At 71.0% G+C, this 57,671-nt stretch carries 49 protein-coding genes and 5 pseudogenes; 43 read left to right on the top strand and 11 right to left on the bottom strand.

Features of this window, described 5'->3' with window-relative positions; translation table 11 throughout:
* Window positions 1-104: 104 nt before the first annotated feature.
* On the bottom strand, window positions 105-389 hold the full coding sequence (locus FF36_RS17800; RefSeq protein ID WP_044886255.1) for a hypothetical protein: 285 nt from the start codon (window positions 387-389) through the stop codon (window positions 105-107).
* 201 nt (window positions 390-590) lie between these two features.
* On the opposite strand from FF36_RS17800, the gene FF36_RS17795 reads away from it, so the two are divergent.
* Entirely contained in the window at window positions 591-2,171 is a 1,581-nt protein-coding gene (locus FF36_RS17795; RefSeq protein ID WP_044886220.1) for a sensor histidine kinase, read from the top strand.
* A 398-nt stretch (window positions 2,172-2,569) separates the two neighbouring features.
* Here the strand turns inward: FF36_RS17795 and FF36_RS17790 are convergent, their stop codons facing one another.
* Window positions 2,570-4,723, bottom strand: coding sequence for a serine/threonine-protein kinase (locus tag FF36_RS17790; RefSeq protein WP_044886219.1), 2,154 nt, complete (start codon window positions 4,721-4,723; stop codon window positions 2,570-2,572).
* A 466-nt stretch (window positions 4,724-5,189) separates the two neighbouring features.
* Entirely contained in the window at window positions 5,190-5,897 is a 708-nt protein-coding gene (locus FF36_RS17785) for an IclR family transcriptional regulator (protein WP_044886218.1), read from the bottom strand.
* A gap of 161 nt (window positions 5,898-6,058) precedes the next feature.
* Between FF36_RS17785 and leuC the strand changes: the two genes are divergently transcribed.
* The 3 genes from leuC to FF36_RS17770 all read left to right on the top strand — a co-directional run bounded on the left by leuC (window position 6,059) and on the right by FF36_RS17770 (window position 8,953).
* Window positions 6,059-7,456, top strand: a complete 1,398-nt coding sequence (gene leuC / locus FF36_RS17780; protein WP_044886217.1) for a 3-isopropylmalate dehydratase large subunit — start codon at window positions 6,059-6,061, stop codon at window positions 7,454-7,456.
* A gap of 102 nt (window positions 7,457-7,558) precedes the next feature.
* Entirely contained in the window at window positions 7,559-8,146 is a 588-nt protein-coding gene (gene leuD, locus FF36_RS17775) for a 3-isopropylmalate dehydratase small subunit (protein WP_044886254.1), read from the top strand.
* A 522-nt stretch (window positions 8,147-8,668) separates the two neighbouring features.
* Entirely contained in the window at window positions 8,669-8,953 is a 285-nt protein-coding gene (locus tag FF36_RS17770) for an HU family DNA-binding protein (protein WP_009742300.1), read from the top strand.
* 20 nt (window positions 8,954-8,973) lie between these two features.
* Here the strand turns inward: FF36_RS17770 and FF36_RS38270 are convergent.
* A pseudogene (locus tag FF36_RS38270) lies at window positions 8,974-9,466 on the bottom strand (RNA degradosome polyphosphate kinase); the annotation flags it as partial.
* A gap of 1 nt (window position 9,467) precedes the next feature.
* Window positions 9,468-11,172 (bottom strand): polyphosphate kinase 1 (gene ppk1, locus FF36_RS17765; RefSeq protein WP_242422585.1); only part of this gene is annotated, 1,705 nt, incomplete at its 3' end.
* Between the two features lie 350 nt (window positions 11,173-11,522).
* Between ppk1 and FF36_RS17760 the strand changes: the two are divergent.
* Window positions 11,523-12,480 (top strand): annotated as a pseudogene (locus FF36_RS17760) (transglutaminase family protein); the annotation flags it as partial.
* Window positions 12,481-12,830: 350 nt separating this feature from the next.
* A complete protein-coding gene (locus tag FF36_RS17755; RefSeq protein WP_044886215.1) occupies window positions 12,831-15,356 on the top strand; it encodes a putative bifunctional diguanylate cyclase/phosphodiesterase in 2,526 nt (841 codons plus the stop codon).
* A gap of 46 nt (window positions 15,357-15,402) precedes the next feature.
* Here FF36_RS17755 and cofC read toward each other — a convergent pair whose 3' ends face one another.
* Complete coding sequence (cofC, locus tag FF36_RS17750; RefSeq protein WP_044886214.1) at window positions 15,403-16,155, bottom strand: 2-phospho-L-lactate guanylyltransferase; 753 nt, start codon at window positions 16,153-16,155, stop codon at window positions 15,403-15,405.
* A gap of 541 nt (window positions 16,156-16,696) precedes the next feature.
* Here cofC and FF36_RS17745 point away from each other — a divergent pair.
* Window positions 16,697-17,707 (top strand): NAD(P)H-dependent glycerol-3-phosphate dehydrogenase, encoded by a 1,011-nt coding sequence (locus FF36_RS17745; protein WP_173667343.1) that lies wholly within the window; start codon window positions 16,697-16,699, stop codon window positions 17,705-17,707.
* A gap of 215 nt (window positions 17,708-17,922) precedes the next feature.
* Here FF36_RS17745 and murA read toward each other — a convergent pair whose 3' ends face one another.
* Entirely contained in the window at window positions 17,923-19,329 is a 1,407-nt protein-coding gene (murA, locus tag FF36_RS17740) for a UDP-N-acetylglucosamine 1-carboxyvinyltransferase (RefSeq protein WP_044886213.1), read from the bottom strand.
* 101 nt (window positions 19,330-19,430) lie between these two features.
* Window positions 19,431-20,255, bottom strand: a complete 825-nt coding sequence (thiD, locus tag FF36_RS17735) for a bifunctional hydroxymethylpyrimidine kinase/phosphomethylpyrimidine kinase (RefSeq protein WP_199865428.1) — start codon at window positions 20,253-20,255, stop codon at window positions 19,431-19,433.
* A 267-nt stretch (window positions 20,256-20,522) separates the two neighbouring features.
* On the opposite strand from thiD, the gene FF36_RS17730 reads away from it, so the two are divergent.
* Together FF36_RS17730 and FF36_RS17725 are read left to right on the top strand one after the other, a co-directional pair.
* Complete coding sequence (locus FF36_RS17730; protein ID WP_009742309.1) at window positions 20,523-20,756, top strand: Lrp/AsnC family transcriptional regulator; 234 nt, start codon at window positions 20,523-20,525, stop codon at window positions 20,754-20,756.
* Window positions 20,757-21,141: 385 nt separating this feature from the next.
* Window positions 21,142-21,615, top strand: a complete 474-nt coding sequence (locus FF36_RS17725; RefSeq protein ID WP_044886212.1) for a DUF3515 domain-containing protein — start codon at window positions 21,142-21,144, stop codon at window positions 21,613-21,615.
* Between the two features lie 48 nt (window positions 21,616-21,663).
* On the opposite strand, the gene FF36_RS17720 is transcribed toward FF36_RS17725, so the two are convergent.
* Window positions 21,664-22,767, bottom strand: coding sequence for a D-alanine--D-alanine ligase family protein (locus FF36_RS17720; protein WP_044886211.1), 1,104 nt, complete (start codon window positions 22,765-22,767; stop codon window positions 21,664-21,666).
* Between the two features lie 320 nt (window positions 22,768-23,087).
* On the opposite strand from FF36_RS17720, the gene FF36_RS17715 reads away from it, so the two are divergent.
* Window positions 23,088-24,257, top strand: a complete 1,170-nt coding sequence (locus FF36_RS17715) for an HNH endonuclease signature motif containing protein (protein ID WP_157871722.1) — start codon at window positions 23,088-23,090, stop codon at window positions 24,255-24,257.
* A gap of 6 nt (window positions 24,258-24,263) precedes the next feature.
* Here the strand turns inward: FF36_RS17715 and rpmB are convergent, their stop codons facing one another.
* Window positions 24,264-24,452 (bottom strand): 50S ribosomal protein L28, encoded by a 189-nt coding sequence (gene rpmB / locus FF36_RS32960; RefSeq protein WP_055409184.1) that lies wholly within the window; start codon window positions 24,450-24,452, stop codon window positions 24,264-24,266.
* 217 nt (window positions 24,453-24,669) lie between these two features.
* On the opposite strand from rpmB, the pseudogene FF36_RS38265 reads away from it, so the two are divergent.
* The 29 genes and pseudogenes from FF36_RS38265 to FF36_RS17590 all read left to right on the top strand — a co-directional run.
* Window positions 24,670-25,469: pseudogene (locus FF36_RS38265) on the top strand (OB-fold nucleic acid binding domain-containing protein); the annotation flags it as partial.
* Window position 25,470: 1 nt separating this feature from the next.
* The coding region (locus tag FF36_RS38260) for an ATP-dependent DNA helicase RecG (protein ID WP_242422584.1) at window positions 25,471-26,847 on the top strand (1,377 nt) is incomplete at its 5' end.
* 11 nt (window positions 26,848-26,858) lie between these two features.
* On the top strand, window positions 26,859-27,416 hold the full coding sequence (rsmD, locus tag FF36_RS32955) for a 16S rRNA (guanine(966)-N(2))-methyltransferase RsmD (RefSeq protein WP_082122009.1): 558 nt from the start codon (window positions 26,859-26,861) through the stop codon (window positions 27,414-27,416).
* On the top strand, window positions 27,413-27,901 hold the full coding sequence (gene coaD, locus FF36_RS17705; protein ID WP_011606879.1) for a pantetheine-phosphate adenylyltransferase: 489 nt from the start codon (window positions 27,413-27,415) through the stop codon (window positions 27,899-27,901). Before rsmD ends, coaD begins: the two co-directional genes overlap by 4 nt.
* A gap of 326 nt (window positions 27,902-28,227) precedes the next feature.
* Window positions 28,228-28,842 (top strand): YceD family protein, encoded by a 615-nt coding sequence (locus FF36_RS17700; RefSeq protein WP_044886209.1) that lies wholly within the window; start codon window positions 28,228-28,230, stop codon window positions 28,840-28,842.
* On the top strand, window positions 28,842-29,012 hold the full coding sequence (gene rpmF / locus FF36_RS17695) for a 50S ribosomal protein L32 (RefSeq protein WP_009742317.1): 171 nt from the start codon (window positions 28,842-28,844) through the stop codon (window positions 29,010-29,012). The genes FF36_RS17700 and rpmF overlap by 1 nt, the downstream gene beginning before the upstream one ends.
* Before the next feature lie 5 nt (window positions 29,013-29,017).
* Window positions 29,018-30,106 (top strand): phosphate acetyl/acyltransferase, encoded by a 1,089-nt coding sequence (locus FF36_RS17690; protein ID WP_044886208.1) that lies wholly within the window; start codon window positions 29,018-29,020, stop codon window positions 30,104-30,106.
* Entirely contained in the window at window positions 30,103-30,921 is an 819-nt protein-coding gene (rnc, locus tag FF36_RS17685) for a ribonuclease III (RefSeq protein WP_044886207.1), read from the top strand. Before FF36_RS17690 ends, rnc begins: the two co-directional genes overlap by 4 nt.
* A gap of 97 nt (window positions 30,922-31,018) precedes the next feature.
* Window positions 31,019-31,990 (top strand): bifunctional DNA-formamidopyrimidine glycosylase/DNA-(apurinic or apyrimidinic site) lyase, encoded by a 972-nt coding sequence (gene mutM / locus FF36_RS17680; RefSeq protein WP_044886206.1) that lies wholly within the window; start codon window positions 31,019-31,021, stop codon window positions 31,988-31,990.
* 206 nt (window positions 31,991-32,196) lie between these two features.
* Window positions 32,197-32,961 (top strand): DUF2786 domain-containing protein, encoded by a 765-nt coding sequence (locus FF36_RS17675; protein ID WP_044886205.1) that lies wholly within the window; start codon window positions 32,197-32,199, stop codon window positions 32,959-32,961.
* Window positions 32,962-33,368: 407 nt separating this feature from the next.
* Window positions 33,369-33,665, top strand: coding sequence for an acylphosphatase (locus tag FF36_RS17670; RefSeq protein ID WP_370657105.1), 297 nt, complete (start codon window positions 33,369-33,371; stop codon window positions 33,663-33,665).
* Between the two features lie 213 nt (window positions 33,666-33,878).
* On the top strand, window positions 33,879-34,076 hold the full coding sequence (locus tag FF36_RS17665; protein ID WP_044886204.1) for a hypothetical protein: 198 nt from the start codon (window positions 33,879-33,881) through the stop codon (window positions 34,074-34,076).
* 428 nt (window positions 34,077-34,504) lie between these two features.
* Window positions 34,505-35,692 (top strand): annotated as a pseudogene (locus FF36_RS38255) (chromosome segregation SMC family protein); the annotation flags it as partial.
* 1 nt (window position 35,693) lies between these two features.
* Window positions 35,694-38,341: AAA family ATPase (locus FF36_RS17660; protein ID WP_242422583.1), on the top strand; the 2,648-nt coding region annotated here is incomplete at its 5' end.
* A 70-nt stretch (window positions 38,342-38,411) separates the two neighbouring features.
* Window positions 38,412-39,683, top strand: coding sequence for a signal recognition particle-docking protein FtsY (gene ftsY / locus FF36_RS17655; RefSeq protein ID WP_044886202.1), 1,272 nt, complete (start codon window positions 38,412-38,414; stop codon window positions 39,681-39,683).
* Window positions 39,684-40,198: 515 nt separating this feature from the next.
* Window positions 40,199-41,752, top strand: a complete 1,554-nt coding sequence (gene ffh, locus FF36_RS17650; RefSeq protein ID WP_044886248.1) for a signal recognition particle protein — start codon at window positions 40,199-40,201, stop codon at window positions 41,750-41,752.
* Window positions 41,753-41,994: 242 nt separating this feature from the next.
* Window positions 41,995-42,441 carry a 30S ribosomal protein S16 gene (gene rpsP / locus FF36_RS17645; protein WP_011606864.1) on the top strand — a complete coding sequence of 149 codons (447 nt, stop codon included), beginning with the start codon at window positions 41,995-41,997 and terminating at the stop codon, window positions 42,439-42,441.
* Entirely contained in the window at window positions 42,442-42,675 is a 234-nt protein-coding gene (locus FF36_RS17640) for an RNA-binding protein (protein WP_009742328.1), read from the top strand.
* A gap of 47 nt (window positions 42,676-42,722) precedes the next feature.
* On the top strand, window positions 42,723-43,265 hold the full coding sequence (gene rimM, locus FF36_RS17635) for a ribosome maturation factor RimM (RefSeq protein ID WP_044886247.1): 543 nt from the start codon (window positions 42,723-42,725) through the stop codon (window positions 43,263-43,265).
* An 84-nt stretch (window positions 43,266-43,349) separates the two neighbouring features.
* Window positions 43,350-44,174 (top strand): tRNA (guanosine(37)-N1)-methyltransferase TrmD, encoded by an 825-nt coding sequence (gene trmD, locus FF36_RS17630; RefSeq protein WP_044886246.1) that lies wholly within the window; start codon window positions 43,350-43,352, stop codon window positions 44,172-44,174.
* Between the two features lie 371 nt (window positions 44,175-44,545).
* Complete coding sequence (gene rplS / locus FF36_RS17625; protein WP_044886201.1) at window positions 44,546-44,902, top strand: 50S ribosomal protein L19; 357 nt, start codon at window positions 44,546-44,548, stop codon at window positions 44,900-44,902.
* Between the two features lie 511 nt (window positions 44,903-45,413).
* Window positions 45,414-46,244, top strand: a complete 831-nt coding sequence (gene lepB, locus FF36_RS17620) for a signal peptidase I (protein WP_370657106.1) — start codon at window positions 45,414-45,416, stop codon at window positions 46,242-46,244.
* The gene (locus tag FF36_RS17615) at window positions 46,241-46,966 is read left to right on the top strand and encodes a ribonuclease HII (protein WP_044886199.1); all 726 of its coding nucleotides are present in this window, start codon (window positions 46,241-46,243) and stop codon (window positions 46,964-46,966) included. Before lepB ends, FF36_RS17615 begins: the two co-directional genes overlap by 4 nt.
* Window positions 46,963-47,259: a DUF2469 domain-containing protein gene (locus FF36_RS17610; RefSeq protein ID WP_009742334.1), complete on the top strand. Its 297-nt coding sequence runs from the start codon at window positions 46,963-46,965 to the stop codon at window positions 47,257-47,259. The genes FF36_RS17615 and FF36_RS17610 overlap by 4 nt, the downstream gene beginning before the upstream one ends.
* Before the next feature lie 293 nt (window positions 47,260-47,552).
* The gene (locus tag FF36_RS17605) at window positions 47,553-47,909 is read left to right on the top strand and encodes a YraN family protein (RefSeq protein WP_044886245.1); all 357 of its coding nucleotides are present in this window, start codon (window positions 47,553-47,555) and stop codon (window positions 47,907-47,909) included.
* Window positions 47,909-49,447, top strand: a complete 1,539-nt coding sequence (locus tag FF36_RS17600) for a YifB family Mg chelatase-like AAA ATPase (RefSeq protein ID WP_044886198.1) — start codon at window positions 47,909-47,911, stop codon at window positions 49,445-49,447. The genes FF36_RS17605 and FF36_RS17600 overlap by 1 nt, the downstream gene beginning before the upstream one ends.
* Window positions 49,435-50,518, top strand: a pseudogene (dprA, locus tag FF36_RS17595) (DNA-processing protein DprA); the annotation flags it as partial. The gene FF36_RS17600 and the pseudogene dprA, both read left to right, overlap by 13 nt.
* A gap of 1 nt (window position 50,519) precedes the next feature.
* The coding region (locus FF36_RS38250; RefSeq protein WP_479686788.1) for a DprA-like winged helix domain-containing protein at window positions 50,520-50,763 on the top strand (244 nt) is incomplete at its 5' end.
* 185 nt (window positions 50,764-50,948) lie between these two features.
* Window positions 50,949-52,046, top strand: coding sequence for a tyrosine recombinase XerC (locus FF36_RS17590; RefSeq protein ID WP_052681199.1), 1,098 nt, complete (start codon window positions 50,949-50,951; stop codon window positions 52,044-52,046).
* A gap of 28 nt (window positions 52,047-52,074) precedes the next feature.
* Here the strand turns inward: FF36_RS17590 and FF36_RS34280 are convergent, their stop codons facing one another.
* Entirely contained in the window at window positions 52,075-53,115 is a 1,041-nt protein-coding gene (locus FF36_RS34280) for a murein hydrolase activator EnvC family protein (RefSeq protein WP_044886196.1), read from the bottom strand.
* 559 nt (window positions 53,116-53,674) lie between these two features.
* Here FF36_RS34280 and rpsB point away from each other — a divergent pair.
* From rpsB to FF36_RS17565, 4 genes are all read left to right on the top strand, one after another.
* Complete coding sequence (rpsB, locus tag FF36_RS17580; protein ID WP_044886195.1) at window positions 53,675-54,562, top strand: 30S ribosomal protein S2; 888 nt, start codon at window positions 53,675-53,677, stop codon at window positions 54,560-54,562.
* Window positions 54,563-54,853: 291 nt separating this feature from the next.
* Complete coding sequence (locus tag FF36_RS17575; RefSeq protein ID WP_044886194.1) at window positions 54,854-55,468, top strand: translation elongation factor Ts; 615 nt, start codon at window positions 54,854-54,856, stop codon at window positions 55,466-55,468.
* Between the two features lie 343 nt (window positions 55,469-55,811).
* A complete protein-coding gene (gene frr, locus FF36_RS17570) occupies window positions 55,812-56,369 on the top strand; it encodes a ribosome recycling factor (protein ID WP_044886193.1) in 558 nt (185 codons plus the stop codon).
* Between the two features lie 234 nt (window positions 56,370-56,603).
* Window positions 56,604-57,428, top strand: a complete 825-nt coding sequence (locus tag FF36_RS17565) for a phosphatidate cytidylyltransferase (protein WP_370657107.1) — start codon at window positions 56,604-56,606, stop codon at window positions 57,426-57,428.
* The last annotated feature ends 243 nt before the right edge of the window (window positions 57,429-57,671 follow it).

Raw genomic sequence — 57,671 nt, 5'->3', positions numbered from 1 at the left:
TTCCTTCTTCGTAGAGGATCAGAGATATGCCCACCCTGCAGAACTCACGATGGCCCCCGGATTTCCATCCGGGGGCCATCGTCATGTCAGGGGCCGGGTGCCGCCTACCGCACGACGGTGAGGCGCGGCATGGCGGCCGGGTGGCGGGCCATCGCGCACTCCCGGCAGCCGCAGGAGGCGGGACCCCCCCAGCCGTGAATCTCGGCCTCGGGAGCGCCCACGCCCCCCTGTGTCGACGCGACGAGCCGGAGCTGTGGACGGGCCGAGTGGGTCAGGACGGCGGGCCCGGCGGGCTCGTCGGTGGCGCCGGCCGTCGACGGGCCGCAGCGTCCCGCGGTCGGCGGAACGATCGCGGACGCGGTCGAGGCTGTCAGGGCCACTGGGGGCACGGTGTCCTCCTCCATGGGCGGCCGTCCTGGGGCCACCTCGCGGACCACAGCCTGGCGGCGCAACCAAGGTTCGCGCCATGCTCCGTTGAGCCCGGTGCCGAGTGGTGCGGATGGCCTAGTCAAACCTGGGCACTGTCGCCATGCGACACCACCCTTGACAACCATGGTGCTCCCGGGTTGGAACGGTAGAAACTTGCGCGGATGTCCACCGTCAGTCCATCGACGCCCGAACGGGCCCGGCGCCGGCACGGCAGCGCCCACGCGGGACGCGCTGCGCGCCGCGCCGGACGGCTGCGCTCGGCCGGGGCATCGGCGCCGGAGGGGGAGGGCGGGGGATCGCAGCCGGGGATGGCCCGGCGACTCACCGCGCTGCTCCCGCAGGGCCGCGGGCTGCCGATCGAGGACTGGACGGCCCGGCACACCCTCATGTGCCTGGTGCTGGCGATGCACCTGCCAGTCATCGTCGGCTACGCGATCTGGCAGAACCTGAGCCTCGCGCACGGGTTCCTGGCGGCCAGCCCGCCTGCCCTGCTGTTCGCTGCCGCGGTCGTGCCCGGCCGGCGCCGGGTCCGTGCCCTTGCCGCGAGCCTCGGCCTCCTGTGCTGTTCGGTCGTGCTCGTGCACATCTCCGACGGCCTCACCCCGATGTACTTCCACTTCTTCGTGGTCGTGGCGCTGATCGCGCTGTATGAGGAGTGGACGGTCTACCTGCTGGCCATCGCGTTCGTGTTCGTCGCGAACCTGGCGATGGGAAACATCGTCAGCGCCGGCGCGGCGGTGCTGGACAATGCCTGGCTGCTGGCCGGTCTGCACGCGGGTTTCATCTTCGCCCTCGCCTGCGCGCAGATGGTCTTCTGGCACTACAACGAGCAGTCCCGGCGGCGGGTGGAGCATTACCGTCAGCAGCTCTACGAGGGCCAGCAGAGCCTGATGGCCCGGCTGGAGGAGACCGACCGCATCCGCAGCGACCTCGTCGCGACCGTCTCGCACGAGTTCCGCACGCCGCTGACCGGAATCCGAGGGAACTTGCTCACCATCAAGCGGCGCCGCAGCCGGCTCTCCGACGCCCAGCTCGACGATCTGCTCGATGCTGCGGTGAACTACTCCGACCGGCTCTCCCGGCTGCTGGAGAACATGCTGACGGCCGCCACGGCCACCGGCACGGACGAGACGACCATCGCCGATCTACCCGAGGTCGTCCGGCATGTGATCGCCAACCTGTCGTACACCAGCTCGCCCAGCAGCATCACGGTGGATCTTCCGCCCGAACTGCCCGTGCGGATGGCGCGGCAGGCCCTCATCCAGGTGGTGGCGAACCTGGTCGACAACGCCCTGGTGCACTCCTGGCCGGGCGCGCCCGTTCGGCTGATCGCGGGCCGGGTCGGCGACGAGGTTGTTCTCCGCGTCCGCAACCCCGGGCCCGACCTCGACCCCGGCACGATCCGCCAGCTCTTCGAACCGTTCACGCAGCGAGACGGCACCGCCACCCGGCCCACCGATGGCGCCGGCATGGGCCTCTACGTCGTCCGGCGGCTCGTCGAGGTACACGGCGGCCGGCTGCGGATGTCGTCGGAGAACGGCGAGATCATCGTCGAGGTCGATCTGTGGGCGGCCACCGCCCACGCGGCCCTCGCGCCGGAGCCGGAGGCGGCGCTGCCGGTGCCCATGCCGCTGCCCCGCAGCATCCGGACGGACGACGAGGAGCCTCGTGTGCCGCGGCTGGGCGGCGGTCCGCTGGCCCGGGACGACATCCGGTCGCTGCCTCTGGACAAGCTCGGCTGAGCGGCGGCCGGGCGCCCGCTTGGTGGCGGCTGGACGGCGCGGTCGCCGCATCGCGCCGGACATCATGCATCATCGCGTCCGAGTGATCGCCCCCGCCGACCGGCTGACGGCCGGTCTCGTCGGCGTCGGTCTCCCACCGGCTTCGCCCTGGCGGGCGGCATGACTGTCCCGGCCGGCAGGAGAACGGGCGGCGGCCGCGTGTCTGCCGGGATCTGGTGGGGATGAGAGGCGAGAGCCGGAATCCGTCCGGCGTATCTGACTACGCCGCGCGGGGCGGCACCGCGGCAGCGACTCCCCGCCGCACGCGGGGCGGGAGTCGCTGCCGCGACGGGAATCGGGCGGGGCCCGGCCGAGACGGGGCGGGGCCCCGCCCGACCGCGTCAGGCCTTCGTGCCGCGTCAGGCCTTCGTGGCCGTCGTGGGAGCTGTCGACGGGGTAGGTGCGGGCGCGGGCGTCGTCGGGGCCGGTGCCGGCTTGGTGCAGGTCACCGTCAGCGTCACAGTGGTGGAGTGCCGCGGGCGCTGCCCCGTGGGCGAGTACCCGGAGATCTTGCTCGTCTCACCGTTGGCGCACGCCCCGTTGACCGCAGTGGAGGTGAAGCCGGCCCAGTAGAGCTGCCACTTGCCGTCCGACTCCGACATCCCGTTGACGTTCGGGACCTGGGCGCAGTCCTCGACCTGCAGGCTGATGGCCGTGGTCCGGGCGACCTTGCCGGTCTTCGGGGACTGGTGGGCGACGTTGTCGGCCTTGCCGGTGTTGTAGCAGCCGAAGGTCTTGTTGACGTTCGTGAAACCGGCGGACTTCAGCGTGTTCACCGCCGTGTCGGCCGCGCTGCCCTCGGTGTTGGGGACCGTCACCGTGCCGTCGTCGGTCGGCGAGGGCGAGGGGCTGCTGCCCGCGGTCGGGCTGCTGGCCGGGGTCGTGGCCGCGGCGGAGGCGCCGGCTGACGGGTGCGCGCCGGGCGCGGGGGAGCCCTTCGCCCCGGGCCGGCCGGCGACCGCCCCGGGGGCACTTCCATCGACGCCGATCGCGATGCCGGGTGCCCCGGCACCGGGAGAGCCGGCGGCCGGGTTGCCCGCGCTCGGATCGGCCGAGGACTCGGCGGCGCGGTCGGCGGACAGCGCCGTGTTGGTGCTGCCGCCGGAGGCGAGCGCCCAGCCCCCGGCCCCGGCGACGAGGGCGACGACGAGACCGGCACCGGCCGCGATCCGGGTGCGCCGGCGGCGGTCGGCCGCCGCCCGCGACCCGCCCCCGGCGTTGCCACCGGCCGCGCCGGGCTGCTTGCTGGCCGGGATTGCCGACATGACCGTGTTCGTGTCGGCGGCCGGGCCACCGGAGCGGGCGGGGACACGCACCGCGGGGCTCATCCCGGTCGGCGCGTCGCTGTCCCAACCGCCGCGACCGCCGCTCTGGGCGCTGGTCACCGGGGCGATACGAGTGTGCTCGGGATCGCCGCCGTCCCAGCCGTTGACCTTCGTCGCGGCGGCGGTCAGGCTGCCCGCGATCTGGGTATGTTCGAGGTCGTTCCAGCCACCGGTGCCCGCCGCGGCCCCGACGGCCGCCGCGGCGGCTGCGGGCCGGACCACCCGCTGGGTGCCGGCCGGCGCTGCCGGCCGTTCGCCGACCCGCCGGTGATAGGCGCCGGTCGGGGCCGCTTCGTCGGGGAGCTCGCCGGGTCCCGAGCTCTTCGCGCCGCCGCGCCGGTCGCGCTCCTCGGCGGCGCCGGCGGCGCCGCGCAGGCCTACCTCGAGCGCGTCGCTGAGGTCGTCGGCCGCGTCGGCAGCGCTCGCCGGCCGTCGCCGCGGGGACTTGGCGAGCATGCCGACGAGCACGTCCCACACCGGCGCCGGCACGCCGGCGATGGGCTGCGGGTCGTCCTCCCGGTGCGCCCTCAGCAGTTCCGCGGGATTCGTCGAGTCGAATGGCGGCGATCCGGCGAGGAGCTCGTAGAGCACCACCCCCGCCGAGTAGACGTCGGCGGCGGGGGTCGGGGGGGCGCCGGTGCCGAGCTCGGGCGCCATGTAGAGGGGGGTGCCGATCGGCCCGGTCGCGCTGACGCGGGACGGCGTGCTGATCATGCGGGCAATGCCGAAGTCGGTGAGGCGGACGATCGGGCGGTCGGGCTGGGACGTGTCGATGAGAATGTTCTCGGGCTTGACGTCCCGGTGGACGATCCCGGCGGCGTGCACGCTGTCGAGCGCCCAGAGGGTACCGATCGCCAGCCGGACCGCCTCCTGGGCGGGCCGTGGGCCGAACTCACGCAGGTGCGCCCGCAGGTCATGGCCTTCGACGAGATCCATCACGATGGCCAGCGCGTCCGGCTCGTTGACGAGGTCGCGGACGGCGACCAGATCGGGGCTGTCGAGATCCACGAGGAGATCCCACTCCCGCAGGAACCGCTCGACGATCTCCGGATCGCTCGCGAGCTCGGGACGCAGCACCTTGATCGCCACCGCGGCGTCGTCCTGGACCCGGACACCTCGCCAGACCTGGCCGGTCGTACCCTGCCCGAGCAGCTCGTGCAGCACGTACCGCGAACCCAGTTTGCGCACCGCGCCCTGTCCCTCCTTGGCGCCGCACGAGGCGGCCGAACCTACGGCGGCGCCGCCGCGGGCGACGACCGCCCGGCCATGCGGAACCCGAAGAGTCCTCCGGACGGGCGCCCCCAGTGCGCGGGCGACCTATATCGCTTGCTCGCTGGATGGCAATGACCCCACTGGGTCATCCGGCCTACGTCTCCGATCATCCGAGACGGACGACTCGAACAGGCTACGACGGCGGAAGGACACTCCCTGCGGCGGGGGAGACCCGCGCCACCGGGACGCCGGAACGGACCCGGCGGGCGTAGTCCGTGCTCCGTTCAGTTGTGGGGCCCGATCGGGGCATCCGCAATCTCGAGAAAGCCGGGACAAGCGGGGAAAACGTGTCTGCGTGGTCACGCCGGCCGCACGCAGGGCCCGACCGGACCGGCAAGCCGGCCGATCTCCGGTGGCCTGGGGTTGACGGCAAGTGGATCCTTCAGTCGACGGCCGATGTCGACAGCCGCGCCGCCGCGGCGAGTACGGCCAACCCGTGCCGGCGCCCGGGTGATCGGGTCAGGCGCTCCAGCGGGCCGGACAGCGACACCGCCGCGATCACCGTTCCGGATTCCCCGCGCACGGGGGCGGACACCGAGGCCAGACCGGTCTCCCGCTCGCCGATGCTCTCGGCCCAGCCGCGCTCGCGCACCAGGGCGAGCGTGCCGCTGTCGAACGGTGCGGCGGCGAGTAGCTCGGGGTCGGGATGATCCGCGAACGCGAGGAGGACCTGGGCCCCGGACCCCGCCGTCATCGGCAGCGCGGCGCCGACCGGAACCGTGTCGCGCAGGCCGCTCGCCCGCTCGGAGGCGGCCACACACAGCCGCAGGGCGCCGCGTCGGACGTAGAGCTGGGTGCTCTCCCCGGTGACATCGCGCAGTTCGGTCAGGATCCTGTCGGCCCGGTCGAGCACATCCCAGGGCAGCGGGGTGGCCACCCCGGCCGCCAGCCGCGGGCCGGGGACGAACCGGCCGGCGCCGTCCCGCCCGACGAGGCGGTGAATCTCGAGCGCACTGGCCAGACGGTGCGCGGTCGCCCGGGTGAGCCCGGTCCGAGCCACCAGGTCGGCGAGGGAGGCTGGCCCCTGCTCCACGGCGGCCAGGACGAGGGCAGCTTTGTCCAGGACCCCGACTCCGCTAAGCTGTTTCATAAGCTGATACTGCCATCCCACATAATGGGATCATAGTGAGATGGTGGCGGGATGGCAAGATCGGGCAAATGGCGCGGCACCGAGTCGTGGCACGACCCCGAACTCAGGACTGTCGGATGACCGCGCGGGCTGCTCGCCCGGCGCAGGAGGGGAGTGGGGCCATGGGGCGCACACTCGCGGAGAAGGTCTGGGACGCCCACGTGGTGCGGCGCGCCGACGGTGAACCGGATCTGCTCTATATCGATCTGCACCTCGTGCACGAGGTCACCTCGCCGCAGGCGTTCGAGGCGCTGCGGCTGGCCGGCCGGCCGGTGCGTCGCCCCGACCTGACCCTCGCCACCGAGGACCACAACGTGCCGACCACGAACACGCTGGCGCCGATTGCGGATCCGATCTCCGCAGCCCAGGTCGAGGCGCTGCGCAAGAACTGCGCGGAGTTCGGGGTGCGGCTGTACCCGATGAACGACCCCGGTCAGGGCATCGTCCACGTCGTCGGCCCGCAGCTCGGGCTGTCCCAGCCGGGCATGACGATCGTGTGCGGCGACAGCCACACCTCCACCCACGGCGCGTTCGGGGCGCTGGCCTTCGGCATCGGCACCAGCCAGGTCGAGCATGTGCTCGCGACCCAGACGCTGCCGCAGCGCCGGCCGAAGACGATGGCGGTCACGGTCGACGGCGACCTGCCGGCCGGCGTCACCGCGAAGGACCTCATCCTGGCGATCATCGCCCGGATCGGCACCGGCGGCGGCGCCGGGCACGTCATCGAGTACCGCGGTGCGGCGGTCCGGGGCCTGTCGATGGAGGGCCGGATGACCGTCTGCAACATGTCCATCGAGGCCGGGGCGCGGGCGGGGATGATCGCTCCCGACGACACGACGTTCGAGTACCTCGCCGGTCGGGCGCACGCCGCCACCGGACCGGACTGGGACGAGGCCGTGGCCTACTGGCGCACGCTGGCCTCGGACGACGACGCCGTGTTCGACCGAGAGGTCGTCATCGACGCCGCGAGCCTCACCCCGTACGTGACCTGGGGGACCAACCCGGGCCAGGCAGCGCCGCTGGATTCGCTGATCCCCACGCCCGGCGACTACGCGGACCCGGCCGCGCGGGCCTCCGCCGAGCGCGCGCTGACCTACATGGGACTCACGGCGGGCACACCGTTGTCCGAGGTGACCGTCGACACGGTGTTCATCGGCTCCTGCACCAACGGTCGACTCAGTGACCTGCGGGCCGCGGCCGACGTGCTGCGGGGCCGGCGGGTGGCCGACGGCGTCCGGGCCCTGGTCGTCCCGGGGTCGATGCAGGTCAAGGCGGAGGCCGAGGCGGAGGGGCTGGACGAGGTCTTCCGGGCCGCCGGAGCGGAGTGGCGCAGCGCCGGCTGCTCGATGTGCCTCGGGATGAACCCGGACACGCTGCGCCCGGGGGAGCGCAGCGCCTCCACGTCGAACCGGAACTTCGAGGGACGCCAGGGCCCCGGCGGGCGGACCCACCTCGTCTCTCCGGCAGTCGCCGCCGCCACCGCGGTCACCGGTCAGCTCACCGCCCCGGCGCAGTTGTAGGCCGGGCCCATGCGGTCGCCGCTCGGCGTCGAACCGGCGGGTGCCCGCGACCGCGACCGCCATCCTGATCACGACATCGTCCAGAGGGGAGCGTTTCCGGCGATGGAGGCGTTCACGATTCACACCGGTCGGGCCGTGCCGCTGCGGCGCAGCGACGTCGACACCGACCAGATCATTCCGAGCGAGTGGCTCAAGCGCATCGAGCGCACCGGGTTCGGCGCCGGCCTGTTCTCCGAGTGGCGGGCCGACGAGGGCTTCGTGCTCAACAACCCGGCCTACGCCGAGGCGTCGATCCTGGTCGCGGGCCCCGACTTCGGCACCGGCTCGTCGCGTGAGCATGCCGTCTGGGCGCTGCAGGACTATGGCTTCCGGGCGGTGATCTCGCCCCGGTTCGCCGACATCTTCCGGGGCAACGCGCTCGGTAACGGGCTGTTGCCGGTGCAGCTGCCGGCGGGGACGGTCGAGGCCCTGCAGACGGCCGTGGAGCAGGACCCGACCGTCGAGATCACCGTCGATCTGGCCGCTCGCGAGGTTCGGGGAGCCGGCCTGGTGGCCCCGTTCGAGCTCGACGACTTCACCCGCTGGCGGCTGATGGAGGGGCTCGACGACGTGGGCCTGACCCTGCGGCACGAGGAGCTGATCACCGGCTTCGAGGCGACCCGGCCGGGCTGGCTGCCCTCAGCGGTGTAGCGCCCGCGCGCGGGCGTCCCAACGTCGGCGGTGGCTCCGGCCGCGGATCCCGCTCCGACCGGGTGGAGGCCTGCGGCACAGACGATTCGGCCTCTCCACTCGACCGTCGGCCCCGATGTGACGAAATTAACATCGGGGCCGATGTGTGGGCAGGTCTGCTCTAGTGGTCGGTCGACTACCGACCGGCGCCGACCCGTTCGCCATCGCCTGCGGCGTTTGGTTGATTACGTAGCAGAGCTGATCCCGCGCTCGCGGAGGCGGCCGGCCACCAAAGCGTGACATTGCGCCCAAAAAAACAGACGCCTCTCGCTACTCAACGTGATGAATCTACCGGATGCTGCGCGCTGGCCGTACAGCACGCATCCCGTCGCCCACCGGCTCGAACCCGTTGACGTGCGGGTTTGTGTGACGCGACACGGTCGCGGGAATTGCCCTCGACAGTGGAGATGCCTACGGTGCAGCGCAGTGTGATGCCCGATCTGCTCCCCACCCCGCGCCTGCGGGGGGCGTCCGGAGGTTGTTGTGAACAAGTCCCAGTTGGTTGACCGCATCGCCCAGCAGATCGAAGGCGGACGGTCGAATGCCACCAAAGCCGTCGACGCCGTGTTCGACGCCATTCAGGAGGCCGTCGCCAGCGGCGAGAAGGTGACCATCACCGGATTCGGCGTGTTCGAGCGGGTCGAGCGGGCCGCGCGCACCGGGCGCAACCCGGCGACGGGCGAGCCCGTGCACGTCGCGGCCTCGGTGGTGCCGAAGTTCCGGCCCGGCTCCGAGTTCAAGTCGAGCGTCTCGGCGAGCGGCGACTGATCCACGGTGCGGGCGCCGGGTTACCGGTGCCCGCGCCGCATGGCCTCGGCCATGAGGTCGTGTTGGTAGTCCGACAGCCGGACGTCGTCCGGTCCGGCCGTCCGCCGTTCCCACCGGCCGTCGGACTGCAACACCCACCCGGACACCTCGTCGGAGAAGGCGTGATCGAGGATGCGGCGCACGGTGTCGCGGCGCTCCGGATGCGGCACCCGGACGAGTGCCTCGATCCGCCGGTCCAGGTTGCGATGCATCATGTCGGCACTTCCGATCCAGAACTCGTCCGAGGACGCGAACTCCAGGACCCGGCTGTGCTCGAGGAAGCGGCCGAGGATCGACCGGACGTGCACCGTCTCCGACAGACCCGGTACGCCGGGCCGTAGGGCGCAGATTCCCCGCACCAGGCAGTGCACGGGAACTCCCACCATGGACGCGCGGTAGAGCGCGTCGATCACCTGCTCGTCGACCAGGCTGTTGACCTTGAGACGGATGCCGCACGGACGGCCCTCCTGGGCCNCCCGCGCCTCCGCGGAGATGCGCTGCAGGATCCCGTCACGCATGTGCTGCGGAGCGACCAGCAGCGAGCGGTACTCGGTCTGCCGGCTGTACCCGGTGAGCACGTTGAACAGATCGGTGAGGTCGGCGCCCACCTCCGGATCGGCGGTGAGCAGCCCGAGGTCCTCGTAGAGCCGCGCGGTCTTGGGGTTGTAGTTGCCGGTGCCCACATGGCAGTACCGGCGCAGCCCGCCGCGCTCCTGCCGGACGACGAGGCAGGTCTTGCAGTGGGTCTTCAATCCGATCAGGCCGTAGACGACGTGGCAACCGGCCCGCTCCAGCTCGCGCGCCCAGCGGATGTTGGCGCTCTCGTCGAACCGCGCCTTGATCTCGACCAGCACGACGACCTGCTTGCCCGCCTCGGCCGCCGAGACGAGAGCGTCCACGATCGGGGAGTCGCCGGACGTGCGATAGAGCGTCTGCTTGATGGCGAGGACGTGCGGATCGGCGGCAGCCTGTTCGATGAACCGTTGCACCGAGGTCGTGAACGAGTCGTACGGATGGTGGACGAGGACGTCACCCTCGCGCAGCACGCTGAAGAAGTCGGGCGTCTCCCCCTCTTCGGTGATCAGTCGAGGATGGGTGATCGGAACCCGCGGCGCGTCCTTCAGTTCCGGCCGGTCGAGGTCGTACAGGGCCCACAGGGCCGACAGGTCCAGCATCCCCGCGACCCGGTGCACCTCCCGCTCGGTGACCTCGAGCTCGCGCATGAGGAGCGCCAACAGGTCGGAATCGATGTCGTCGTCGACCTCCAGCCGGACGGCGGGACCGAAGCGTCGGCGGGCCAGCTCCCGTTCCAGGGCCTGCAGCAGATCCTCCGCCTCGTCCTCCTCGACCTCGAGGTCGGCGTTGCGGGTGACCCGGAACAGGTGGGAGTTGATCACCTCCATGCCCGGGAAAAGCTGGTCGAGGTGCGCGGCGATCACCTCTTCGAGTGGCACGAAGCAGGCGCTCTCCGCCTGCGTCGGGCCGTCCGCGGGGAAGTCCCCGGCCGGATCCACTGCGACGGGGACCAGCCGCGGCACGTTCTGCGGCACCTTCACCCGGGCGAAGTGGTCGATCTCCCCGCCCGGCTCGCGGACCTGCACGGCGAGGTTGAGCGAAAGGCCGCTGATGTAGGGGAACGGATGCGCCGGGTCGACCGCGAGCGGGGTGAGCACCGGGAAGATCTGCTCGTGGAAGTAGTCATGCAGGTGTTCCCGCTGGGCCTCGCTGAGCTGGGACCAGAACCGGATACTGATCCCTGCGTGCGCCAGCGACGGCACGACCTCGTCGGTGAAGCAGCGCGAGTGCCGCTCCGTCAGCTGCGCGGTGGCCCGGCTGACGAGGTCGAGCTGCTCCCGTGCACTCAGGCCGTCGGCCGAGCGGACCGCGAGTCCGGTGGCCTCACGCCGCATCAGACCGGCGACCCGGACCATGTAGAACTCGTCGAGGTTGCTGGCGAAGATCGCCAGGAACTTGGCACGCTCCAACAACGGCGTGGAGACGTCCTCCGCGAGCGCCAGCACCCGGGCGTTGAAATCGAGCCAGGAGGTCTCGCGGTTGATGAACCGATCGGCCGGCAGATCTGACGGCGCGGGCGGACGGGGCGCCTCCAGAGGTTCGAGCAGGCCGCTGCGGGCCTTGCGCTGAGGCTGTTCGGGACGGGTCGCCACCAGCTCGCTCATGCCTGTAGATGGTGCCAGCCGCCGGTGAACTCGGCAGCGCGGGACGATGTCCGGATACGGCGGTGCCGATGACGCATCGGCGGCATCATGGCGGGCCACCGGTTCGATCCGTGCCCGTTGTAGTGGGTTGGTCGCCCCCAGATGATCGCTTGCCGGGTCCGGGACCCGCAGTTAACGGCATGGAAACAGGCAAAGGCGACGATCGGCAGTGTGATGGAAACATCCGTCGTCGACCGGTCGTTCTTCCTAGGATCGGTCCTTATGGCTGTTCCCCGGTCAAGTGGGCACTGTGTGTCTGATATCACACTATTTGGCGGGCCGGTGCTGGGGCGGGGAGACCTCCGGTGAGGATGTCGGATCCGCTCGAACCCGGCGGGGCAGCGACGCTGCCGCAACCCTCGACGGTGTCCGGGGGTGATCTGCCCGGGGGGGACCAGTCGGGGGTGGCTGCCGTCAACCTGACCGACCTGCCGGCCGGCACACGGGTGACGTATCGGGTTGCGCAGCGCTTCCGGTACACCTACGACGGCGACGCCACCGACCTGGTGCACCGACTCGTCGTGGTCCCGCCCAATCGGCATGGCGACCAGACCGTCCGTGACGCCCGGCTGGTGGTCTCCTCCGACGCGGCCCGCACCACCTGGCGACGTGGCGCCGACGGGACGCGAAGTGCGGTGGTGCGCCTCGACCGGGTGCCGCCCCGGCTTGACTTCGATGTGACCGTGACGATCGACCGGATCGTCGGGGGTGCCCGGCCATGGCTGCGAGCCACGGCGTTGGCCGGCCGTCGGCTCCTCGACGCCACCCCGCTGACTGTGCCGGACGCGGCGCTCACCGCGGCTGCCCGCGCCCTGGCCACCGACGATCCAGTGGCGACGGCACGCCGGTTCTGCGGCTGGGTGCACAGCCGAATTCGGTATGTCCCCGGCAGCACGGATGTGACGACCACCGCGGCCCAGGCCCTCGCCGGCGGTTCGGGGGTCTGCCAGGACCAGGCGCACGTGATGCTCGCCCTGTGTCGCGCGGCGGGGCTGCCCGCCCGCTACGTGTCCGGGCATCTCGTCGGGGACGGCCCGTCACACGCCTGGGTGGAGGTCGTCATGAGCGGTGGGGTGGCCGATGGCGTTCCCCGGACCGGCACGGGAGCAGGGGTAGGGGCGGCGGCCGGCGCGGCCGGCTGGGAACCCGGCGCCCTCGCCGTCGCCTACGATCCCTGCCACGACCGGCTCGCGGATCTCCGCTACGTGACGGTCGCGGTCGGCCGCGACTACTCCGACGTCGCGCCGACGTCCGGCTGGTACACCGGAGNGGGGNGGGGGNCCCTGACCGCCAGTCAGCGGGTCACCGTCGTCGACGTTCAGTCCACGCCGTGATCTCCCCGTCGGGGTGCGACCCTTCCATGGGGTGAGCGTCCTCGCGGGTTGCCGCCCCCGAGTGGGGTCGGGCCGTGACGGTCGACATGGTGGACGCCCGAGAAGACCGCGCGGCACGCGAGGCATCTATCTACTCTTTGTGATAGGGCGATCACGCGCTACGTTGACGATGGGCGCCCACGCGCTTGTCAATGACATGCGGTGATTTGATCGGCCGTTTCCGTCGCTCCATCAGGATCCTTTGTCCCAGGCGGCCGGCGCACGGGGAGGAGGGCGGGACGGGGGATGCTCGTCGACGCCGCCGCAATCGCTTCCGGCCTGACCGCGACGCTGAGCTGCGCGTGGGCCGGACGCCGGCTCGGCCGGCCCCGTGGCCGCTGGCTGGTCTGGCTGTCGTTCGCGCTGACCGCCTGGACCGTGGGGCAGACGGCCTGGACGCTGCACCGCTGGGATCGGTTCGCCACCGACCGCCCGACGGTCGCGGACGTCGGGTACCTCGCCGACGCCGGGCAGCTCGCCATGCCCGTCCTGGCCCTCGCCGCTCTCGCCGCGGTACCGGCGAGCCGGGTGCGGCGTTCCCGGGCCCGATGCACGCTGCTCGGCTCCTCGAACTCGATCTCGATCTCGATCTCGGCCTCGGCCTCGGCCTCGACCTCGGCCGGAGGACTGGGCGAGGTGGGCTGGCCCGCCGGCGGAGGCTCGCGGCTGGGCCGCCTCGACGACGGCCTGCGGACTGCGGGCGTGCCCAGCGGTGCGGGTGGCGGTGCTGGCGGGGGGTCCCGGTTGACCGGCGGGCTCGTCGGCGTGCCGGCCACGGCTCTGGACGAGATCATCCTTGGCGGTTCGCTGTTCCTGCTCACCTGGTCGGGCATCCTGGCCGGCCTCGGCGAGGCCGATGTCGCCGATGTTGGCGGGGGTGAAAGCGGCGTCGGGGTGGTGCGACACCTGATAACGGTCGCGCACCCGATCGTCGTCCTCGTCCTGGCGCTCGCGGTCCTGCACGTCGCGGGCTTCCGCCAGCCGGTCGACCTGCCGGCCGTCGCCGCGGCCGGGACCGGCCTGGTGTGCCTGGCAGTGGTCGGAGACTGGTGCACGCAGGTCGGCGGCGATGCCGGCCGGCTGGGTAGATCGTGGGCGGGTCTTGGTGCGGTGGTCGGCGCCTTGCTCGTCGTCCTGGCGGCGTGGCGAGCGGGTTGGGTGGCCGACGGGAATCGGGCGGCCCGGGATGGGCCACGCGGCGACCTCGTCGGCTGGCTGCGGCTCGCGGTGCCCTATGTTCCCGCCGCCGGCGTCGCCGCGCTGATGCTCGACCGATCGCGGGCAGGCGTCGTGCTCGATCCGGTCGAGATCGTGGTCGGCTCGACTCTGATCGCCGCGGTCCTCGTCCGGCAGATGGTCACCCTGCGAGCGAGCCAGCGGCTGGTGGCGCTGGTCGGGAACGCCGAGCGCGAGGTGCGGTACTGGACGTCACACGATCCGCTCACCGAGCTCGCCAACCGCACGCTGTTCCACCAGCGGCTGACCGATGCCCTCGCCGCCAGCCGCCGCGACGGTCGGGACGTCGCCGTCCTGTACTGCGACCTCGACGACTTCCGCATCATCAACGACAGCCTCGGCCATGCCGCCGGGGACCATCTGCTGCGTACCGTCGGCCAGCGTCTGCGACACTGCGTGCGCGCCACGGACACCGTCGCGCGGCTGGGTTCCGACGAGTTCGCCGTGCTGCTCGACGGGGGGCGGGAGCTGCCCGAGACGGTCGCCGAACGGGTGCTCGCGGCCCTGCGCCAACCCGTGTCGGTGGGCGGCCATCACTGGCCCGTGCGGGGCAGCGTGGGGCTGGTTGTGGCCGGCCGTACCCAGGAGACGACGGAGGCCCTGCTGCGCCGGGCCGACACGGCCGTGCACGCGGCGAAGCGGACGGGCAAGAACCGCCTGGTCGTCTATCGGCCCGGGTCGTGCGCCACTCCCGGCACCCATCTCGTCGCCGGCACCCATCTCGCCGACGCACTGGCCACCGCGCTGCGTCGGGGCGGCCGATCGGCCGGATTCGACGTCCACTACCAGCCCATCGTGCGCCTGCGCGACCGCAGACCCGTCGCCTTGGAGGCGCTCGCCCGGTGGACGGCACCGGGCCGCGGGCCGGTGCCGCCCGGCACCTTCGTCGCCGCCGCGGAGAACGGCGGCATCGTCGGCGCGCTGGACGACATGATCCTCACCCAGGCCTGCGCGGAGATAGCGGTGGCCTACCCGGACTCCACGTTGCGCCTGCACGTGAACGTCTCGGCCAGCAGGGTCGCCGACACGACCCTGCTCGACAGCGTCGCCCGCGCGCTCGCCGCCAGTCGCTTCGATCCCCGGCGCCTGGTCGTCGAGATCACCGAGACGAGCCGGATCGACGACCTGCATGGTGCGCGCGAGGTGCTCGACGAGGTGCGTGCGCTGGGCGTCGCCGTCGCTCTGGACGACGTCGGCGCGGGCAACAGCACGCTCGCCGCGATGCACCTGCTTCCTGTGGACGTCGTGAAGCTGGATCGGACTCTGCTGGAACCGCCGCAGGACGGGGGCCGGGCTGCGGCGATGCGCCGTTCCATGATTGTTCTTGCGCATGCGCTCGGCGCCGTCGTCGTCGCCGAGGGCATCGAGCATGAGGGGCAGATCGCCGAGCTGGAGGAACTTGGGTGCGAGCTGGGTCAGGGATACCTCTTCGCGCGGCCGGGTCCGCTGCCGCTTCCGCAGATCCGGCCGTGGCCCCCCTCCGGCGGCCGGCTGCCGGCCGCCGAGCCGGCTCGAGGGGCGGACCCCGCCGCCTGACGACGCCGCCTGGGCGGCGGTCCCTGCCGGCGTGCGGCGGCCCTGGTCAGGGCACCGGCGCCCGGCCAGCCAGGAGCGCCGCCGCTGTTGCGTCACCCACCCCCAGATGACGTGCCTGCGCGAGATCGTCGACGGTGTCGACGTCGCGCCGTAGCCCGGGTACCGAGGACCCGAGGGTGTCGGTCAGGTCGACGGCGCCCGAGCGACGATGCGCATCGTGGCTGAGCGGTCCGAACGACGGACCCAGCGGCGACCCGGTCGCGGCGGTGAGCAACACGGTGCCCGTGCCCGCGGCGTCGGCGAGGACCGCGCGGCGATGGTCGCCGGCGGCCGCCAGGGCCTGGTGCAGCTCCGCGGTCCGCAGCGCCGGCAGATCCCCGGACAGGGCCGCCAGCGGACGCCCGGGCCAGCGGCCCGCGGCAAGCTCTGCGCCGTGCGCCAGGGCCGGGTTGAGGCCCTGGCCGGGGGTGTCCGGAACAATGACGAGGCGGGCCCGCTCCTGCGTCGACAGTGCGAGGGCCGGCGCCCGACCCGCTTCGTGCCCGGCGCTGATGTCACCCTGGTCCCGCAACCGCGACAGCGCCCGACGGACCGTCTGATCATTGGTCACGATCACCACGGCGCCGACGAGGTCGGTTGCCGAGGCGAGCACGGCCGTCACCGTGTCAAGGGCCATTGCGAGCGCCAGCAGGCTACGGTCCGGCCGGTCCAGCCGGCTCTTCGCCCGCGCCAGGTTCTTGAGCGGCAGAAGGACCGTCCAGGACGCCCCGCCTCGTGGGAGCCACACGAAGGTGACCATAGGCCATGACGCCGTGTGGCGTCGCGAGCCGGATGCCCCGATCCGGTCGATGGCCAGCGGTGGCAGGGGCGCATTGCGCGAGAGTCGGCCAACGCCGCACCTTGGTCGTGGGGTGAGCGTCGTCCGCGCGCGTATCCCCAGTGTCTGCCTCCGGTCGCTGCCCGCGTTGATCGTGCGGGTGGCGGGCGCGACTGTTCGCGCAGCGTGCCCTCTCGGCGATGGAGTCGTGGGAATCTCCCTGGTGGGTGGCAACGTCGCTGGTGAGCGCCGCATCCTGCGTGATGCCCGCCAGAGCGGCGTCTACGGTCGAGTGTGAGGACGCGGTGGGCACGCCATCGCGCAGCGTCGGGGTGCTCGCCGCACCGGACGTCGACGCCGGTCCCGTGACCCATCCGGAGGGAACCATTACCGCCGATTCCAACAGCCGGTCCGAGGATGCCGCGAGCGGTGTCGCAGCCCCGCCCCTGACCCCGGCCCGACCCGGCGGGGCCCGCGTCGGCGCGACCGAGGGCGGTCGTCGCGCTGCTCCCGGGAGGACGAGGTGAGGCGGGTGGCGGTGCTGACCGCCGGATCGTGGGGGACCGTCTTCGCGAAGGTCCTCGCGGACGCGGGCGCCCGGGTCGACCTCGTCGCCCGGGACCCGGAAGTCATCCGCTCGATCAACAACCGGCATGTCAACCCCCGTTACCTGCCCTCGGTCCAGCTCCCCGACCGGATCCGGGCGACGTCCGATCCGGGCGGCGCGTTGGCGGGCGCTGAGCTCGTGGTGCTGGCCGTTCCCTCCCAGGCGCTGCGTTCGGTGCTCGCCCGCTGGGTGCCGCGGATCGCACCCGACGCTATCTACGTCAGTCTGATGAAAGGGGTCGAGGCGGGTAGCCGGCTGCGCATGAGCCAGGTCATCGCCGAGGTCGCCGGAGTGACGCCCGACCGGATAGCGGTCGTCAGCGGCCCGAACCTGGCCCATGAGATCGCCGCCGAACATCCGGCGGCGACCGTGGTCGCCAGCACCTCGACCCGGACGGCGCAAGTCGTCCAGGCTGCCTGCTGGACCCCCTACTTCCGGCCCTACACCAACCATGATGTGACGGGATGCGAGCTTGGCGGCGCGGTGAAGAACGTCATCGCCCTTGCCGCGGGAATGCTCGAGGGCATGGGCTTCGGTACCAACAGCCTCGCCTCCCTGATCACCCGGGGTCTGGCCGAGACTGCGCGGCTCGGTATCGCGCTGGGCGCGGAACCGATGACCTTCGCCGGACTGGCGGGGCTCGGCGATCTCGTGGCGACCTGTGGCTCGCCGCTGTCGCGCAACCGGACCTTCGGCGAGAAGCTGGGGCGCGGACTCAGCCTGGAGCAGGTGGAGGCGGAGCAGCGGCAGGTCGCGGAGGGGGTGCGGTCCTGCCGACCGTTGCTGGCCATGGCCGATCAGCTCGGCGTCTCGATGCCCATCACGCAACAGGTCGAGCGGGTCCTCTACGAGGGTCTGCCGCCGCTGGAGGCGGTCAAGGATCTGATGAGCCGGGAGCCGGGGCCGGAGTACCGACCACTTCGGTGACGTCGGCGCCAGACCGGAGGGGCCGGCCGCGGATGACACTCCTGCCGGCTCTGGCGTGGCTCCTGGCTCGTGGGTCTGGCGTGGCTCGTGGGTCTGGCGTGGCTCGTGGGTCTGGCGTGGCTCGTGGGTCTGGCGTGGCTCGTGGGTCTGGCGTGGCTCGTGGGTCTGGCGTGGCTCGTGGGTCTGGCGTGGCTCGTGGGTCGGCGTGGACTTGGTCAGGCGGGGGGCTCGGGTGACGGGCCGGCAGCGCGGGGGGCGGGTACCGGATCGGCGTCGACGCGGGCCCCGATCGAGCGGAGCTTGCCGACCGGGTCCTCGTACCCGCGCTCGAGGAATCTGGTCCCGCGGATGATGCTCGTTCCGTCCGCGACCAACGCGGCGAGCACGTAGGCGAAGCCCGCCCGCAGGTCGGGAATCGTAAGATCACCGCCGGTGAGGGGGGTCGGGCCGCTCACGACCGCCGAGTGCTCGAAGTCGCGGGCGGCGAACCTGCACGACTTGCCGCCGAGACACAGCGTCGACAGCGCGATGTCGGCACCCATCTCCGCGAGCTGACGAGTGTAACCGAACCGGTCCTCGTAGATCGTCTCATGGATCACCGAGGCTCCCCTGGCCTGGGTCAACAGCACCACCAGCGGCTGCTGCCAGTCAGTCATGAACCCGGGGTGCACGTCGGTCTGCACATGCGCGGCGGTGAGCGGTCGGGCTCGGAAGAACGTCATGCCACGCGGGGTCACCTCGAACTCGCCGCCGAGCCGGCGCAGGTGGTTCAGGAACGTCATCAGATGCTCCTGCCGGGCGCCGATCACCTCCACCCGTCCCCCGGTGGCCACCGCGGCGGCGGCGAACGACGCCACCTCGATCCGGTCGTGGATGGGCGCGTGCGTGGCGCCGCGCAGCGTCGCGACGCCCTGGACGACGATCGTCCGGTCGGCCTCCACGTCGACCAGGGCGCCCATCTGCTGCAGGAACAGGATGAGGTCGACGACCTCCGGTTCCACCGCGGCATTGGAAATCACCGTGGTGCCCTGCGCGCGCACCGCCGCGAGCAGCAGGTTCTCGGTCGCGCCGACGCTCGGGAACGGCAGGGCGACGTGGGTGCCGTGTAGGCCGAGGGTCTTGACCTGCACGGAACGCACCTGCTCGACGATCTCCGCACCCATCGCCCGCAGCCCGGCGAGATGGAAGTCGACAGGTCGCTTCCCGATGCGGCACCCGCCGGGGAGCGGGATCACCGCCTCGCCGACGCGGTGCAGCAGCGGACCCATCATGAGGATCGGGATGCGGTTCACCCCGGAATAGGCCTCCGACAGCGAGGCGTCGACGATCCGTTCGGTGGTGAGCCGCACCGTGTGCTCGTCGAGCCATTCCACCTGGGTGCCGAGCTCCGTGAGCATGCCCAGAACGACCTCGACCTCGGCGATCCGCGGGACCCGGGTCAGCGTGCACGGTTGAGGGGTGAGCAGGGTGGCCACGAGCAGTTTGGTGACCGAGTTCTTGGCGCCGGACGCCTCGACCGAGCCCTGCAGTGGAGCGCCGCCGCTGATGCGGTACCACCGGTGGTCCACGCCTGCCTGGGTGGCGCCTGCCTGCGTGGCCACTGCAGCACTGTTCGCCCCCACGGGCTACCTCCCACGGCGATGATGCGGATGCGTCAGGTCACATGCGGCGGGGCGATTGAACCAGACATCGCACGGGCCGGCTCGGCCCGGACCACCGCCGGCTACCTGCGGTGACGATAACCGTGATCTACCGGGCCGATCCCCGCCCCGAGGGGGAAACCGGCCGCGAGCGCGCCACTGACGTACTCCTTCGCGGCCCGAACTGCCTGCGTCGGTGAGTCTCCTCCCGCCAGCCTCGAGGCGATCGCGGAGGCCAGTGTGCAGCCGGTGCCGTGGGTGTGTCGCCGGTCCATCCGACGGCTGCGCAAGAGGATCTCCGTAGAGCCGTCGGTCAGCAGATCGACCGCGTCACCGGATAGATGACCACCCTTGATCAGCACCCAACGCGGCCCCAGCGCGAGCATCGCCGCGGCGGCCCGGGGCAGGTCGGCCTCGTCCCGCACGGCCACACCGGTCAACAGGCGGACCTCGTCCAGGTTCGGAGTCGCGATCGTCGCGCGCGGCATGAGCTCCCGGCGGACGACGTCGACCGCGTCCGGTGCGAGCAGCGGGTCGCCGTGCTTCGACACGCCCACCGGATCGACCACGACCGGTGCGGCGACGCGCTTCAGCTCCGTGGCGACCAGGGCGACGAGGGCGGCCGAGGACAGCATGCCGGTCTTGACCGCGTCGACCCCGATGTCGTCCACCACCGCCCTGATCTGGGCGCGGACCGCCTCGGGCGGTAGATCCCAGACACCATGGACGCCCAGCGAGTTCTGCGCCGTCACGGCGACGATGGCGCTCATCCCATGGACGCCGAACGCGAGCATCGTCTTGAGATCGGCCTGAATCCCCGCTCCGCCGCCCGAATCGGAGCCCGCGATGGTCAGCACCCGTGGTGGCGCCGTGGCCGGGGACGCGGCGCCGGGAGCGGGTCTGATCACGGGACGCTCCGAACCCTCATGTGTCTCCTCGGGCTTCACTATCAGTAGCGAGAATCGTGGTTGCCATCACAATCGGGTACGAGATCGGGCCGTCGCACCCCAGGATTGGGGCCGGATGAGCGTGCGGAGGGCGTCGACCGGCGCCCGTCGGTCGAGTCGAAGAAATTCCTCGGCCTCAGAGGCTCTCATCCGGCCCGTTTGCCTGTTACCTTCTGTCGGCCCGTAGTTCTGCTCGACGGGCTGTTGACGTCCGACGAGGGAGCGTCTGTGGTCCACGCGTACATCCTTATCCAGACCGAGGTCGGCAAGTCCGCGTCGGTTGCCAAGGAGATCGAGCAGATCCCTGGGGTCACCCAGGCAGAGGACGTGACCGGTCCTTACGACGTCATCGTGCGCGCTGAAGCGCCCACGGTGGACGATCTGGGCAAGATGGTCATGTCGAGGGTGCAGTCGGTCGATGGCATCACCCGCACGCTGACCTGCCCGGTCGTCCACTTCTGAAGGCCGCCCGCCCGCGCCTCGGTTGGGGCGGCGGGCATGCTGGCGCTTCGTCCGCCGATCGTCCGTCCGGGGATCCGGGCAGGAACACGGGCAGGCCCTGCACGGGCAGACCCTGACCGTCAGTCGGCAACGGCCGCTGTCGGTGGGGTCGACGGACGCCCGGCGGGCGGTCCCTGCGATGGCCACAATCGGGACATGACAGCAGTGGGTCGTGACAGCAGTGGGTCGTGACAAGCAGGGTCGACGTCTGCCAGCCGCCCGGCGGGCGGGTCGGTCGGCGGCAGCCTGGCGGGTGGACTCCGGGCGAGTCGATCTGAGCCGGGTCGACTCGCGGAGCGCCAGTTGGCGGCCATGGACCCGGCCTTCGGCCCTGGCGCCGCGCCGGATGGCCGCCGGACTCACCGCCTGCGGCACCGTGGGATGCCTGCTGGTGGCGGGTTGCAGCGGGCCGGGACCGGTCCGACTGACCAATGTCCCGGTGCCGGCGCCGGCCGACCGTGCGTCCTGCGCGGCCCTCATCGGGGTGTTGCCGTCCTCACTCGGTCACGGCCTCGACCGGCGTCGACTTGATCCGCCGCGGGACACCGCGGCGGCCTACGGCGGGGGACCGATCGTCCTCACCTGCGGGGTCTCGGGGGTGCCGGCGAGCTACCGGCCGGACTCGATGTTGTCGGAGGTCGATGGTGTCGGGTGGTTCGCGGAGAAGCTCGGTGAGACCGTGCGGTACTCGACTCCGACCCGATCGCCCCACGTCGTTCTCACCCTGCCGGGTTCCGGGTCGACCGAGGTGCAACCTTTCGACATCCTCGTCTCCGTCGGCCCGGCCGTGCGGGCGCACAGCGTTTCGACGACGCCGTGAGGCCGGACGACTGCTCGGACGGGGTCCACCCAGAGGTCGGCCGGATGGTCACCGCAACCCGGCGCCGTCACGTAGGGCGAGCCGCACGAGCCGGTCGACCAGATCCGGATAGGTAATCCCGCTCGCCGCCCACATCCTGGGGAACATCGACGTCGGAGTGAAGCCCGGCATCGTGTTGACCTCGTTGACGACCACCTGATCGTCCGGGGTGACGAACACGTCGACCCGCGCGAGTCCGGCGCAGTCGAGCGCCTCGAACGCCGCCACCGCCACCTGCCGCACTCGGGCCAGCGCCGACGAGGACAGCCGCGCGGGGATGTCGAAGCGGGTCTGGTCCGAGACGTACTTCGCCTCGAAGTCGTAGAAGCCCGTCGACGAGGTGACGGTGATCTCGGCCGGGACGCTGGCCTGCGCGCCGGGCTCGTCCAGCCGGCCGAGCACCCCGCATTCGATCTCACGTCCCGCAATCGCCGCCTCGACGAGGACCTTGGGGTCGTTCGCCCGGGCCGTCTTGACCGCCGTGTCCAGATCGGCCCAGGCGTCCACTCGGCTGATGCCGATGCTGGAGCCACCACGGGCCGGCTTGACGAAGACCGGCAGGCCCAGACGGTCCTGGTCGGCTTCGGACAGGGTCTGGCCGGCTCGCACCACGGCGTACGGGCCGACGGGCAGGCCCGCGGCCCGCAGCATGGACTTCATGTGCTGCTTGTCCATGGCGGCCGCGCTCGCGAAGACACCTGAGCCGACGTACGGCACCCCGGCCATCTCGAGGAGGCCCTGCACGGTCCCGTCCTCGCCGAAAGGACCATGCAGGAGCGGGAAGACCACATCGACGTCCCCGAGCGGGCCCTGGATGGACTCCGCACCATCGCGCGGGAACCAACGTGACGCGGTCGGGTCCGGAGCAAGCACGACACTCGTCCCCCGAGACGCCGTGACCCGGGGAAGTTCTCCGTCCGCCGGTGCGAGGGCATGCACGTCGGGCAGGAGGACCCAGCGCCCCGACGGGTCGATGCCGACCAGGACGACGTCGTAGACGTCGGGGTCGAGCGCGCGCAGCACGCCGCCGGCAGACACGCAGGAGATCGCGTGCTCCGTGCTGCGGCCGCCGAACAGGAGGGCGAGTCGAATCCGACGCCTGGTACCTGCCATGCCGGGACACTAACGGATCGGCGCCGGGGTCCGGGGCCGCACCCGGTGACGGCGTCCGGGGCCGTCACCGTTCGGCCGACTGGCTGGCGCCGGACGGCCCGATGGCCAGCCCCGACCGGTCGATCGCGGGCGTCGGGGCGAAGGCGTCGTGGCGGTGATGCATAATCGAATACATGTTCGATTTGACTTCAGGGGTCGGCGAGACCCCTCAGGACGGCGTGGCCCGGTCCACCGAAGGTGAGTGCGCAGGCCGGTCCGCATCGGCGGACGCGGACCGGGCGAGTCCGTCACCCGGTCCGGCGACCGTGTTCGGGCGGTCCGTGGATGACCTGAGCGACGACGAGTGCCTCCATATGGACGGCCGGATCGCCCGGGAACTGGCGAGGCTCGAGGCGTGGCGGCTGCGCGTGCGGGCCAGGTTCGCCAGGCTCCGTCCTCCGCTTGCGGGCGACCGGGAGGGCGCGGAACGGGGATTCAGCGAGTTCGCCGGGGATGAGATCGCCGCCGTGGCGCGTTCCGCGCCCGCCGCCGCCGGACGCCAGCTTGAGCTGGCAGTGGCGGTGGTCGACCGGCTGCCCGAGACGCTTGCGGCGTTGGAGTCCGGCGAGATCGATCTTGACCGGGTGAGGGCGATGGCCGACGTCACGAAAAGCCTCGACGTCAGCCAGGCCCGTACGGTCGAGAACAGGGTGCTGGCGCGCGGAGCACGGGCGAGCTGCCCCAGCTTCCGGGCCGCGGTGACCAGGTCGGTTCTCGCCGTCGATCCGGACGGGGCTGACCAGCGTCGGCGCCGGCGGGAGCGCGACCGTCACGTTCGGACCCGCGCCAAGGAGGACGGGATGGGGGAGCTGTCGGTGTTGTTGCCCGCGGATCGGATGGTTGCCGTCTATCGGCGCATCGATGCGCTGGCCCGAGACGCCGGGGGGCCGGACGACGAGCGCAGTATCGGTGAGCGTCGGGCCGACGTGTTGGTCGATCTGGTGATGGGCGAGCGACACGGCCCAGTCGCCACCGAGGTCTCGGTCGTGGTGTCCCTGGCAACGTTGATGGGGCTCTCGACCGCGCCCGGCGAGCTCGAAGGGTACGGTCCGATCCCGGCCGAGCTGGCCCGCGAGCTCGCCCACGGCTCACGTTCGAGCTGGCGGCGCATCGTCACCGATCCCATTGACGGTTCGGTGCTCGACGTGGGAGACAGACGCCATCCTTCGCCAGCGATGGCCCGGTTCGTCCGCGCACGGGACAGGACCTGCGTCTTCCCGGGATGCCTCAAGCCGGCACGAGACTGCGATCTTGATCATACGACGTCGCGCGCGGAGGGTGGGAAGACTCGGGTCGACAACACGGATCCGCTGTGCCGTCATCACCACCGGTTGAAGCATGCCGGGATCTGGATCCTGAGCCAACCCGTGCCGGGTCACCACGTCTGGACGAGCCAGACCGGGCATCAGTTCGTCAGCGAGCCCGAACCCTACCTCGACGAAGTGGTGTAGAGCGCGTCAGGCGCGCGCGACCTTGCCCGCCTTGATGCAGGAGGTGCAGACGTTCAGTCGCCGACGGGTGCCACCCACGACGGCACGGACTGTCTGGATGTTCGGGTTCCAGCGACGGCGAGTGCGTCGGTGGGAGTGGGAGACCGACATACCGAAGCCCGGTCCCTTGCCGCAGACGTCGCACACCGAAGACACGAAAAACACTCCGTCGAAGTAGTAATGGTCCCGGTGCATGCCCGGGACGTCGGGCGGTCAGGACCGCGATCGTACTCATCCCGTGAGCCTGATGGCCTGGTCGGGAGAACTCGCGCAGCAGAGACCAGGTTGAGGTTACCTCAGGCGCTGTGGTCTCGGCCGTGGGGCACAAGGCGAGGGAGCTCGGCGTCGTCGGCGGTTCGGGCAGTATCTGGGTGTGGTCGACCTCGACACGCCCCTGAAGTCACTCCTCGGTCCGCGGGCCGCCACCCTGTTGGCGGAGGGCCTCGAGCTGTATGTGGTCGGTGACCTCCTCGCACACCTGCCCCGCCGGTATCACGAGCGGGGCGAACTGACGGATCTCGCCGACCTGGTCGTCGGTGACACAGTCACGGTCCAGGCGCGGGTGGAGAAGATCGAGCGCCGACCGATGCGGGGCAGCCGCCGATCCATGCTGCGAGTCACCGTGACAGACGGCACCCATGCGCTGGCTCTGACCTTCTTCAACCAGAGCTGGCGCGAACGCGACCTCCGCCCCGGGACGACAGCGCTGTTCGCCGGGAAGATCGACGAGTACCGCGGCCGCCGGCAGCTGACCAACCCCGAGGTCCAGCTGCTGGAGTCGGAGGTCGAGGGCGACGTCACCGGCCCGCTGTTCGCAAACGCGCTGGTGCCGATCTATCCCGCCGCCGCCAAAGTACCGAGCTGGACCTTGGCCAGATGCATCCGCCTGGCCTTGGACTCCCTCGGTCCTCTCGAGGACCCGTTGCCGGAGGAGCTGCGTCGGCGGCATCGACTGTCCACGCTCGCTGAGGCTTACCGGCTGGTGCATCAACCTTCCAACCGCGGCGACGTCGCTACGGGGCGCAAGCGTCTGACCTGGGACGAGGCTCTGGTCCTCCAGGTAGCGCTGGCGCGCCGTCGCCGCGAGGTGGAAGCGTTGGCGACGACCGCCCGCAGCGCCAGGCCGGACGGACTGCTGGCCGCGTTCGATGCCGCGCTGCCCTTCCCCCTCACNGCGGGCCAGCGTGAGGTGGGTGCCACCATCGCGGGGGATATCGGGCGCCCGGTGCCGATGCACCGCCTCCTGCAGGGCGAGGTCGGGTCGGGCAAGACGGTCGTGGCGCTCCGGTCGATGCTTATCGTGGTCGATGCGGGCGGCCAGGCTGTCCTTCTCGCACCGACCGAGACGCTCGCAGCCCAGCATTGCCGGAGCCTGCGGGAGATGCTCGGCGATCTGGCGCGATCCGGCGAGCTCGGTGCCGACGAACAAGCGACTCGGGTGACCCTGGTCACTGGTTCGATGGGCGCCCGCGCTCGGCGGGAGGCGTTGGCGGACATCGCGGAGGGCTCAGCCGGTCTCATCGTGGGGACCCATGCTCTGCTGCACGAAGAGGTCATCTTCGCGGATCTCGGGCTGATCATCGTCGACGAGCAGCATCGGTTCGGCGTCGAACAGCGTGACGCGCTGCGGGCACGGGGCCGGCGCCCACCGCATCTGCTTGTCATGACAGCGACCCCGATCCCACGGACCGTGGCCATGACGGTCTTCGGGGATCTCGAGGTATCCGAGCTCACCGAGTTGCCGAGCGGCCGTTCTCCGATCGCCACGTTCGTCGTTCCTGCGGCCATCCGCTCGTGGGCCGATCGGATGTGGGGTCGGATCCGTGATGAGGTTGCGGCCGGCCGCCAGGCCTACGTTGTCTGCCCCCGAATCGGGGGGGACAGCGTGGACGACGATCCCGGTGCGCTCTCGGACGAGGCGGCGGGGCGGGTGGGACGTCCGGCGGCGACGGTGACGGACGTGCTGCCACAGTTGGTGGACGGTGAACTTGCGGGCCTGCGGGTGGAATCGCTGCATGGCCGCCTCCCGGCAGCACAGCGGGAGGCCACGATGACCCGCTTCGCCGAGGGGCAGATCGATGTGCTGGTGGCGACCACGGTCATCGAGGTCGGGGTGAACGTGCCCAACGCGACGGTGATGGTGGTTCTCGACGCGGATCGGTTCGGTGTGTCGCAGCTGCACCAGCTGCGCGGACGGGTGGGGCGCGGCACCGCACCCGGGTGGTGCCTGTTGCATACGGCGGCGGACCAGGGCACGCCAGCCTGGGAAAGGCTGGGAGCGGTCGCCGCGACCAACGACGGCGCGGAGCTCGCCCGACTCGATCTTGCTCAACGCCGGGAGGGGGATGTACTCGGCGCGGCCCAGTCAGGGGGACGCCGATCCCTGAAGCTGCTGGCGCTGCTGAGGGACGAGGAGCTGATCCGGGAGGCGCGCATCGAGGCAACCCGATTGGTTGATGCCGATCCCGAACTGGATCAGCATCCCGCCCTGCGGCGGCTGCTTGACGCAGCGCTCGATGATGCCAGCGCGGCCTTTCTCGAGAAGGGATGACCAGCGCCTCGATGACGCGAATTATCGGTGGGACCGCAGGTGGTCGACAACTCGTCGTTCCCGCGGGTCGATCCACCCGACCGACGTCGGATCGTGCCCGCGAGGGTCTGTTCAACACGTTGTCGACGTGTGTCGACCTGCCGGGTGCCCGGGTTGCGGATCTCTACGCGGGTTCGGGTGCGGTGGGCCTGGAGGCGCTGTCCCGCGGCGCGTCACATGCTCTTCTTGTCGATCATGATCCGGTAGCGGTCCGAGCCCTGCGGCGGAACGTGACTGCCCTGGGGCTTTCGGGCGCCGAGATCGTGCAGGCCCCGGTGTCACGTGTGGTGCAGAACACTTCGGGGGATCCCTACGACGTGATGTTTCTCGATCCGCCATATGCGATGAGCGACGTCGAGCTCGGCGAAGTGCTGGCAAAGCTCTGTTGTGGCGCATGGCTGGCTGCGGACGGTGTCTGTGTAGTCGAGAGGTCTCACCGGTCGGGTCCGGTTGCGTGGCCGGATGGCTTGTTCGCGCTGCGTGACCGGAGGTACGGAGAGGGTGTTCTCTGGTACGGTATTCGATCATGAGGAGGGCAGTCTGTCCCGGTTCATTTGATCCGATCACTAACGGCCATCTCGACATCGTCATCAGGGCGAGCAAGCTCTTCGACGAGGTCGTGGTCGCCGTTTCGATCAACAAGAACAAGGCCACCCTGTTCACCATCGATGAGCGCATGGAGCTCATTCGTGAGGCGGTGCGCAATCATCCGATGGCGCCGTCCAACGTAGTGGTGGATGCGTCACACGGCCTGGTGGTCGACTTCTGTCGTGCGCGTGGTATCCAGTCGATCGTCAAAGGTCTGCGCGCGGTCAGCGACTTTGACTACGAACTTCAGATGGCGCAGATGAACAATTCGCTCGCAGGTGTGGAAACGCTCTTCATGAGCACGAACCCGCAGTATGCGTTTCTGTCTTCAAGCCTGGTGAAGGAGGTCGCTCGCTACGGTGGAGACGTCTCGCACCTCGTGCCCGATGTGGTGCTCAAGCAGCTCCGCGAGCGCGCGGTCGAGTAGTCGCTACCGCAGCCGCTGGGGTGCGCCCGAGGCCGCTCGCCCTGCAGCCCGCTTCACACCGGGGCTGGATGAGTGGCCATGGGGGGCCGGATGTCCCCCGGCGGGTGCCGACAGCGTGCGGGCCGTGTCGTGACCCGATCGGATACGCTGGATCCGTAGTCGTCGACTGGCTGGGGTGCGTCCGGCGGTCCTCCGGGATGCCCTGAGGGGCCATCGGAGGCCGGCTTCTCGGTCGTCAGCCGGCGCTGCAACAGCCCCACCCCCATGTAAGGTCCGCCACCGCGGGCTTTCCCGAGCCGAACCTAGACGTGAATTCGACTGCCGCCATGACTGGATCCCCCCCCCGCCGTAGGACGCCCAAGGGCCCTCTGGTGCTTGACACCCGCGAGCTCGGCCGGCGGCCGGGGTCGATGCGCCGTGTCCGGGCCCAGGCGGTGCTCCCCGCCGATCTCGGGACCGAGATGATGTGGGTCCCCGCGGGGGCCACCGCCACGTTGGATCTCCGGCTGGAGTCGGTGATCGAGGGGGTGCTGGTCAGCGGCACGGTCGTGGCCCCGCTACAGGGCGAGTGCGGCCGCTGTCTCGACGAGGTGTCCGACGTCGGCACCGTCGAGATCCGGGAGCTTTTCTACTACGCTGACCGAGCTGCGGACGTGGCGGATGACGACGACGCCCGGGTCCTCGTAGACGATCATGCTGACCTGGAGCCCGTGGTCCGGGACACGCTGGTACTGGATCTACCGTTGTCGCCCACCTGCAGGCCGGACTGCGCGGGACTGTGCGTGGACTGCGGGGCACGGCTCGACGAGGTCGGGCCGAATCACTCCCACGACCGCCTCGACGCGCGGTGGGCTGCGTTGTCCGCTATGGCGGAAGGCGTCGCTCCGACGGGAACTGATCAGGGTCGGTCCGACCCTGACGAGAGCAAGGAGAAGGAATAGTGGCCGTCCCGAAGCGGCGCACCTCGCGCAGCAACACCCGGTCTCGCCGTTCGCAGTGGAAGGCCAAGGTGCCGACCCTCGCGAAGTGCTCCCGGGGGCACGTGATCCGGCCGCACACCGTGTGCACGACGTGCGGCCGGTACAACGATCGTCAGGTGCTTGACGTCTGACCGGTGTGACCCGCATCGCCGTTGATCTGCTTGGGGAGGGGCTCCCTGTGGGGCCCCTCCTTGAGGCGTTGCCCAGCGCGTTGGACGCGGACCCGCGTCTCGTACTGATCCTGGTTTCGCCCGCGGAAGGTGTACGTGAGGAGCTTGCACGGCTCGGCATCTCGGCTGGCGAAAGAGTGCTGCTGAGATCCGCTACCCGCACGGTGGCGGGGGGACCCGCCGCCCTTCGCGATGTCCGCTCGCGCAGGGACGCCGGCGTCAGGGTGGCCGCCCGGCTGGCGCGTGAGGGCGACGCCGATGCGATGGTCTCGGTAGCGCCCATCGAATCGGTCGTCGCCGCTGCCCAGTTCACCTACGGACTGCTTCCCGGTGCCACACGAGCGGTACTAGCTGCGATCATCGGGCGGCAGGAGGCGGGCGTCGTGTTGTGTGACGCCGGGTCGACCGTCGGGGTGACGGCCGACGAGCTTGCCCAGTCCGCGCTGCTGGGCAGCGCATACGCGACCCTGCGGTTCGCGGTGGACACACCCCGGATCGGGCTGCTGGGACCCCGGGAGGCGTTGTCGGATCCGCCGCGGCGCCTCGCCGACGAGCTGCTTCGGTCGCTCGATCTGAACTATGTCGGTCCGTGCACGGTGGAAAGTGTTCTCGCCCGATCTGAGCCGGCCGGTCAGGATCGGGCGGCCGTTGGTTGGTCTTCAGCAGCAGGCTCAGACCGGCGGCTGGAGGTCGCGGTGACCGACGGTTACACCGGTGATGTCGTGCTGTCGACCATTCGAGGTGTATCGAGCTGGGAACGTCGAGATTGGGAACGTCGAGATATTGCCGGCGGCACGGACGCCGGCCTGGATCCGGCATGGGGAACATTGGAAGATCCTGATGTGCGAGGGGGAACGATCGTGCTGGGGGTCGACGGTGTCGCGGTCCATGCGGAGCACACCCAAGGAGGATCCGTGGATGCCGGGGCCGGCGGGCTGCTCGCGGCGCTGAGGGTGGCGTCCTTGGCGGTGCGCGGGGATCTCGTCCCGCGGACACGGGCTGCGATGGCGATCCTGGTGGCGCGGCGGCGGGCGCTGGCTGGGTTGGCCGGATGACGCGCCATCTTCCGCCTCCCCCGCCACGGGACGGCCTGATCGAGGTCCTCGAGGCTGCCATCGATCCGGAGCTGCTGGACCGGGCGCTCACGCACCGTTCCTACGCCTACGAGAAGGGTGGTCTTCCCACCAACGAGCGGTTGGAGTTTCTGGGTGACGCCGTGCTCGGTCTCGTCGTGACCGCCGCACTCTTCCTCCGTCATCCTGATCTTCCCGAGGGGCAGCTGGCCAAGCAGCGGGCCTCGGTGGTGAACATGCGGGCACTCGCCGACGTTGCTCGTGGCCTCGGTCCGAACGGACTGGGACCCTACCTGCTGCTCGGCCGAGGGGAGGAGACGACCGGGGGCCGCGACAAGGCGAGCATTCTGGCCGATACCCTCGAGGCCATCATCGGGGCGGTCTATCTCTCGGCTGGCCTCGACGCGGCCTCCATCTTCGTGCATCGCCTGTTCGATCCGTTGTTGGACGAGGCTGCGGGTCGCGGCGCCGGGCTGGACTGGAAGACATCGTTGCAGGAACAGACGGCTCTGCTCGCTCTCGGACCGCCTGAATATGTGGTCGAGGAGGCCGGCCCCGATCACGCCAAGAGATTCACAGCGCACGCGCGCATCGCCGGCGAGCCGCTGGGCGAGGGCGAGGGCGGCAGCAAGAAGGAAGCGGAGCAGCGGGCTGCGGCAGCGGCCTTCGCCGTGCTGGAGAGTCGAGCGGCCGCAGCGGAGCAGCAGGATGCAGACGGCAGTCCGACCGGTCCCGCCGTGCTCGGTGATCCTTCCGTGGCAGGTCAACTGGACCGGGGGCACGTCTCGGGTCACTGAGGGCCACGACCACCGACTGCCATGCCCTGACGTTCCGTTTCGCACGGATGGCTCGTGCCGGTTCCGCCCCTGACACCGCCCCCGACGGTCGGAGATCATGCCAGAGCTACCAGAGGTGGAGGTCGTACGCCGCGGGCTGCAGCGCGGCGTCGTCGGCCGGGTCATCGCCTCGGTTGCGGTGTGTCACCCGCGTGCGGTTCGCCGTCATGCGGCCGGCGCGGGTGAATTCTCCGCCCTGCTCGTCGGGCGGCGGGTGACCGCCGCGAGACGTCGTGGCAAGTACCTCTGGCTCGCACTGAGGACGGAACCCGCGGCGGCGATCCCGGCCGAGGCGCCGGTGTCGGCGCTGGCGGTCGAGTCGGAGACGGAAAGCGCGCCGACGGGCCTGCCCTCGTCGGCGTCGTGCCCGTCATCCGCCCCCGACGACGCTCTGATCGCGCATCTCGGCATGAGCGGTCAACTCCTTGTGGTGCCGCCGGCGACTCCGGATCAGAAGCACCTGCGAATCCGCTTCACCTTCCTTGATGGAGGTCGGGAACTGCGGTTCGTCGACCAGCGAACCTTCGGCGGCCTGGCGGTCGCCGTCGGTGGTGGGGAGCTGCCCGAGCCGGTCGCTCACATCGCCCGGGACCCGCTTGATCCCGACTTCGACGAGGACCTCGTCGTCCGACGGCTGCGTGGACGCCGCACCGGCGTCAAGCGGGCGCTGCTCGACCAGACGCTGGTCAGCGGTGTGGGCAACATCTACGCGGACGAGGCGCTGTGGGCGGCCAGGCTGCACTACGCCCGTCCGACGGAGACATTGACCCGTCCCGAGATCCGTCGGCTGCTGGACTGCGTCCGTACGGTCATGATTGCGGCCCTCGACGCGGGCGGGACGTCCTTCGACAGGCTGTATGTCTCGACCGAGGGGGTCAGCGGACTGTTCGAGCGGTCACTGGAGGTCTACGGTCGCGCAGGTCTGCTCTGCAGCCGGTGTGGGGACACGATCCGCCGGGACGCCTTCATGAACAGGTCCAGTTTCACCTGTCCCACCTGCCAGCGCCCACCCCGCCGACCCAGGTGGTAGGCTTCGATCAAACGTTCGAAGGCAGTGACCTCCTCGCGAGGTGATCTCGGACGTCGCAGCGTGAGGGCGGTGAGGGCCCGCTCGCGTGCTGGACCACACTGTCGCCTCATCCGGGGCCGAGCCGGGGATGCTCCCGGCTCGGTGAGGCACCACCGACGGCGTCGGGTCGTGCTTGAGCCGCCCGAGGCGAGAGGGACGGAGATGCCATGAATCCGGATGCGCTGCTTGGTCGGGTGCGAAAACTCCTGGCCATGGCGGAGGCCGAGGGGCTCACTGAGGCCGCCAGGGAGACCTACAACGTCAAGGCAGCCGAGCTCATCGCGCAGTATGGGATCGATCGCGCGCTCATCGAGGAGGCCGCGCCGCGTCGGGCCGCCGCCGCAGATCTTGTGGTTACCGTCGACTCGCCCTACGCCCGAGACAAGGTCTCGCTGTTGGCGAGCATCGCAGCCCCGCTGGGATGCCGGCTCGTGCATCGCACGGTTCGCCGTGATCACGGGACGGAGCATTCCGCGCACCTTTTCGGCATGGATGCGGACATCCGCCGCGTGCAGTTGTTGTTCACCTCGCTGCTTGTGCAGCAGGCACACGGATTGGCCGTCACGCGCCCGCCGCGGTATGAGGACCCGAGAGCGTTTCGCCGGTCGTGGATGGCCGGGTTCGCCTTGGCCGTCGCGCAGCGGTTGGCCCGTACGGAACGGACGGCCCGCGAGCGGGCCCAGGCTCAGCAGCGGGCGGAGGAGGGCGACGGCTTGGAGAGTCGCCCCTCGGTCGCGGTGGTCCTGGCGGACCGGAGTCAGCGGGTGGACGCGCATCTCGCCGCCGTCTACCCGCGCCTGCGGACGCCGCGGGCGCGTCAGCTTTCCGGTAGCGGCGGTCGGGCGGGTTACCTGGCCGGCGAGCGAGCCGACCTCGGGCTCGGCAACCGGGTGTCCGGTCGGGTCTCGCCAGCGATCGGCTCGCGTGGATAGATGACGGATCTTCCTGGCTAGAGCTTGCCGCCTGGAAGATTGGGAACTGCGGTCTGTGTGGGGCCGGAGGTCCGTGGCGGAGCGTAGCCGGGTCCGATGATCTTGTCTGCGCCGTCGACCGGTTCTGGCGTCACATGGCGATCACCATCGGTGCTTGCGTGCGGGACGGGTAGCGCTCCGCCGTCCTGGGAGAAGTTCTGCCCGCAACCGCTTATCAGCAGAGCGGACCCGAGGGCTCCGCAGACGAGTGCCACGGCGGTGGACCTGCGGCGGGAACGCGGCCCCAGCGGCCGCGCCCGTTGAGGGTCCACCGGCCGTCGCGCCTCGCTCGAACAGCCTGCCATGTCTGAGAAAGATGAGGTGTCCACGATGGGCTGTACCCTACCGTGCTGATGAGCGAGGTATCCATGAAGCAGGCGGCGCCTGGCCCGACCGTGGTCCGCTTCACGGCTCGTGTCGTCGGCCGTGTCCAGGGCGTCGGTTTTCGTGACTACGTGCGCACCCGTGGCCGCCGGCTCGGCCTGGTGGGAACGGCCACCAATATGCCCGATGGCGCCGTCGTGGTGATTGCGGAGGGCGCGGCGTCCGCATGTCAGAACCTGGCCCGCCTGCTCGTGACGGGTCACACTCCCGGTTGGACGGATCGGGTCGAGGTGGTGTGGCAGAGGGCACAGGGCGATCTGGTCGACTTTCGCCGGAAGTGACTGCCTGTGGACACTGCGCTGGCCCAACTGTCGTCAGGATGACCGTCAAGTTTTTGCGTGTTCACCGGATCAGTCGGGGGGCATGTGGCATGCTCTTGACTTTCGGTCACTCGGCGTGGGACTCTAGAGCCATTGTTTGGGGCGCACTCTGATCTGTTCGGATCTTGTGTTGTCCGACACCCACTAGGTCACTCATCGTGGAGGACCATCACTATGGCGAAGGCCCTTTTCGGCCACGTCGGTTCCGGCAGCGACCTGCGTCTCTCCTACGAGGTGCGCCGGCTCCGTGCTCGAGTTGCGGAACTTGAGGCTGAACTGACTCGAGTACGCGAGGTCAACGAGGCACTGGTCGGAGGTGTCGACGTACCGGAGGATGTCCGGGCACTCGACGCCGAGCCGGCGTACACCTGAACCGCAAGGTCGGCTATCGGGGCGTTTCCTGTGAGGAACGCCCCTTCGTACTGACTCCGCCCAGCTTAAGCGATTTTCGGGCCTTAAGTGTGTGCGTAATTGGCTACATACTGTAATTGAGGCGTCGCTTGGTCGGGGGCGGCCGTCGCGACATCAGGGTCGTCGTTCGGGAGTGTACTCCTAGCGTGACCCGGAGTGCTGCGATGTTCCGTCCCCGTTCGGGGCTGGGATTGCAGTGTCGGTCTTGCCGGAATCCTGGCGAGACAGGTTACTTCTCCGACTCCGCAGGCCCTATTTCGGAGCGCGACTGCGGAGTGTAGCTGCATGCGTGCTTTGTGTCGCTCGATAGGATGGGTCTATCCCACCGTCGGCTGCTCCCGGCTATCCGTCACCAGTCCGGCGAGCCCTCCTCACCGCTCCGGAGACCGGTGCACCTCAAGAGCCTGACCCTGCGGGGCTTCAAGTCCTTTGCGAGCTCGACCTCCTTGCATCTCGAGCCCGGAATTACCTGTGTGGTAGGCCCGAATGGGTCCGGTAAGAGCAATGTGGTCGATGCCATCGCCTGGGTGCTTGGGGAGCAGGGCGCCAAGGCGTTGCGGGGCGGCACCATGTCGGACGTCATCTTTGCGGGCACACCCGCACGCCCGGCGCTTGGTCGGGCCGAGGTGCTGCTCACGATCGACAACTCCGACGGCGCGTTGCCGATTGAGTACACCGAGGTGACCGTCGGCCGTCTCATGTTTCGCAGCGGGGAGAGCGAATACACGATCAACGGCACGGGATGCCGGCTCCTCGACATCCAGGAGCTCATGAGCGACTCGGGGATCGGCCGCGAGTTGCACGTGATCGTGGGCCAGGGCCAGCTCGACGCCGTGCTGCACGCGCGCCCCGAAGATCGCCGTGCGTTCATCGAGGAGGCCGCCGGCGTTCTCAAGCACCGCAAGCGCAAGGAGAAGGCGCTGCGCAAGCTTGAGGCGATGTCGGCGAACCTCACCCGACTCAGCGACCTGTCCGCGGAGCTACGTCGGCAGCTAGGTCCGCTCGGCCGGCAGGCGGAGATCGCGCGAAAGGCCGGAGTCATCCAGGCCTCGCTCAGGGACGCCCGACTTCGGCTGCTTGCGGACGATCTGCACTCTGCGCGGACCGCGATCGCCTCAGACGTCGTGGACGAGGAGGCGCTGCGGCGACGTCTCACCGACTCGGAGACGGCGCAACGCGCCACGGCGCAGCGTGAAGCGCAGCTCCAGGCGGAGCTTGCCGCCGTCGTCCCTCGTGCGGCCGCGGCGCAGGAGACCTGGTACGCGATGGCCTCCCTGCGGGAGCGGTTGCTGGGAACCCGCTCGCTGGCGACTGAGCGAGCCCGGCTGCTGCGGATCGGATCCGATGAGCTACGGGGTCGCCGTGATCCAGAGGAGCTCGAGCAGGAGGCGATCGCGGTCCGGGAGCAGGAGATCGCGCTCACCGAGCGGTTGGAACGCGATCGCGAGCTGCTCGAGGAGGTGGTCATCAGGCGGGCGGACCTCGAGGCAGCGCTGGCACACGAGGAACGAGAGCTGATCGCCGCGGCCCGCGCCGCGTCCTCCCGGCGCGAGGAGATCGCTCGGCTCGCCGGCCAGNTCGAGGCCGCGCGGTCGAGGGCGAGCGGCGCGGAAGAGGAGATCGCGCGGACGACGGAGGCGCTGACGGCCGCACGGGAGCGCGATGCGGAGGCCGCCCAATCCCGGACCGCGCTGGAGACGGAACTCACCCAGATGGAGGGCGCTCGAGAGGAACTCGCCGAACGGCACCGCACCGCGGTGGCGGTGCATGCCAGTGCGACCGACCGCCTGGAGACGCTGCGGGCACAGGAGCGTGCGGCCGAGCGGGACCGGGCGTCCTGGACGGCGCGCCGTGATGCTCTCCAGCTTTCGCTCGTGCCAGCCGACGGCGTGGCGGCTCTGCTCGAGGCCGTCGCGCGGGCGCGGGTTCCTCAGGGCGAGCCGCCGGGCAACGCGGGCGGCCCGCGAGACGGCGCCGAGCGGGCTCACGATGGCGTGTCATCGGGTGATGGGTCGCCCGCGAGGTCGTCCGGCGGGAAAAGGGGCGGACCCGGTAGCCGTCGGCACCGATCAGGTGCGATGAAGGACTCCGCCTCGGCCGACAGGGGCCGGCCCGAACTCCCGCCCCTGGACCCCTCTTTTGCGCCCCTGGGCCGGCTGTCCGACGTTGTGACCGTGCGGCCGGGAGCCGAGGTAGCGGTGGCTGCGGCGCTGGGGCCGGCGGCCGACGCGCTGTTGGTCGCCACGCCGACCGAGGTACTGACCGCGTTCGCCTGGCTGCGGCAGGCCGATGCCGGCCGAGCTGCGGTGGTGATCGCCGGGACCATGGGAGATGGGAGCGGGACCGCAGGCGATGCCGAGGGCGTCGGCGGATGGCAGCGCACCGGCCGGGGCCGCGGCGAGGCGGACGAGCCGGTCGGCGACGTGGCCGGCCCGCTCCCCGAGGGCTGCGTCCCCGCCCTGGCCCTGGTGGAGATTGTCGACGACCGTTTCCGTTTCGCGCTGGTGTCGCTGCTCGAACGCACCATCGTCGTCGACGATCTGGCCGCCGCCGAGCTCGCCGTCCGGTCTCGGCCTGATCTGCGGACTGTCACGAGGTCCGGCGATGTCCTCGGTCCCGCAGCGTCGATCGGGGGCAGCGCACATCCGCCGTCGGCGATCGAGCTGCGCGCGGCGGCCGACGAGGCGCAGGCCGGAGTGGTGGAGGCGGCCCGACGGGCCGAGTCGGCCCACGAGTCCTTCGAGCCGGCCAGAGCCGAGGTGGCGCGGACCCGTTCGGCCATCGACGCGGCGCTGGCCGCCCTGCACGGGGCCGACGCCCGGTATCGAGCGTTGTCCGAGCAGGTCGCACAGCTTGAGCGGGCGAAGGGCGGTGCGGGCTCGGAGGTGGCCCGGCTCGAGGCCGTTCGCGGCCGCGCGGAGACGGCCAGGGACCGGGCCTACGGCGCGCTGACCGAGCTGGAGACCGCCCTCGCCGCAACCTCGGCGCAGCCGGAGATCGACGAGCCGACGCCGGCCGAGCGGGATCGGCTGGTCACCGCTACCTCGGCCGTGCGTGCCGCCGAGGTAGAGGCCCGGCTGGCCGTGCGGACCAGCGAGGAACGGGTGCGCGGCCTGCAGGGTCGAGCGGACGGGCTGATCCGGGCCGCGGCGAGCGAACGAGCGGCCCGGGCCGCCGCCGCCCGCCGGAGGGAGGTGCGCGAGCGGCAGGCTGTGGTCGCGGCGGCACTCGGGGACGCCACCCAGGTGACCCTGGATCGGTTGGACCGTTCGTTGGCCCGTGCTGCGGCCGAGCGTGCGGAGGCCGAAGCCCTGCGCCGCGCGACCGAGTCGGACCTGACCGCCGTGCGTGAGCAGACGCGGGCACTTGCCACCGAGGTTGCGGCGCTTCGGGATGCGGCGCACCGCGACGAACTGGCCCGCGCGGAGAAGCGGCTGCGGGCGGAGACGCTCGAGACCAAGGCGATGGAGGAGTTCGGGATCGGCGCCGAGGACCTCGTGGCCGAGTTCGGGCCACAGGTGCCGGTCCCGCCCGACGACCCGGACGGTACGCCGGCGCCGTTCGACCGGGCCGAGCAGAACGCCAGGGCCGCCACCGCGGAGAAGCAGCTGGCCCGCCTCGGCCGGATCAACCCGCTTGCGCTGGAGGAGTTCGCTGCCCTGCAGGAGCGGGCGGCGTTCCTGTCGGCGCAGCTCGACGACATCAAGAGCACACGGCGGGACCTGCTGCTCGTGGTCGAGGAGGTCGACGTCCGGGTGCGTGAGGTGTTCGCCGCAGCCTTCGCCGACACCGCCCGGGAGTTCGAGGTGGTCTTCGCCACCCTCTTCCCCGGTGGCGAGGGCCGCCTGGTGCTCACCGACCCCGACGACATGCTGACCACCGGGATCGAGGTCGAGGCACGCCCGCCGGGCAAGAAGGTCAAGCGGCTGTCACTGCTGTCGGGTGGGGAGCGATCGCTGACCGCACTCGCGCTACTGCTGGCGATCTTCCGGGCCCGTCCGTCACCGTTCTACGTTCTCGATGAGGTCGAGGCGGCCCTGGACGATCGCAACCTCGGCCGGTTGCTGAACGCCATCGAGGGGCTGCGGCAGAAGTCCCAACTGATCATCATTACCCACCAGAAGCGGACTATGGAGATCGCCGACGCCCTGTACGGCGTGGCGATGCGTGGTGACGGAGTCACGACCGTGATCAGCCAGCGGTTGCGGGAACGGGCGGCTGTCTGACCCGGCCCGGGTGGGTGCCGGGGGTGGGTGAGCACCCCGGGCACCCCCGGCCATCTGTCAGGATCGGGGGGTGGAGCTCCTCATCCTGATCGTCGTCATCGCCGTCGTCGCACTGGCCACCATGGGACTCGTGGTGGGCAGCGCCGTGCGGCGGCGCCCCCGCAGGGCCGTCGGAAGGGGCGGCCGGTCCGACACCGACCTGTCTCCCGGCGTCGGTGACGATGCCGAGGCGCCTCGCGATTCGGCGACCCGGACGATCGACGACGTCGGCCTGCCCGCCGCGTCCAGGACCGCGCCGCCCCTGGGGGACACGACCGGCGTGCCGGTGGTCGGGGACGCCGCAACCGCGGGACCGGCGGACACGAACCTCGCGCCCTCGGTTCCGCCGCAGCAGCGGCCCCCGGCGGAGACGCCGGCCCCGGCGGCCGGCCGGTTGGTGCGACTGCGCCTACGCCTGTCCCGCTCGCAGAATGCACTCGGCCGCGGCCTGCTCTCCCTGCTGTCGGGCGACAATCTCGACGAGGAGACGTGGGAGGACGTGGAGGCGACCCTGCTCGTCGCCGACGTCGGCGTGGCGGCTACTGGTGAGCTGGTAGCAGCGCTGCGTGAACGCACCAAGGTGCTCGGCGCCAGTACCCCGACCCAGGCGCGGGCGATGCTGCGCGACGAACTACTCGCCCAGGTCGGCACGGCGACCGATCGTTCGCTGCGGACGTCGGTGCCGGATCGTCCGGCCGTCGTCCTCGTCGTCGGGGTCAATGGCACCGGAAAGACCACGACCTGCGGCAAGATCGCGCGGCTGCTGGTGGCCGAGGGCCGAACGGTGGTGCTTGGCGCGGCCGACACGTTCCGGGCGGCGGCTGCGGATCAGCTGCAGACCTGGGGCGAGCGGGTCGGTGCCGTGACCGTCCGTGGGGCCGAGGGCGGTGACCCGGCCTCGGTCGCCTTCGACGCGGTGAAGCAGGGCATCGATTCGGCCGCCGACACCGTGCTGATCGACACCGCCGGCCGCCTGCATACGAAGACCGGCCTGATGGACGAGTTGGCGAAGATCAAGCGGGTGATCGGCAAGCACGGTCCCGTCGACGAGGTCCTGCTGGTGCTGGACGCCACCACCGGGCAGAACGCGCTGGTCCAGGCCCGGGTGTTCACCGAGGCGGTGGAGTTGTCCGGCGTCGTGCTGACGAAGCTCGACGGCACGGCGAAGGGCGGGATCGTCATCGCTGTGCAGCGCGAGCTCGGCGTGCCGGTCAAGCTGATCGGCCTGGGCGAGGGACCAGACGACCTTGCTCCCTTCGAGCCCGAGGCCTTCGTCGACGCCCTGCTCGGCGAGCCGGTCTGACGGACCGAGCACCCCTCGGCTCCTGCGGTGCACGGAGACCACGGAGTGTCACACGTCAAGGTCTTCCCGTCGCTCCGAATGTGATCTAGGCTTCATCGCTGAGTGGAGCCGGGAGGCTCCTCGGTAAGCCGCGACGATCGTCCTCGGCGAGTTTCCGGCTGGGGGGTGAGCGTCCGGCGAGGCGTCTCGCCGTCCTCAGCGCAGAGGGCGGATCCGGCCGGTACGAGACCAGGTCGGCGTCCGTGCGGGTATGCCTCGCCGGGCCGCGCATGGTTGCGGGGTGATCGGCAGCGCCGGCCTGTCCGCCTGTGCGCCCAGCCGGACCAGAGCCCGCGTAGGGCGAGTGGCCATCCATCACCGGGTGATCGGGTGATCGGGCACCGGACGATCGGGCACCGGACGATCGGGCGTGGGGTGTTCGGACGTGGGGTGTTCGGACGCGGGGTGTGTTGTCCTCGTCGTCGGGTGCGTACGCTGGTGCCTGCGGTCCGCCTGCGATCTCGGAGTGTGTGCGCGTGTTCGACACCCTTTCCAGCCGCCTCGACAAGGTCTTCACGTCGCTGCGTGGTCGGGGGCGCCTGACCGATGCGGACATCGACGCCACGGCACGGGAGATCCGGGTGGCGCTGCTGGAGGCGGACGTCGCGCTTCCCGTGGTCCGCAGTTTCGTCGCGGCGATCAAGAGCCGGGCGCGGGGGGCCGAGGTCGGCGCCTCGCTGAATCCGGCCCAGCAGGTCATCAAGATCGTCAATGAGGAGCTCGTCGCCATCCTCGGTGGCGGCACGACGACTCTGCGGTTCGCCAAGACGCCGCCTACCGTGATCCTCCTTGCCGGCCTGCAGGGCACGGGCAAGACCACCCTCGCAGGCAAGCTGGGGCGGTGGCTGAAGGCGCAGGGGCACACCCCACTGCTGGTCGCGGCCGACCTGCAGCGCCCCAATGCGGTCAACCAGCTCCAGGTGGTGGGGGCGCGCGCCGGCGTCGAGGTCTTCGCCCCCGAACCCGGCAACGGGGTCGGGGATCCGGTCCGAGTGGCTCGCGACGCGCTGGCCCACGCCCGCCGCCAGGTCTTCGACGTCGTCGTCGTCGACACGGCTGGCCGGCTCGGCGTCGACGAGGAGTTGATGCGTCAGGCCGCGGATATCCGTGACGCCGTCTCGCCGGACGAGATTCTCTTCGTCCTCGACGCCATGATCGGTCAGGACGCCGTAGCCACGGCCAACGCCTTTGCCGACGGGGTCGGGTTCAGCGGCGTCGTGCTGACCAAGCTCGACGGTGACGCCCGCGGCGGCGCGGCGCTGTCGGTCGCCCAGGTGACCGGGCGCCCGATCATGTTCGCCTCCACCGGCGAGGCCCTCGACGACTTCGACGTCTTTCATCCGGAGCGGATGGCGTCGCGGATCCTCGGGATGGGTGACGTTCTCACCCTGATCGAGCAGGCTGAGAAGGCGTTCGAGGCCGAGCAGGCCGAGGCGATGGCCGCGAAGATGGCGGCCTCGGAGTTCACGCTCGAGGACTTCCTCGACCAGATGCTCACGGTCCGCAAGATGGGTCCGATCGGCAACCTGCTCGGCATGCTGCCCGGCATGGGGCAGATGAAGGAGCAGCTCGCCCAGGTCGATGACCGCGACGTCGACCGGGTGGTCGCCATCATCCGGTCGATGACGCCGGGGGAGCGGCGTGATCCCAGGATCCTTCAGGCCTCTCGTAAGGCGCGCGTGGCCCGCGGGTCCGGTGTCACGGTTACCGAGGTCAACCAGCTGCTCGACCGCTTCGCCGAGGCCCGCAAGGTGATGCGGCAGATGGCGGGTGGAATGGGGCTGCCCGGCGGGATGGCCCGGGCGAAGGCCGCCTCCGCCCGTAAGGCCGCCAAGAAGGGGAAGGGCGCGAACCGCAAGGGAAACCCGGCGGCGCGGGCGGCGCAGGCCAAGGCGCAGAAGTCCGCGGCGCAGGAGCGTCTCGGCAAGGGGCCTGGGTTCCCGGACGGTATGCCGGATCTGGCGGCTCTCATGCGCCAGCAGGAGGGCCTTGGCGGGATGCCGCCCGGAGGTCCGCGCGGCGGTCGCTGACAGGCGTGGTCCCGCCTGACGAGTCCGCGCTCTCCCGGGTGCGCGGCTGACGGCCGCGGTCTGGCAGACTGTAAGCTCTAGTGCAGGCCCTGCCTGCCAGCGTCGGTGTGGCTGCCCTCCGATCTCGTGCTGTACGAGAGTGATTCGAGTGGTTGTTCCGGCGCTGGTGCTTTCCCACCGTCGGACCTCCCGTACCTCCGGGGTCCGGCGGTCACCGACACGTCTGGAGCCGTTCGACCACCGTGGCAACCAAGATTAAATTGCAGCGTCTCGGCAAGATGCGCGAGCCGCATTACCGCATCGTCGTGGCCGACGCCCGCACCAAGCGGGACGGCCGGGTCATCGAGGCCATCGGGCAGTACCACCCGAAGTCCGACCCGAGCATCATCAAGGTCGATGCCGAGCGGGCTCAGCACTGGCTGTCGGTCGGGGCTCAGCCCACCGAGCCGGTCCTCGCGATCCTCAAGGTCACCGGTGACTGGCAGAAGTTCAAGAACCTGCCGGCCCCGCCGCCCATGAAGGTCGCCGAGCCGAAGGCCGACAAGCGGGAGATCTTCCAGGCGGCGGCGCGGGCCGCTGCGGGCGCCGAGGACCGTCCGGCGACCACTCCGAAGAAGGCCAAGAAGGCCGCGTCGGCGGATGGTGCGGACGCACCGGCCGCGGACGCGCCGACCGCCGCGGGGCAGTAGGTGCTGGAAGCGGCCCTCGAGCATCTCGTGCGGGGCATCGTTGACCATCCTGACGACGTCCGCGTGGATCTCAACAACGGTCGGCGCGGCCGGACCCTGGAAGTGCGGGTGCATCCCGACGACCTCGGGAAGGTCATCGGTCGGCGGGGCCGCACAGCCCGTGCTCTGCGCACGGTCATGGGCGGCGTTGGCGGCCGTGGACTGCGGATCGATGTCGTCGATGTGGACCGCTGACACTCGTCGGCCTGGCGATGCCACCGGTCCACCCGCCGCCCACCTCCGTGACTGAGCCGATCGTCGTCGGCCGGATCGGCCGACCGCATGGTGTTCGAGGCGACGTCACGATCGAGGTACGGACGGATGTGCCGCAGCGTCGGTTTGCGCTGGGTGCGGTGCTCGGGCGTGAGGGCGGCGGTGCCCCCCTCACGGTCGCCGTGGCCCGCTGGCATTCGGGCCGTCTCCTGCTCCGCTTTGAGGGAGTCGAGGATCGGGGTGCCGCGGAGGCCCTTCGCGACGTCCTGCTGACCATCGACCCCGCCGAGGCCGGACCACCGGTGGACGACGACGAGGACGCCGAGGGCGAAGCCGGCGACACGTGGTGGGACCGTGACCTCGTCGGCCTGGAAGCGGTCACGACGGCCGGTGCCCCGCTGGGGCGGGTGACGGACGTCATCCATGCGCCGGCGGGCGACCTGCTCGCCGTCGGGCGTCCGGGCGGGGGCGAGCATCTCGTTCCGTTCGTGCGGGAGATCGTCCCGACTGTGGATCCGGCTGCGGGTCGGATCGTCGTCGATCCACCGCCTGGTCTGCTTGATCTCGACTGATTCCGCTCCGGCCCGGTCGGCGATGATCCACCATTGCGGGCGACTCCTGGTTCGGGGCCGATCCCGATGCTCCGGGAGCTGCCGATGCGCGCCGACGTCGTGACCATCTTTCCCGCGTACCTGGAGCCGTTGCGCCTGTCCTTGGTGGGCCGGGCCCAGGAGCGTGGGACCCTCGACGTCCGCACCCATGACCTGCGGGCGTGGACCAGCGACGTGCACAGGACGGTCGACGACGCTCCCTACGGCGGTGGTCCCGGAATGGTGATGCGTCCCGAACCATGGGACGCGGCGCTGTTGGAGATCGCGGCATCGGACCCGGCACGCCGCCCGCGGGTCGTCGTGCCGACCCCGGCGGGCCGGCCGTTCTCGCAGCGTCACGCGGAGGAGCTCGCACGGGAGCCGTGGCTGGTGTTCTGCTGCGGTCGTTACGAGGGCATCGACTCCAGGGTGATCGATACCTGGGCGGATGACGAGATCTCGATCGGTGACTACGTGCTGGCCGGCGGCGAGGTCGCCACGTTGGTCATCCTCGAGGCGGTCGCCCGTCTCCTGCCGGGAGTGCTCGGTAACAGCGCGTCGGCGGCTGACGATTCGTTTTCCGACGGTCTGCTCGAGGCACCGGTGTACACGCGTCCGCAGGTCTGGCGGGGCGCCGAGGTACCGGCGGTCCTGCGATCCGGGGATCACGCGGCCGTGGCCCGGTGGCGGCGGGCGCAGGCGCTTCGCCGCACCCTGCTGCGGAGGCCGGATCTGGTGGAGCACGCCGAGTTGTCCGACGCTGACCGTGCCGTCCTCGAAGCCGTGGCGGCCGAAGTACAGCAGCACGCCGCGACCGCATCCGGGGCGGCCCCGGAGGGCGAGTCCGCGGCTGGGCGCGGTTCGGCCATGGATTCGCCGGACCAGCTGTGATCTTCAGGGTCGGTGGGGCGTGTGCCACGTGGAGCCTGGGTTCGGTCCCGACGGCCACGCCTGGCGGTCATCGCGGGCCGTCGTCGTGTTGTGTCCTCTGCGCCGACGGGCGTGCGGCTGCCTGACGGGGCGTGTGGCGGCCCTGGGATGCACGGTCGGAGTCGCCCGCTCGTGTGGCACAGTACAATGCAGTGTCCGCCGGTTCGTGACCGGCTCGGGTGGCCTCAGGTCGAATGATCCCTGCGGGACGTCTCCGCGGTGGAGCCTGCCGATGCACGGGTCCGGGTCGGGCTCGGCCATGGGTTGTTCGCCGCGGTCGTGGGCCGAGGGCGCGGACGATCCACTCTCAACCTCTTCAGGAAGCGACTGCCATGCACACCCTGGACAGCCTCGACGCCGAGTCGCTGAGGACCGACGTGCCCGAGTTCTGGCCGGGCGACACCCTCAAGGTCCACGTGCGGGTCGTCGAAGGAAACCGTCAGCGCATCCAGGTTTTCCAGGGTGCCGTCATCCGTCGGCAGGGTGGCGGAGTGCGGGAGACCTTCACCGTCCGGAAGGTGAGCTTCGGCGTCGGCGTCGAGCGCACCTTCCCGCTGCACAGCCCGATCGTGTCCAAGATCGAGATCGTGACCCGCGGTGACGTTCGCCGGGCGAAGCTGTACTACTTGCGGGAGCTCCGCGGCAAGGCCGCGAAGATCAAGGAGAAGCGGGAGCCGATCTCGCGCTGACGTCCTCGTCGCCCAGTGCCCCGCCCGGACCAATCGTCGGCGACTTGCCGGTACTCCGTGCGCGTGTTGGCCCCGTTCGTGGACGAAGATGGGCGGCACGGTCCGCAACGACGTCGCACGGGGCGGCTGGTGGCACGTCGACCGGTCCGATGAGGTCAGACGGTCGATCCAGCGAGGTGGCGGAGTGAACGCATCCAGTCCGGGTGGGCATCGTCCGCCGCCGGGAGACGCAGGAGGCAGCCGGCCTGTCGGCGATCCGCGATGGGTCGGTCCCACATCCGAGGGGCCGCCGCGGGTTTCACCTCCGCGGAGTGATAACGATTCCGCCGACGAACGGTCCGACTGGACTGCTGACTCCGCGGAGGCCCGTGGCGATGTCGGCGGCCCGGCCGCACTCGACGGCGCGGGCGGGGCGCCGGCTGCGGGACCGGACGAGCGAGGCAGTGGTCGCCGAGTCGGTCGACCCGGATCGGGAGTCCGGGGTCGGGGCTCGTTCCTGCGCGAGCTGCCCGTGCTCGTTCTGGTCGCTTTTCTGCTGGCGCTGCTGATCAAGGCGCTGCTGGTCCAGGCTTTCTGGATCCCGTCAGAGTCGATGGAACGCACCCTGCTGGTCGACGACCGTGTGCTGGTCAACAAGGTCGTCTACCATTTTCGTGACGTGCATCGGGGCGAGATCGTCGTGTTCAACGGCAAGGGGACGGGTTTCGACCATCAGGAGTCGATCGTTCCCAAGCCCACCAATGTCTTCAGCAAGTTCGTCCGGGGTGCGCAGAACCTGCTCGGCCTCGGGGCCCCGAGTGAAACCGATTTCATCAAGCGGGTCATCGGGGTCGGCGGCGACACGGTCGCGTGTTGCGACGCGGAGGGCCGGGTGACGGTCAACGGCCATCCGCTGGACGAGCCGTATGTGTATCAGAACGACTACCAGCGTTTCGGTCCGCTGAAGGTGCCCGCGGGCTATCTGTGGGTGATGGGCGATCACCGGGGGGCGTCGTCCGATGCCCGTCAGAACGGACCGATCCCGAAGGACAAGGTGGTGGGGCGTGCCTTCGTCCGGGTCTGGCCGCTGAGTCGGTTCGGTTTCCTGGGCGTGCCGGACACCTTCAGTGGGATACCCGCCGCGTCGGTCGCTCCTCGCGCGACGCCGACGCGCACGATACCTGCGGCGTCGGACACATCGGGCGTGGGGGCGGCCCAACCCGGGGCGGGCCTGCCGGCGACGGACGACACCTCTCTGGTGGCGATCGTCGCACTGGCCCCGCCGGCCTGGCGGGCGCGGCGCCGTCATGGACCGCCCGTCATCGCGGGGAGTTCGGTCCCGCCGCGACGCGGATCCCCATGAGGCCGCGCGGGGTCGTGATCCGGCGCGACGCCGGTCTGTTCGGTTATGAGCGGGCGTTGGTGCGTTGTGGGCTGGGTCCGGTCGCCGGAGTCGACGAGGCGGGTCGTGGCGCCTGCGCCGGTCCTCTGGTCGTGGCCGCGGTGGTGCTGGGCCCTGATGGCAGGCGCCGGCTATCGCCTCGGCTGGCGGACTCCAAGCTGCTGACCGAGCAGGTCCGGGAGGGCCTCTTCGACGAGGTCATGCGATCGGCCGCGGCCTGGTCCACGGTGGTGATCCCCGCGGCGGAGATCGACCGGACCGGAGTACACGTGGCCAACATCACCGGCATGCGACGTGCCGTCGCGCGGCTGGGGCGTCGGCCGGGCTACGTACTCACGGACGGGTTTGCGGTCGCCGGCTTCGGTACGGAATCGTTGGCGGTCGTGAAGGGGGATCGGGTAGCCGCGTGCATCGCGGCGGCCTCGATCGTGGCGAAGGTGACGAGGGACCGGATCATGCGTGCGTTGCACACGCGCTATGCCGAGTACGATTTCGCGCAGCACAAGGGATACGTCACCGCGGCCCACGCGGCGGCGCTGGCGCGGTACGGACCGTGTGACGAGCACCGGAAGTCGTACGTCAACGTGGCTGCGCACGCGATGCCGACGAGGGAAGCCCGATCATTGCGGCTGGAGGACAGAGTGCTTGCGACCAGCCTGCACGGCGTCACGGAGACCGCATGAGCGCGGAAGATCTCGAGAAGTACGAGACCGAGATGGAGCTCCAGCTCTACCGCGAGTACCGCGACGTGGTGGGGCTGTTCTCGTACGTCATCGAGACCGAACGCCGGTTCTACCTCGCCAACGAATATCAGATCGAGGTCAGGAACAGCACGGACGGTGAGGTCTTCTTCGAGTTGACCCTGCGGGATGCCTGGGTGTGGGACATGTTCCGGCCCGCGCGCTTTGTGAAGAATGTCCGGGTCGTGACGTTCAAGGACATCAATGTGGAGGAGCTGACCAAGGCCGAGCTCTGACGCTCCGCCCTTGGTCGCAGGCCCTCGCCGGCGCTACCAGCGCTCTGCCTCGACTCCGCTCTAGCCTTGGCGGTCATGGAAGCGGCGCTCCGGCCGAGGCGCTTCGTTCACCGGCCGCCCACCTCCGCCAGGGCCCGCTGACCCGTACCCGACGGTACCGTCTGCCTGCGGCCCACCTGTGGATAAAGTCCGTCATCCACATCTTGATCAAGGCTCCTGGTTGTTTTCGCCCGCAACGCCGACGCTGAAACAGGCCGGCGGGCGCACGTCCCCCGGCGGACGGGAGCGTGGCGATGCGCGCGAAGGACGCACTGGGTCGGTTCGGAGAGGAGGTCGCGTCCCGGCATCTGGCTGCGGGGGGCGCGGCGATCCTCGACCGCAACTGGCGCTGCCGGGAGGGCGAACTCGATCTCGTGCTCCGGGACGGGGCTGATCTGGTGTTCTGCGAGGTCAAGACCCGATCCGGGACGCGCTTTGGGTCTGCCGCGGAAGCGGTGGTCGGTCGGAAGGCGGCCCGGATCCGCCGGTTGGCCGCCCGCTGGCTCGCGGAGCACCCGCACGAACCCTCTCCTGTGCGTTTCGACGTGGTGCTGGTGTCGCGTCCGCCGATCGGCCCGGTCCGCGTCGAGCATCTTCGGGGTGCGTTCTGATGGCGCTCGCCCGGGCCCGAGCAGTCGCGGTCCTCGGGGTCGAGGGACATCTGGTCGAGGTCGAGGCGGATCTTGCCGACGGCCTGCCGCGTCTGACTCTCATCGGCCTGCCCGACGCTGCCCTGCACGAGTCGCGCGACCGGATCCGTGCCGCGGTGGTCAACTCCGGCCAGAAATGGCCGGCCCGTCGGATCACCCTTGGCCTGTTTCCCGCCACCCTGCCGAAGGCGGGCAGCGGCTTCGATCTGGCGATGGCGGTTGCCGTGCTCAGCGCCGCCGCGGTGGTTCCGCCCGAGTCCCTGCTGCGTCGGGTGTTCATCGGCGAGCTGGCTCTGGACGGTCGTGTGCGCGCGGTGAGAGGAGTGTTGCCAGCAGTGCTCAAGGCGGCCGCTGTGGGCGTCGAGTGCGTGGTGGTCCCGGCGGCCAACGCGGCCGAGGCGGCGCTGGTGCCCGGCGCCCGTGTCGAACCGGCCATAGATCTGGCCGGCGTGCTGGCAGTCCTGCGCGGGGATGCCGCCGCGCCGGAAGTGGCGGCGCCGCCGCTCGCTGCACCCGCCCCGGCCGAGGCGTCGAGCCTGGACCTGGCGGACGTGGCCGGCCAGACCCGGGGTCGGCTCGCCGTCGAGGTCGCCGCGGCGGGCGGCCACCACCTGTTCATGCAGGGGCCGCCCGGCAGCGGGAAGACGATGCTGGCCGACCGGCTGCCCGGCCTGCTGCCCATGCTCGACATCGACGCCTCGCTGGAGGTGACGGCAGTGCACTCGGTGGCCGGCCTGCTACCGTCGAACGCTCCCCTCGTCACCCGCCCGCCCTACCGCAGCCCGCATCACAGCGCGACCCCGGCGGCGTTGGTCGGGTCGGGCTCGGCGGTCATTCGTCCGGGGTTGGCCAGCCAGGCCCATCGCGGGATTCTTTTCCTGGACGAAGCCCCCGAGTTCAATCGGCAGAGTCTCGACGCCCTGCGCCAGCCGCTGGAGAGCGGCACGATCGAGGTGGCCAGAGCCCGGGCGACAGCCCGGTTTCCGGCGCGGTTCCAGCTCGTCCTCGCCGCCAACCCGTGCCCCTGCGCGAGGGCGCGTGGGCCGCGGGCGACGGGCTGTGAGTGTCCGAGCCTGGTGCGTCGGCGCTACCTCGCCCGCCTCTCCGGCCCACTGCTGGACCGGATCGACATCCAGGTGGCCCTGAGCGCTCCCAGCCGGGCCGAGCTCAAGGCAGATCTGGGACGCTCGGCCACCTCGACGCAGGTTGCCGCCCGGGTGGCGGCAGCCAGGGAACTTGCCCGCAGCCGGCTGGCGGGCACCCCATGGCGGGTCAACGCGGAGGTGCCCGGTCCGGCGCTGCGCAGGCTCTGGCCGCTGCCCACGAAGGTCACCGCGGTGGCCGAGCGGGCCTTCGACGCGGGCCTGCTCACTGCCCGTGGCCTTGACCGTGTCCACCGTCTGGCCTGGACCTTCGCCGACCTCGCCGGGCGGGCATCGCCCGGACCGGAACAGTTCGGCGCCGCGCTGGACCTGAGGTTGCCCGGATGGGCGGCATGAGCGTGCCCGTTGCGCCTTCTGAGCCGCCCGAGCCCGGGACCGGCCTGCCCGCACCGGGGGTGGCCCCCCTGCGGTCGGCGGCGAGTGGGGCCGATCTCGGATCTGTGTTGCCCGAGCCGGGCGGCGGGGAGCCGACCGAGGGCGTCATCCCGGTGACAGCGATGCCCGCCGGCGTGGTGGAGACGGACCCGGAGCGACTCGCCCGGATCGCGCTGACCCGGGTGTTCGGACCCGAACATCAGCGCGTGGCCGTCGAGGTGGGGCGGCGTGGTGCCGCTCGGGTGTGGGCCGAGGTGCGGTCGGCGCACCCCGGGGTGGATCCCCTGCGCGACCTGGACGCTGCGTCGCGGGTCGGTGCCCGGCTGGTGTGCCCGCAGGATCCCGAATGGCCGATCGAGCTCGACGCGCTGGATCGCCTGCGTGACGAGGGCGACGGTTCCGCGATCGGCGCACCCCTGTGCCTGTGGGTGCGGGGGCCCGGTGACCTGCGAGAGCTCGCGTCGCGGGCGGTCGCCCTGGTGGGTTGCCGCGCCGCGACGAGCTACGGTCTGCATCTCGCCGGCGAGATCGCCTTCACGATGGCGGAGCAGGGCTGGGCGATCGTGTCGGGGGCGGCGTTCGGGATCGACGCGGCGGCGCACCGCGGCGCGCTGGCCGCGGCCGGACCGACCGTCGCTGTCCTCGCCGGCGGCGTCGACGTGCCGTATCCGGCCGCTCATGTGGAGCTGCTGGCCGAGATCGGTCGCACGGGCGCCGTCGTCAGCGAGGTCTCGCCCGGTACCCCACCCTTCCGTCGGCGCTTCCTGACCCGGAATCGGGTGATCGCCGCGTTGTGCCGCGGGACCGTGCTGGTTGAGGCGGGCCTTCGCAGCGGCGCGCTCAACACGGTCGCCCACGCCCGTCGCCTCGGCCGCCAGGTGATGGCCGTACCCGGGCCTGTCACCAGCGCGATGAGCGCCGGGTGCCACCGGTTGCTCCGCGACTTCCGGGAACAGACCGTGCTGGTCACCGGGGCCGAGGACATCAGTGAGGAGATCGCGGCCGTGGGCCGGTTCGCTGCGCGCCCACCGANGGCCGTCGGGCCTCGCGACGAACTGTCCGCGATGGTGCGTGATCTGCTCGATGCCATGCCTTCCCGCGCGGCGGTCGGCGTGTCGGTGTTGTCCCAGCGGACCGGGCTGCGCCCGGAGGAGGTGCTGGCCATGCTGGGGCCGCTGACCGTGGAGGGGCTGGTCGAGAGCGTCCCCAACGGTTACCGGCTGACCCCGCTCGGCCGGGCGCCGTCCAACGCCCGGTCCCGGTCTCGCCGAAGCTGAGCGGAGACCCCGTCCGGACGTGGTCCGATCCGGCGGGGTCTCCCTTCGGGGATCGCCCGGGTAGCCGAGGCAGTCGAGCCGAGGCAGTCGAGCCGAATCCGTCGCCTGCCCGCGACGCCACGCAGCACAACGTCCGCCGTCGACGGGGTCTTGACGCGGCGACCAGGTCCGGAGACGGTCCTCGCATGGCATCGCACCGCGATCGTGGTCCTGAGCGTGGCCGGGTGGATCCGGCCCCCGGGGGAGCCCGGACGGCGAGCGCGTGCCCTGCTCCGAGGCCGGCGGTGGTCGAAGGCGCCGAAGTGGGCTGGGCCGCGGCGATCGCCGGCTTCCGGCGCCACCTCGTCGCGGAGCTTGACCGGTCGCCGGAGACGGTTCGTGCCTACGTCGCCGATCTGGCGAGTCTGCGGGCGCACGCGGAGCGGGAGGGGCGCCCGGAGCTCGCCGACCTGGATCTGACGGTTCTGCGCAGTTGGTTGGCCGCCATGCGCGCCGCCGGTGCGGCTCCGGCGACACGTGCGCGGCGTGCCTCGCTTGCCCGAGTGTTCTCGGCCTATGCGGTCCGCCGCGGATTCCTGGCGACCGACGTGGCCGCCCGGCTGGTCGGTGCGCGCGCGATCCGGCAGGTGCCGCAGGTTCTGACTGCTGCCGCTGCGCGCCAGCTCCTTGATGCGGTGTCCGGGCCGGGCCAGGCGCCGGGCGATCAGTCCGCCGAACAGGTACGGCACTTCACCGGTGCACGACCGGGTCGCGATGACGACGCAGCCGTGCGAAGGGCTCTCGGCCTGCGTGACGCGCTGATGTTCGAACTGCTCTATGGCAGCGGGGTCCGGGTGTCCGAGCTGTGCGGACTGGACCTCGGGGACATCGACGACGAGCGGCGGCTGCTGCGGGTACGCGGCAAGGGCGGCCGGGAGCGCAGCGTTCCGTTCGGTGTGCCCGCGGCCAGGGCGCTGCGGGCGTGGCGGACCTCGGGCCGCCCGCTCCTGGCCGTACCCCGCAGCGGGTCGGCTCTGATGCTGGGGCAGCTCGGGGGCCGGCTCGATCCACGCACGGTGCGGCGAGTCCTGGCGCGTTGTGTGGAGTTGGGCATCGTTCCCACGGGGCTGACGCCGCACGGACTGCGCCACTCGGCGGCGACGCACATGCTCGAGGGAGGCGCGGATCTCCGCTCTGTCCAGGAGTTTCTCGGCCACGCCAACCTGGCCACCACACAGATCTACACGCATGTGACCCCGGAGCGACTCCGTGCGGCCTTCGACCAGGCGCACCCGCGGGCGTGACTCGCTCCGGACTGTCGACTGTCGTCGGTCATCCGGGGCGAAGGGGTAGGAGCCGAGGCGGAACACGCCGGAACGAACTCAGGGGATCGAGGTACTCCACGCCGCGCAACAGCCCCCAGTGCAGGCATGTCGTCGTGGGGCAGCCGGGGTGGCCGTCGGTGAGCCAGCCGAGCAGGTCGCCCGCGCGGACGACGGCGCCCGCGTGGACGGCGGGCCGCAGGGGTTCGTAGGTCGTCCGGACCATCCCATGATCGATGGTGACCACTCCCCGTCCCGCCACGGGACCTGCGAAGCTCACAGTTCCGGCGGCTGCCGCGAGCACGGATCCGGCCGGCGAACCCCGCAGATCGACGCCACGGTGGCCGGGGCCGAAGGGCGTCGCCGGGCGTTGGAAAGCTCGGCTCACCGCCACCGGACCCGGCAGCGGCCATCGCAGCGGCGGAACGCCTTCTGTGGTGGCGGGCTCCGCCGCGGCGGCGAGTCGGTCGGAAGCGCCGGGCGGTGGTGCGCGGCGTGGCGCCCGCGCGCCACCGCCCGGCGGGTCGGCGACCGGCGGGGACAGGGCCGGTCGCCGAGGATCCCCGGGCCGGGTCGAACCCGGCTCGGGGGGTCGGTGGATGGAGGACGGATCTCCCGGGCCCGGCCCGGAGGCGGCGTCGCGGGTGGGCAGGGACGCGCTGGGTGCCGGTGTCGTTGTGCCCGGCACGGCGGGGACCGCTCGGGCGGAGGACGCGCCAGGCGACGTGGTCGGACGTGGGGGTGCGACGGTGACCCCCGCGCCTGGGACGGGCGCTCGGGTCGTGGCGGCGACGGGTTCTGGTGCCGCCGCCAGAGCCTGGCCGATCGTGTCGTTCGGGACCGCCCCGTCTCGCGGACCGGTCCCGAGGCCGTCATCCAGCTCCGTGCCTGGCAGCGGGTCGGCCGGGTCGGCGGTGCGCGCGGTGATGGTGGCGGGCGGCCCGCTCCCACGCGGGTTGATCGGAACTCTGGTGGGCCAGCCGACGGCGATCAGCAGCGCGATCGCCGGGATGACGAGCCAGAGCGGATCGAAGCGGGGCAGTCTGGGCATGGCGGTCCCAACCTCCGGGGTCGAGGGAGGCGCGGCGGCCGGGTGGCGTCCGGGGCGACGGTCCGGCCGCCGCTTGGCCGGTCCGCGAGAGCGGCGGATCGGCCGGTTCCACGGTGCGGTGTTTTGCTCTCGTTGGGTAGTCCAAAGTTTCCGACTGTGGATAACTTGCTTCGGCGTTGATCTCGGGTGAGTTGTCGACCTGCGGATCGGCCTGCTGCGCGGTCGTCGCGGTCCGTCCGCCTGCCGCGGCGGAGATCGGCGAAGGATGATCCCGCCGGCGGGCATGCTGCAGTAGCACACGATCTTGATGGGGCGGGGTGGGCGGGTTTTCCGCTGGGCCGCAGCGTGGGTCCGGGTATCATCGTCCGCAGGGCCCGCATCGCGGGCTCAGTTCGCACGCCCGCTTCCGAGGGTCTCCACGAGGCCGTCGGAAGGGTCTCCTCGGTCCGCCGCATCGCGACGGCCACGACCACTCCGGGCGTCAGGGGCAGCCGTCGTCAGACGGCGCCGTCACAACCGAGGCGTCCGGCCGCGGCCGGACGGAGAGGAGCGACGCGCCATGGCCGTCGTCACCATGAAGCAGCTGCTCGAGAGCGGCGTGCATTTCGGGCACCAGACCAAGCGCTGGAACCCGAAGATGAAGCGGTACATCTTCACTGAGCGTAACGGCATCTACATCATCGACCTGCAGCAGACTCTTTCGTACATCGACCGCGCCTACGACTTCGTCAAGGAGACGGTGGCGCACGGTGGCACGGTGCTGTTCATCGGGACGAAGAAGCAGGCCCAGGAGGCCATCGAAGAGCAGGCCGCCCGGGTGGGCATGCCCTACGTCAAGGAGCGCTGGCTCGGCGGCATGCTGACCAACTTCTCGACCGTCTACAAGCGTCTCCAGCGGCTCAAGGAGCTCGAGGAGATCGAGGTGACCGGCGGTACCGAGGTCCGCACGAAGAAGGAGCAGCTCGTGCTGACCCGGGAGAAGGCGAAGCTGGAGCGCACCCTCGGCGGCATCCGGGACATGAGCCGGGTGCCGAGCGCGGTGTGGGTGGTGGATACGAAGAAGGAGCACATCGCGGTCGGCGAGGCGCGCAAGCTGGGCATCCCGGTCGTGGCGATCCTCGACACGAACTGCGACCCCGACGAGGTCGACTACCCGATTCCCGGCAACGACGATGCGATCCGCAGCGCGGCGCTGCTGACCCGCGTGGTCGCCGACGCCGTCGCGGATGGCCTCATGGCCCGGGCCGGTGCCTCGAAGGCCGCCGACGCCAAGCCCGAGCAGTCCGCCGGTGAAGAGCCGCTGGCCGAGTGGGAGCAGGCGCTGCTGCGCGGCGAGGGCACCGCGCCCGCGCCCGCGGCGAGCGAGGAGCAGCCCGCCGAGGAGCCGGCACCGGCCGCCGCCGCCGCCGAGACCCAGCCCGACGCAGCGGTCGGCACGGCGGTCTGACGACCTCGCGTCGCCCCGCGCACCGGGCCTCCGTGGCGCCCGGTGCGCGCCGCCCGGCGGCCGGCATCGGTTGCGGCCACCCCGCAGCGGGCGCTCGTGGCGGTCAGGGCAGGCGGCGCAGGACCGCTGACGCGGGGAGCCTGCCGACCTGAGGGCCCGTGGTGCCCCGGTCGGCGGGTCCGAGGGCGGCGGGGTACCGACGGCGACGCCCGGCTCGCCGGTAGCCCTCGTGCCGCGCCACGCCTCTAGGACAACGACAGCATTCCGACGGACACCGACGAGAAGAGCACCATGGCAGACATCACAGCCGCCGACATTCGCAAGCTTCGGGAGCTCACCGGAGCTGGGATGAGCGACGTCAAGAAGGCGCTGGTCGACAACGACGGCGACGTCGAGAAGGCGAAGTCCTGGCTGCGGGAGAAGGGCAAGGCACAGGTCGCCAAGCGCGCGACGCGCAGCGCCGCCAACGGCCTGGTCGAGTCCTACCTGCACCGGACGGACCCGCAGTTGCCCCCGACCCTCGGGGTGCTCGTCGAGCTGCGCTGCGAGACGGACTTCGTGGCGAAGACCGACGATTTCAAGCAGCTCGCCCGTGACCTCGCCCAGCACATCGCGGCCGCGGACCCGCTGTACGTCACCGCGGACCAGATCCCCAACGAGGTGCTCGAGGCCGAGCGCAAGATCTACGAGGCTGCCGCCCGCGAGGAGGGCAAGCCCGAGCAGGCGATTGCGAAGATCGTCGACGGTCGGGTCAACGGCTACGTCAAGAGCAGCGTGCTGCTGGACCAGCCGTGGGTGAAGGATGGCAAGGTGACCATTCGAGCCCTGCTCGACCAGGCGGGCGCCTCGCTTGGCGAGAAGATCGAGGTCGGCCGGTTCTCCCGGTTCAACATCCGGCAGGCCTGAGCGCAGGTTCACGGGACGGCGGGCGGACAGTGGCCGCCCGCCTGTTTCGTGTTCGCCGGGGGTCGCCGCGACGATGCCCCGGTGTCACGTATCGGGGCGGCACCACGACGGTTCGACATGTTCGGCGTGGCGCGTCCCCCCGGGCTCCGTGGGGGCGACTTCGTGCGGGACACTGCTTGCCACGGCTGTGCGATCATCGACGGGGCCGGGGCCCTGGCGCCCACGGGCAGCACGTGTCATTCCGCGGGTCGGAAGGCGGCCGTGTCCGGAGAGCGGCCGGCAGGGAGGCTGCTGTTGGAGCCGGACGGATGCCGGCGAGTCAGAGTGGACGGAAGGAAACGCGGTGATCGACGACACACTTCTCGATGCCGAGGAGAAGATGGAGAAGGCCGTCTCGGTCGCCAAGGAGGACTTCGCGAACATCCGCACCGGCCGCATCACGCCCGCGGTCTTCTCCAAGATCCTCGTGGACTACTACGGCGCGCCGACGCCGGTGCAGCAGCTCGCGTCCTTTCACATCCCCGAGCCGCGCATGGTGATCATCACCCCGTACGACAAGTCGTCGCTGCCCTCGATCGAGAAGGCGGTGCGCGACTCCGACCTCGGGGTCAACCCGAGCAACGACGGCACGATCATCCGCATCGTCTTCCCGGAGCTGTCCGAGCAGCGGCGGCGTGACTTGGTCAAGGTCGCCCGCTCCAAGGCGGAGGAGGCCCGGGTCAGCATCCGCAACGTCCGGCGTCACGCCAAGGACGGGATCGACCGCATCGTCCGGGACGGAGACGCCGGCGAGGACGAGGGCCGGCGCGCCGAAAAGGACCTCGACGAGGCGACCCACCGTTACGTCGGGCAGGTGGACGAGCTCCTCCGCCTCAAAGAAGCGGACCTGCTGTCGGTCTGATCATCGTCGCCCCCGGAGCCGATGCGGCCCGCCCACCCTGCAATGCGAGCCAGATGATCGCGGTGGCGTGGGAAGGGCGACGGCGGGGCATGCGTGCCGCTCCTGTCCGCCTCTGTCGAGATAGTCGAGATACAGGCATCCATGACGGCAGTCGACGGCCGCGCCGTGGTTGACGGCGGGCCATCCGGAAGCGCCGAAGCGACCGGGGCCGCTGCCGGCGGTCCCGGGCCCGCTGTGGCCCCACCGCGCCGTTCCCGCGCCGGCCGCAACCTGCCGGCCGCGATCGCGGTCGGCGTCCTGCTCGGCGCGATCATTCTCATCCCGCTGTTCACCGTGCGGGCGGCGTTCGTCGGCGTCATCAGCGTTGCCGTCGCCCTGGGCACCTGGGAGGTGATCCGAGCGGTCTGGCTCACCGGAGTGCGGGTGCCACCCGTGCCGCTGGTCGCCGGGGCGCTCGCGATGCCGGCGGTGGCCTATGTCGAGGGGACGACCGGCCTGCTGTTGACGCTCGCCGCCACCGTCGGCGCCGGCGTTGCGGTGCGAGCCGCCGGGCCAGCCGAGGGGCTGGTCCGGGATGTGGGCGGCATCGCCTTCGTCGCCGGATACGTCGGTTTCCCGGCGGGGTTCGCGGCGTTGCTGACCGAACCATCCGACGGTAGCTGGCGGGTCCTCGCCTTCCTGGCCACAGTCGTGGCCAGCGACGTCGGCGGCTACACCGCGGGGGTCCTCTCCGGGGGGCGCCACAAGATGGCCCCGAGCGTGTCCCCTGGTAAGTCGTGGGAGGGGTTCGCGGGCTCCGCGGTGGGCTGCGTGCTGGTGGCGGGGATCCTGCTGGCCTGGCCGCTGGGAGCACATGCGTGGCAGGGGATCCTGATCGGCCTCGCGACCGCCTGCACGGCGACGATCGGAGACCTGGGCGAGTCGCTGCTCAAGCGGGACATCGGCATCAAGGACATGAGTAATCTGCTGCCTGGTCACGGCGGCGTGATGGACCGCCTGGACTCGTTGCTGTGCACCGCCCCCGTCGCCTGGCTGCTGCTCACCGCCTTCCTCGACTGAGCGGCCGCCGGCACGAGTGAGCCGCTGCCGCGAGACCTGAGCCCCCTTTCTCGACCGGGCCGGTGGCACCGGCCCGTACCGGCGGTGGTACCGGCCCGGTCGGGGGCGCCGGGCGGTGCGCGCCGCCCGCGCGGGCGATCGCCGCATTCGTCTAGGAGACCACTGAAAATCTTGCGGGTCCGGGTTCTGGTGTGGTGGTCGACGCCAGTGTTGTGATCATGCAGGGTGAGTGGGTGGGCGAGC

The organism is Frankia torreyi (genome assembly GCF_000948395.1).
Classification (GTDB): Bacteria; Actinomycetota; Actinomycetes; order Frankiales; family Frankiaceae; genus Frankia; species Frankia torreyi.
The sequence above is the reverse complement of the archived record's forward strand: the minus strand, read 5'-3'. Positions and strand labels throughout refer to the sequence as shown.

Coding starts and splice junctions, on each gene's coding strand:
- FF36_RS17795 (WP_044886220.1), top strand. CDS start 591: ATGTCCACCGTCAGTCCATCGACGCCCGAACGGGCCCGGCGCCGGCAC.
- FF36_RS17785 (WP_044886218.1), bottom strand. CDS start 5,897: ATGAAACAGCTTAGCGGAGTCGGGGTCCTGGACAAAGCTGCCCTCGTC.
- leuC (WP_044886217.1), top strand. CDS start 6,059: ATGGGGCGCACACTCGCGGAGAAGGTCTGGGACGCCCACGTGGTGCGG.
- leuD (WP_044886254.1), top strand. CDS start 7,559: ATGGAGGCGTTCACGATTCACACCGGTCGGGCCGTGCCGCTGCGGCGC.
- FF36_RS17755 (WP_044886215.1), top strand. CDS start 12,831: ATGCTCGTCGACGCCGCCGCAATCGCTTCCGGCCTGACCGCGACGCTG.
- cofC (WP_044886214.1), bottom strand. CDS start 16,155: ATGGTCACCTTCGTGTGGCTCCCACGAGGCGGGGCGTCCTGGACGGTC.
- FF36_RS17725 (WP_044886212.1), top strand. CDS start 21,142: ATGGCCGCCGGACTCACCGCCTGCGGCACCGTGGGATGCCTGCTGGTG.
- FF36_RS17720 (WP_044886211.1), bottom strand. CDS start 22,767: ATGGCAGGTACCAGGCGTCGGATTCGACTCGCCCTCCTGTTCGGCGGC.
- rsmD (WP_082122009.1), top strand. CDS start 26,859: ATGACGCGAATTATCGGTGGGACCGCAGGTGGTCGACAACTCGTCGTT.
- coaD (WP_011606879.1), top strand. CDS start 27,413: ATGAGGAGGGCAGTCTGTCCCGGTTCATTTGATCCGATCACTAACGGC.
- FF36_RS17700 (WP_044886209.1), top strand. CDS start 28,228: ATGACTGGATCCCCCCCCCGCCGTAGGACGCCCAAGGGCCCTCTGGTG.
- rnc (WP_044886207.1), top strand. CDS start 30,103: ATGACGCGCCATCTTCCGCCTCCCCCGCCACGGGACGGCCTGATCGAG.
- mutM (WP_044886206.1), top strand. CDS start 31,019: ATGCCAGAGCTACCAGAGGTGGAGGTCGTACGCCGCGGGCTGCAGCGC.
- FF36_RS17675 (WP_044886205.1), top strand. CDS start 32,197: ATGAATCCGGATGCGCTGCTTGGTCGGGTGCGAAAACTCCTGGCCATG.
- FF36_RS17670 (WP_370657105.1), top strand. CDS start 33,369: ATGAAGCAGGCGGCGCCTGGCCCGACCGTGGTCCGCTTCACGGCTCGT.
- FF36_RS17665 (WP_044886204.1), top strand. CDS start 33,879: ATGGCGAAGGCCCTTTTCGGCCACGTCGGTTCCGGCAGCGACCTGCGT.
- trmD (WP_044886246.1), top strand. CDS start 43,350: ATGCGCGCCGACGTCGTGACCATCTTTCCCGCGTACCTGGAGCCGTTG.
- rplS (WP_044886201.1), top strand. CDS start 44,546: ATGCACACCCTGGACAGCCTCGACGCCGAGTCGCTGAGGACCGACGTG.
- FF36_RS17615 (WP_044886199.1), top strand. CDS start 46,241: ATGAGGCCGCGCGGGGTCGTGATCCGGCGCGACGCCGGTCTGTTCGGT.
- FF36_RS17610 (WP_009742334.1), top strand. CDS start 46,963: ATGAGCGCGGAAGATCTCGAGAAGTACGAGACCGAGATGGAGCTCCAG.
- FF36_RS17605 (WP_044886245.1), top strand. CDS start 47,553: ATGCGCGCGAAGGACGCACTGGGTCGGTTCGGAGAGGAGGTCGCGTCC.
- FF36_RS17600 (WP_044886198.1), top strand. CDS start 47,909: ATGGCGCTCGCCCGGGCCCGAGCAGTCGCGGTCCTCGGGGTCGAGGGA.
- FF36_RS17590 (WP_052681199.1), top strand. CDS start 50,949: ATGGCATCGCACCGCGATCGTGGTCCTGAGCGTGGCCGGGTGGATCCG.
- FF36_RS34280 (WP_044886196.1), bottom strand. CDS start 53,115: ATGCCCAGACTGCCCCGCTTCGATCCGCTCTGGCTCGTCATCCCGGCG.
- rpsB (WP_044886195.1), top strand. CDS start 53,675: ATGGCCGTCGTCACCATGAAGCAGCTGCTCGAGAGCGGCGTGCATTTC.
- FF36_RS17575 (WP_044886194.1), top strand. CDS start 54,854: ATGGCAGACATCACAGCCGCCGACATTCGCAAGCTTCGGGAGCTCACC.